Genomic DNA, 57671 nt, shown 5'->3' on the forward strand with positions numbered 1-57671 from the left:
CGACGTCATCGGCGAGGACGGCGCGGGACTGTCGGCCGGTCAGCGGCAACGGCTCGCCCTGGCCCGCGCCTTCCTCGCCGACCGGCCCCTGCTGCTGCTCGACGAGCCCACCGCCAACCTGGACGGGGACACCGAGGCCGAGGTCGTCGCGGCCCTGCGCGAACTGTCCGCCACCCGCACGGTCCTGCTCATCGCGCACCGCCCCGCTCTGCTGCCGCTGGCCGACCAGGTCCACTCCCTCGCCGCGGCGGGACCTGCGCAGTCCGCGCTTCGCACGGTCTCCGAGCCGCCCCAGGCGGCGTCCTCGTCCGAGCCGTCGCCGGCCGTGGCACCGGCTGAGCCGGCCGCGGCACCCTTCGACGATCCGGCCCCCGGCAGGCGCCTTCGGGGCATCGGCGCTTTCGTCGAGGCCCGCGAGACCCGCGGATTCCGGGTCCGGTTCGCGGGTGCCTGCGCGCTCGGGGTCCTCGCCCTCGGCTGCGCGGTCGGCCTGATGGGTACCTCGGGCTGGCTGATCAGCCGCGCCGCCCAGCAGCCGCCCGTGCTCTACCTGATGGTCGCCGTCACCGCGACCCGTACCTTCGGCATCGGTCGCGCCGCCTTCCGGTACGGGGAGCGGCTGGTCGGCCACGACGCGGTCTTCCGCGCGCTCGGCGGCGTACGGGTCGCCGTCTTCCGCAGGCTGGAGCGGCTGGCGCCCGCCGGGCTCGGCCGCACCGGTCGTGGTGACCTGCTCTCGCGGCTGGTCGCCGACGTGGACGGCGTCCAGGACCACTACCTGCGTTGGCTGCTGCCCGCCGTGACCGCGGCGGCGACCGGGATCGGTGCGGCCGCCTTCACCGGGTGGCTGCTGCCCGCGGCCGGTGCCGTGCTCGGCGCGGGACTGCTCCTCGCGGGCGTGGCCGTGCCCGCGCTGTCCGTGGCGGTGGCCCGCCGAACCGAGGACCGACTCGCGCCCGCCAGGGGCGAGCTGTCCGCCCGGGTGCTCGGGCTGTTCACCGGCACCGCCGAGCTGACCGTGGCGGGCGCCCTGCCCGGGCGGCGCGCACGGGCCGCCGACGCCGACCTGACGCTGCGCCGGATCACGGCCCGCTCGGCCGCCGCCACCGCGCTCGGCGCCGGACTCACCGCACTGGTCACCGGCCTTACGGTCACCGGATGCGCCTGGGTGGGTGTGCGGGCGGTCGCCGCGCACCAACTGCACGGCGTCGTGCTCGCCGTACTCGTGCTGCTCCCGCTGGCCGCCTTCGAGGCCGTCGCAGGGCTGCCGTCGGCCGCCCAGCAGCGGCAGCGCAGCCGCAGGGCGGCACAGCGCGTACGGGACGTGCTGGACGCGCCTGTGCCCGTACAGGAGCCCGAGCGGCCGCGGCAGGTCCCCGAGGCGCCGTATCCGCTGGTGCTGAGCGGGCTGACCGCTCGTCACCCCGGCCAGGGGCGGCCCGCGCTGGACGGCGTCGACCTGACCCTGACGCCAGGCCGCCGGATCGCGGTCGTCGGGCCGTCGGGCGCGGGCAAGACCACCCTGGCGCACGTGCTGCTGCGGTTCCTCGACGCGGAGCGGGGTTCGTACACGCTGGCCGGCGAGGACGCCGCGGCACTCGACGGCGACGAGGTGCGGCGGCTGGTCGGTCTGTGCGCGCAGGACGCGCATGTGTTCGCCAGCACCGTGCGGGAGAACCTGCGGCTGGCCAGGCCAGGCGCACCCGACGGCGAGCTGCGGGAGGCGCTGGCCGCGGCACGGCTCGCACTCGACCTGGACGCGGAGGTCGGTGAGCACGGCGCCCGGCTCTCCGGGGGCATGCGGCAGCGGCTCGCGCTGGCCCGCGCGCTGCTGGCCGACTTCCCCGTCCTCGTCCTCGACGAACCCGCGGAGCACCTGGACCTGCCCACCGCGGACGCCCTCACCGCCGATCTGCTGGCGGCCACCCGCGGCCGTACGACCGTGCTGATCACCCACCGTCTGGCCGGGCTCGCGGACGGCGCCGTGGACGAGGTCGTGGTGCTGTCCGGCGGGCGCGTCGTGCAGCGCGGCGGGTACGACGAACTGGCCGCCGTCGAAGGGCCGTTCCGCCGCACCCTGGAACGGGAGCGGAGCACGGAGACGGCCCGTGCCGCCCGGGAGCCGGTGGGGGTCTGACCCCGGGGCTGCGCGGGCCGGGCTGTCCGGGCTGTCCGGGCGATTCGGGCCGTCCGGTCAGCGCAGGTCGCGGCGCGGGAGGTCGACGGGGTCGCGTTCGAGAGCAGCGCGTTCGGCGCGTTCGGCGCGGGCGGCGAGGACGCGTTCGATGACGCGGGCCACACCGTCGTCGTCGTTGGACTCGGTGCGGTACGTGGTGGTCGCCAGCACCTGCGGATGGGCGTTGGCGACGGCGTAGGATGTGCCGGCCCAGCTCAGCATCGCCAGGTCGTTCGGCATGTCACCGAAGGCGACCACCTCGGCGGCGGTCACCCCGCGTTCGGCGCAGCACTTGGCCAAGGTGGTGGCCTTGCTGACACCCGTGCCGCTGATCTCCAGCAGGGCGGACTCGCTGGAGCGGGTGACCTCGCCATGCCCGCCTGCCACCGTGAGCGCGATGGCAAGGAACTCGTCCGGGTCGAGGGAAGGGTGCTTGGCCAGCAGTTTCAGCAGCGGCTGGGCGCGGTCGGCGGCCAGGAGTTCCTCGATGCCCGCGCGGGGCACGGAACTGTCGGCTTCGATCGCCGGATAGTCGGGCTCACGCCGGAAGCCGAAGGTGCGCTCGACCGCGAAGGTCGTACCGGGGACCGCCGCACGCAGCGCGTGCGCGATCGCCAGCGCGTCGTCCTCGGGCAGCGGGAACGCCTCGATCAGCGTGCCGGCCCGCAGGTCGTAGACCGCGGCACCGTTCGCGACGATGGCCATACCGTGCCCGGCGAGGTGCTGGGCGACCACGCCCATCCAGCGCAGGGGGCGGCCGGTGACGAAGAAGACCTCGACGCCTGCGTCCTCGGCGGCGGCCAGGGCGGCGGTCGTCCGCTGCGAGATCGTCTTGTCGTCCCGCAGCAGCGTGCCGTCCAGATCGGTGGCGATCAGCCGCGGTCCGGGGTCGGTGAAGGTCTTTTCGTAAGTCTGTTGGTGGTGCTGCTGGTGGTGCTCGTGCCTGTCGTGCTCGTCGTGCCGGCTCTGTCGGCCGGGTCCGTCGTGCCTGTCGTCCTGCGTGTCCTGCTGGTTCTGCTGCTTGTTCTGCTGGTGGTTCTCGGGCCCGGTCCTGGGGTCCGTGTGGGCCTCGGGCCGGTGGCGGGCGTCGGAAGACTCGGCTGGCTCGGTGGCTGGGGTCACTGCCCCATCCTTCCGCACCGCAACCTTGTCCCGCTCGGTGGTGCGCAGATCCGCTCAGCGGAGCCGCTGGTTCAAGCCGTGGCCGGTGTCCGTCGAGGGATCAACCGCGTTGCCACGAAGGGGTTTTGCGGGTGAATCGGGTCGAACGCGTTCATCGGGTGAAAAAGCGCTGGATCAGGCGGCGCGGGTGAAGAGCTCGCGGGTGGCCTGCGCGGCGCCGGACCGGCTCGGGGCGTTCTCGCGGTGCGGCTGGGCGCCGAGGTCGGTCGAGGCGGTCGAACCGGTCGAACCGGTCGACGCGGCGGCAGCGGGTGCGCCGGCCGCGGCGGCGAGGGCGCCGAGGTCACCGAACTCGTCCAGCCCGTCGGCGGTGCGCAGGCTGCGGGCACTGGGCGAGGTGCCGTGTGCTTCGGCGCCGATCCGCTGCTTCATGGTGGGCGGCAGCGTCCGGCCCCGGCTCCTGCGCACCAGGCGCGACTCGGCCGCACGCGGTGCGGGGATGCGGGCGCCCGCTCCTCGGCGCTTCGGCGGCGCCGGCGGGCCGACCGGGGCCGGCACCGTACTTGTCGGGGTACCCGCCGCCACCTCCGCTCGTGTCCCCACCGCGGCCCGCGCGGTGTTCTCGACGGTGGCGGCGGTGATGTCGGCGGCGACAGCCTGCCGACGGGCCGCGGTGCGGTCCGGAGTGGCGAATCCCAACGCGGCGATGCACTTGAGCAGCACGCTGAGCAGCGCGCCCCAGAACGTCTTGATGTCGGCAGCCATCGACCTCTCGCTTCCTGTTCTCGTCATGCGGTGAACTGACTAATCCGATGATGCGGAAACGAGCACACAATGCGTGGAGCCGCACCTTGGGTTCGGCGATATTCACATCAACGCCACCCGGATGGTGCAACCACGGCATTCCGGACCAGGGTCCGGGAGGCGGGCGCCCTGCCCGCACAGCCCTTGTCCCAGGCCGCCGACGACGGCTCCGACCAGGTTTTTCGGCGAGCCCGACACGACGTTCACCCGCCCGGCACACCGGCACCGAAGATCCGGGCCCGGACCCTCGCCGGTTGCCCACAGGCGGCGCCGTATCCGCCCGCTCCCAGGGAGATCCAGGGCGGGCCTCGTACTTACCGGATCGGATCGATCCCCACCCGTAGGCTCTGCCGCATGAGCATGCGCCTGAGCACTGTGATTCTGCCGATCTACCGTTGGACCGAGGGTCGGAAGGTGTGGGAGGGGGCGGAGGAGCTGGGGTTCCACGCGGCCTACACCTATGACCACCTGTCGTGGCGGACGTTCCGGGACGGGCCCTGGTACGGGGCGATCCCGACGTTGACCGCTGCCGCCGAGGTGACGTCGACGATCCGGCTCGGCACGATGGTGACCTCGGTCAAGCCGTGTCCACGCATCACGGGCTGACCTGGGGAATCGCACTCTCCAAGCCCACAAGGCTGCTGGCGCTGCGTCTCAAATGGCTCGTCGCCCCGAGTGGGACTGCTCTCCTGGGCACCAGGCAGTCCGTCCACCGACACCTGACGATCGGCCACGCTCGCTGAGAAGCCCCGCGGACCATCGCAAAGTGATGAAAGTGCCCCCACTTCTGTCCGAGTCGGCCTACGCTGCGGGACTACCGCGCTTCGGACTGCAACCGACCGAAGCGGAGGTGGAGGTGACATGGGCGGAGACCCGGGCTCGTACGTTCCTGTAGCGGTCGACGAGCGTAAGAGGCACGTGACGGCAGCGAGGGCTCGTGGCACAGCTCAGCCACCTGATCCATACGGGGATCGGGCTCTGCTGACCTCCGCCATGACGAAAGGCTACGAGGCCGTACCCGTCGCGGAACGGGATCGGTTGCGGCGTTATCTGGACGCCGTCGTGGAAGTCCGCTCAATGCCTGTGCACACCAACGTCGCCTTCAACGCACTGTATTTCGGATACGAACTCGGCGGCGACGGCTATGGCGGCAGTCCGCTTCGCCTCGACGATTTCCCCGTGATCACCTTCGGTGAGTCTGCCCCTGCGCTTCCTGTCGGAGCGATGGTGCGGGTGCACACCGGCTCGGACCCGCTGTATGCCGAGATCGTCTACAGAGAGGGGGCCCACCCTGGGACGCGTGCCCTTGGAGACGTGCCCGCCTGGGTCTCGGGTGCACCGGTCGGAGCCGACGGCCCCGGGAAGCCGGGAAACGGTGGGGCGGCACAACGTCGGGAGCTCTTAGTCCCGGACTTCCACGCCTTCGGTCCAGCTCTGAGCTTGTCGCAGGCTCAGCTCCATCGTCTGCGCACGCGCCAGCGCTGGATCAATGAGGACGCACACGTTGTCGTGAATGTCGGCTACGTGTCATCTGATGTGGCTGGGCACGATGAGTTGGCGGCGTATGCGGACCATCTCCTGACAACGGCACGGGAACAGTTGCTCAGTCCGTTCGTCCCCGTGTCACTTGCCGCATTGGTAGATAGCACGCACGACGGTGACTTGCGGGCGGGGCTGCTCGGGCTCCTCGACACGGTGCGGGGGGTGCTCAGGTCCAGCGACGTCCTCCGCACGTGGCAGGGCTACGCCATGACCCGAACCTCCCTCGCGGCCTGTTGGCGGGACACTGGGCCGCTGGGCGGTGGTGACTTGCGGTCGCTTGCTGCGGCGATCGAGAACGCAGCCACGCCAGGTAAACGGCGCTACGGCCTCACGTCGCCGATTACCGTGTACACAGCGGTCGGACCACGGCTTCGCGGGTTCTCGGGCGCCGAGGGACTACTCACAGGTACTGGGTACGCGACAGCGGTGTGTCGGGCGAACCTCGCACTCGCTGACACCGTACGAGGGGACAGCGACCAGGGCCTGTTCGAGAATGGCTCGCGGATTACACTCGACGACGCCTTCGAAGGTGGAGGTGTGTGGCGCTCACACCACCCCGGCGATGCTGAAGCCACCGGAGATCCGCTGGCTCCCAGCGGACGTGGCTGGGATTCGACGCTACCCACGCCGCTGGAGCAGGCGCGGGAGTGGGCACCGGTCGACGCCCCTCTGGCCGACGGCGCCTCTCTCGGTCCCGTCGCTCTTTTGCGGAACGACATGGAGCAGGTCGTCTGGCGGGCCCCCCTTCGGTTGGACCAGCTCATCAACGGTTGGTTCCCATTGCCTCCCCTTGTCATGGAGGAGCTTCGCTGGTCGCAGGACAGGACTTCCGCAGTCCGCCTCGAAGTCAAGCACGCCGGCCAGAAACTGGGCGAGAAGTTCGCGGTGCAGGACGTCACCACCGAACTGGTTGACAGATCAGGCCGGATAACGGGAATCGCCTGGCCTGAGGAATTCTTTCCCGGGCTGATGCTTGAGTCGCGTCTACGCCGCGGCGAGCAGGTGATCCGCATCACGACGATGCCGCTCGGCGAAAAGGTGCTCATCGGTGATCGCGAGACAGGGCACTGTTATGACCCGCAGGTGCTCACCAGAGAGGACGCTCCGGGGAGTGACCGCTACGGTGACAGCGCGATCGGGCTCGGCCCTCGTCAGCTGGTCATGCGTACGGTGCGCCGTTGCGGTCTGCTCACCTTGGACGGCCACGCGTTGATGGACCGGGCCGCATTGCCTAGCGCCATATACGGACGGCGGCCAGCCCAATCGCAGGCGGCTGCCCTCAGTGCAGCCATCTCGGAGCTGCTCGCAGGGCGACTGCTGGAATCAGTCCTCGGCAGTCGAGACGGCTGGGGGCAGGCGCATTTCCCACCGCGGGACGGTCAACGGACCGTTCCGCTCCTCGGCTATCGCCCTTCCCAACCACGAGTGATCCGCCCGTGGGCACACACAGAGCCGGCCGTTGAGGAGCCATACGGTGTCGTCCAATTCGTCCCCGGCCATCTGCGCCGACTGAGACCTGGCCACTCACCGAGTGAGGCTCAGCGTACGGCCTTCCGAGAGCATTGCCGCAGGCTCGGCAAGGCGGATGGCTGGGAGCTGCCCTACGGCTACACGTTCGTCACTGATCACACCCGCTGTCGCTGACGCAACACATTCGAGCGTCGGGCCAGTCCGGTCTCCCCGATTCGTTCAACAAGAAACGGAGTACGTGTACATGCAGGATCGCTACCGAGTCGTCACGGGGCCACCGCTGTCTCCGGCGAACGTCTCGGCCCAAGACCTCGAAGGCTTGGCTGCGGCACTCAACGCCTTGGACACCCCGGCCATCGCGGCCCTGAACGACCTCACGGTCGATATGGTGGAGCTGGCCTTCAACTCGTTGCGGCCGCGAGACCGGCAGGAGCTCCTCCGCAACCTGGGCATTCGCATGGCGGCTCCTCGACGGGTGAGCAAAGCCCTGTGCCGAGACGTCCTAACGAGAATGCGCCGCGAATCCCGGCAACACGCCTGCACGTGCGGGGTCGGCAGCCTCACAGCCACCGTGTTAGATCAACTGGTCAAGTCCGTCTTCGCACAGGCCGGAGAGGTGGTTCCCGACCCGGTGGCCCGTTGGGGCCCGACGCTCGTTCGGGCAACAGTGTTTGCGTGGTGCAACGCTACTGTCGCCGACGCGCACATTCTTACGTGGACGGCCGAGCAGGACTGGTTCGGGCTGTCGAACGACGAGATACAGGCAAGCCAACTCGCTGCAGTCGGTACCGAAGCCCGCTTGATCGTTGATGCCTACCCGGACTTCGCCCCCGGAACGCAGGAGGACGACGAACTTTCCCTTGGACGTGGCGGCGCACCCGCGAGCACCGCCGCCATAGATCCGAAAGGCACAGGCTCCGGCACTGCCACGTCCTTGCCGCCCGGAAGCCCCACCTTCGACGAAGCGGCCTCTGTGGCGTCCCCCAGCCCCCGAAGCGACGAAGAAACAGATGCAGAGGCTGCGTGCCGCCAATTGGAGTCGGCCCTCGCGCAAGCCCGGCAGGCCGCAGACAAGGTAACCCGCGCCGTCGTGGACGGTCGCCCGCCGCAGGAGGAGGACCTGGTTCCGCTCGCGGCGATCGGCGCCGTCTTCGACAGCGTTGATGCGGCATTCCACGCGGCAGGAATCGAAGGGGTGCCACGCCGCTTGGAAGATCTATCCCGAGCCGCACGCGCCCATCGCGAGGCGCGCGAGCGTGACCTCCAGACGCAGGAAGGGTTGCGCGAGTTGATGGCCATCGCCTCCCGCCCGGATGGCTCGGCTGCTGCCGCTCTTGCCGCCGACGCCGTACGCGATGCGACCCGCCGCCTGCTGGAGACACAGCCCTGGGCCGAGCCGCAACGGGAGGAAAGCGCCGCGCTCGCTGCCCTGGCCCGTCTCGTCCGACTTGGCAGGCGGGCAGACGCCGCGGCGGAGATCCTTGCCCTGCAAGAGAAGGTGCTGCGGGTGCTGCCACCTGCGTGTGCCACGGCGGTGGTCCTAGCTCATGAACTGGTTATGTTTCAGGAGGACGCCGACCGTGCGCCGTCCGATCCTGAGGGGAGCGGTCCTATCGACGCTCCCGCGGACGAGAAGGCCGCAGAGCCCGCGGCCGAGCAGCTTGTCGAATCAGCGGCGGAGACCGTCGACGCCTCGCTCGAGAAGGCCCCGCTCCTTTCCGCTTCCCGCAGGAATGCAGCTCCGCCTGCCCACGCGACGGTGCACGAGCCGGTCTCCACTGGGGATACGCAAATCACACCCAGCGTCGACACCGGCAAGGTGTCCGATACGGGCTCAGAAGGTTCTGTCCCACCGCTTGTCGAACCGGCAGACCTTCTCACCATGGGGAAGTCCGTCCGGCAGATAGACGTTCCCGGAGTGGACCATACGTTTGAGGCCGCGGTGGAACAGGCCCTGGCAAAGCTCGTCGCTGACCGACGCTTCGGGCTCGCGCACCATCTCACGCTCGTCGCCGGCGGCCCAGAGCCCCAGGTAGCGGCGCTCCGCCTCGCAGGTGCCGCCGCGTTGCTCACCTCTGGTGACAGCCAGAGCGCTCGGCTGACATCGGACCTGCTCCAGGACTACGGACGCTACGCCGGCCAGGACACCGACGGCGCTGAGCTCATCTTGCTGCCTGCACTGCTGCGTACTGCACTGATCACTGGCGACCACTTGGCAGGCGCGCAACTCAAGGCACTTGTGCCTCGGCTTCCAGACCGGCTCGGGGAGGCGGCGACCGCCGTCGCCGACCGTGCCCTCAGTGGTGCCTTGATGATCGCGTCCCCCCTTGCGGCCGACACATCTCAGAACGTGGTCCGGCTGCGCGAGCTGCGCGAACACAGCCGCCTTCTGCTCACACCACAGAGGCTGCGGTTCGCACGGGCCACGGAGATCGCCAAGCGCTGGCTTGCCCCTGTCGATGGGATGCTCGGGCGGCTGCTCGCGACAGTGGCCGACGACAACCGCGACTCTCTCCAGGATGCACGGGAGCAGGCCGAACGGCTATCGAAGCTGGCCGAGATCAACAGCGAGATCGATCGTATGGACCGCAAGCACCGCGCATCCAGCGGCAAGCCGTTGCAGGGCTCGGGACGTCAGGATCTGGTGCATCTCGTGGAGCGCGCGGTCGGCCTCGTCAAAGAATGGTGCCTGGTGGTAGACGGCAGCCGCCGCAGCGGCCGTTCCGACAGTGATCGAGCCGCCAAGGAGATCTCCGCTCTGCGCCAATCTCTGCTGGACGGCAAGGAGGATGTGCTCGCCGACCTGAAGCGGCTCGCACGGAGCTCGGACGCCATATCAGCTGCGACGGCTTGGGCGGCGCACTCTTCGATGGAGGAGCTGTTCGCCCTGCTGGCCGGTGACTCTGCGGCCTCACGGTCCGACGGTCCGGTCGACCTGGAACTCGCGCTGAACGCAGAACTACTGAAGGTGTGTGACTCCATCGATGAGCGGCCTTCGCTCGACGGGCTCCTCGCCGCTGTCGACCGGAGCTGGCATGATGCCTTCGACGAACGACTCTCACATGACGCCTTCACCGCGGCACGCGCCATCATCGACCTGTCCGTGCGCGGACTGCTTCCCGCAGCGCAGGCCGTAGAGTTCGCACCGCTATCAGACACCCAGGTCGACGACCGGGAAGCCGATCGGCGCGTAGAGCTGCGCGAGAGCCACCGCACTCTCATCGCCGAACTACACCGTGCCCAGGCTGATGGTGCCGTGACCGAGGACCAGGACCTACGCCTCCAGGAGCTACTGGCCGACGCACGCGATCGCCTTGAGGGGCCCGGCGCACACGACCTGAGGGAAGTGCGTCGCGCGCTGGACACGGTACGGAGCGACCTACCAGCTTTTCGGCGGCAGGCGGCCGATCGAATCCGTGCCCGACTTGACGCCTTGGACCTCGCCACCGAAGAACGGGACCAGGTACTGCGGCGTCTGGAGACAAACGACCTGGCCACCGCTGCCGACCTCGTGTACTTCCTGGAGATCGGCGAACCGGTCCCGGAGATCGAGGGAGGAGAGTCCCACCTGCCCGACTTCTTCCCGGCCGTGCCCGACGGTCTGCCGGGAGGTATCGACGACGGCCTGGTGGCTCTGGTGCGGTCCGGTGGGAAGCACCCTTCGCTCCCTGTCCTGGACTACGGTGACCTCTCCACTGATGAGGCGGCACTCGCCGCCGATGCGCTTGAGGAGTGGCGTGTGCTGGCCGGCGCCGAACGGAACGACCGGCTTCACGTGGCTCCGACGAGACAGGTACCGCCACTTCTCAAACTCCTCGGCTACGACGCGAAGAGCGCCAGAGTGCTCGATGACGGGTCACAGCACCGCAGAGAGTACCGACTCTTCGAAGCAACCGGAGTAGAGGTCAATGGCAGAGCCAAAGCGCCCGCGTTCGGCTCCGAGATCACGGAACAGGGCGGCAATCTCAGGGTGATGATGGTCTGGGGTCGACCGCACACCAAGGTTGTCATGAGCTGGGCGGAGCGTGACACCAGCGACGCGAGCCTCCTTGTGCTCTACTTCGGCACGTTGAGTTGCGAGGCACGCCGGGAACTCGCGGTTGGTTCGGCCCGGTTGCAGTCGTTGTTGGTCGTGGACGACGCCGCTCTCGCGTATCTCGCCGCCCGTGGAAACCGACAGGTCAGCACCACCACGCAGACACTGCTCCCCTTCTCGGGCGTTAACCCTTATATCAGGGAGAAGCGCGGTCGTATCGGTGGCGAGATGTTCTACGGCCGGGAGGCTGAGCGCAAGAGCATCCTTGACCCGCGCGGCACGCAGGTGATTTACGGAGGCCGAGGGCTCGGCAAATCTGCTTTGCTCGCCGATGCCGGCGAGCGGTTCACTGAGCAGCGCCCCGGCTATAACTTGGCGGTGTACGTGAACCTCGATCAGGAGAACATCGGGAAGGGCAGTTCGTTCGGGCCAGAGACGCTGTGGAGCGTTCTGGAACGGGAACTGACCGCAGCGCAGGTACTCGACGACAGAACGCAGGGGCGCAGAAAACGACAGGAGATCTCGGAACGGGTGCGTGCCGGCATCAGGACATGGCTGGAAGGCGACTCGCGCCGCAAGCTGCTTATCCTGCTGGATGAATGCGACCAGTTCTTCGAGGCTGACGCTCCTCGCTTCGATCAGACCAAGAGACTCAAGGGCCTGGGGTCTGATACCAAAGACCGCGCCAAGGTCGTCTTCGCTGGCTTACATTCCGTGCAGCGCTTCTCCAAGCTCGCGAGTAACGGACCCTTCGGTCACCTCGCACAGACTCCGAAGGTGATCGGCCCGCTCGCTCCCCAGTCCGCGGCTGAGTTGCTGGTCGAGCCAATGCGGGCACTTGGGCTGGAATTCAAGGATCTGGATCTCGTCAACCGTGTTCTTGGTTTCTGCTCCTATCAGCCCTTCCTGCTCCAGATGTTTGGACATCGGCTGGTTGAGCTGATGCAGCGCAAGCGGGCACGGCGAGGAATCGAGGGCCCGCCATACGAGGTGGAGGTGGCCGACATCGAGGTGGTGGAATCGGACGCCGCGCTCAGGGACGGCATCTCGGCAGCCTTCAAGGACACGCTGAGTCTCGACCACCGCTACGACGTGATCGCCAATGTATTGGCCTACCACGCTCGCCATCACGGCCTGGAAGTGCGTTTGAGCGACACCGAGCTGCGCGACGAGTGTGAGACGTACTGGCGTGAGGGGTTCGAGCAGCTCGACACCGAGGGCTTTCGCGCATACCTCTCCGAGATGGTGGGACTCGGCGTCCTGGCGCCCAACCACGATGGTCTCGGCTGGCATCTTCGCGGTCCGAATGCCCTGCGCATGATCGGTACCTCCCACGAAGTGGAGGCCCGCCTGCTGAGAGCCGAACAAGACTGCGAACTGCAGGAAAGCATTGTGCAGGAGGGCCGACCGGAATTGCCGGACGGTCGACCGGCCCCGCTGACCAACACCCAGCTCGATGACCTTCTGGGAGAGCGGTCCAACCGGACCAGGATCGTTCTCGGAACCTCTGCCACCGGAGTCACCGACGTCGCCGGAGCCCTGCGTACGATCGCCGGGTCCGTCGACGGGTGGAGCCTTCCAGCGGTCGGCAGGCCCAGCGTCTACCGGCAGGAACTCACTGGGGGACGCCCTCAGGAGCGGCGTGTCGTCATCAGTGACTTCGTCAACTACCGCGACCCGGTACGTCCGGAGACCTGCCGAGAGGCGGTTGACCTCGCAGAGACCCTGCTGCCGACGACTCCTGGGGTCACCCGCGCGGCCGTCATCATCGTCAATACCGTGCAGCTACCCCTGTGGCGCAGCCTGCTGACGGGGACCGAATCCACCTCGGCCGCGCCAGTGGTGTTGCGCCGCCACGATCGCCGCAGCCTGCGCAGTTGGGCTCAGCGTGTAGACATGTTCCACACCGAGGACCGTCTCGATCTACTTCACGAGCTGACCGGCGGTTGGCCCAGCTTGGTCGGCCAAGCACACCGGTTGCACAGCGAACTGCGGGACGCAGACCAGGCCTTGCGCCGCATGACAGAGCTCCGCATGAGTCCGGCTGAGACCCGTGCCTTTGCCGAGTCGACCGGTGTGTACGAGGACCTGCTGCTCATCGCGGCGTATCGGGCCCTCGACGAGGAATTTGAGGATCGCTCGTTCGATCTGGAGAGCGCGGTGACCGCTGTGGCTCTCAAGATCGAGGATGAGGACGAGGCGCGCTGGATTGTCGATTGCCTCGACGCCCTTCAAGTGTTCGACCATGAAGACGGTCACTTGCGTCTGGAACCGCTATTGCGCCGGTGCGTGGCGCTCAAGGGATGACCGTGGGGAGGCTGGGCTGGGCCGCCCGCACGTCTTGGCAGCCAGCCCAGCCTTCCGCAAGCGGTCAAGAGACCGAGGGCCGTGGTTCTCACGCGGTGTCCGACGGTAGGGCGGGCTGCTGGAGGGCTGAACTCAAGCGGTGATTTGCCCTGGGGCCTCGATGGCGATGCGTTCGAAGGTGGCGTGGTCGTAGGCGAAGTCGGAGTCGGGGATGGGCCAGTGGATCACGATCTCGGTGATGCCGGCCTCCGCGTGGCGGCCGGCGAAGTCGACGAAGGCGTCCAGGGATTCGAAGGGGGTGGCGCGGTCGGGGGTGAAGCCGGTGAGGAGGATCTTGGGGACGCTGTCGGGGTCGCGGGCGGCGTCGCGCAGGGCGGTCGAAAGGCGGTCGACCTGGCCGCGGATGGCGTCCAGGGACTCCTTGGGGCTGCCGGTCTCGTACAGGGCGGGGTCGCCGGTGGTCACCCACGCTTGCCCGTACTTCGCGGCCAGGCTCATGCCGCGCGGGCCGGTGGCGGCGACGGCGAAGGGCAGGCGGGGGGTCTGCACGCAGCCGGGGACGTTGCGTGCCTCGACGGCGGAGTAGTAGCGGCCGTTGAAGGTGATGTCTCCCTGCACCAGGAGGCGGTCGAGGAGTTCGACGAACTCGGCGAAGCGGTCGGCTCGCTCCCTCGGAGTCCAGGGCTGCTGCCCGAGGACAGTCGCGTCGAACCCGGTCCCGCCGGCTCCGATCCCGAGCGTCACCCGGCCGCCGCTCACGTCGTCGAGCGTCATCAACTCCTTCGCCAGCGGCACGGGATGACGGAAGTTGGGTGACGTAACGAGGGTGCCCAGCCGGATGCTGTCGGTCACGCCGGCGGCTGCGGTCAGCGTCGGGATCGCACCGAACCACGTCCGGTCCCGGAACGGCACCCGCCATGAGAGATGGTCGTAGGTGTAGGCGGTGTGGAAGCCGAGTTCCTCGGCTCCCTGCCATACCTTTCGACCTTCGGCCCAACGGTAGATCGGCAGGATCACGGTGCTCAGGCGCAGACTCATGTCCGGGAGCTTATGGCCGCCAGCACCCGTCCAGCGGTCCTTCGCGCTGCGTGGCGGGCTTGAGCCGGTAGACCTCCTACGCGTTGGTGGTCGGCCCTGTTTCGTCGAGGGCGTGGAGGTGGGCTTCGAAGTCGTGGGTGAGGCTGGTCAGGACGGCTTTGCCCTTGGCTGCTGTGGCGTGGGAGGGGTAGCCGATGACGCCGGTGTCGGTGTAGGCGCGCATGCCGTGGGTGAGGAGGAAGGGGCGGTCGGGGGCGGCGTGGTCGGCGGTTTCGTAGCCGGGGCGGACGAGGTCGGGTTCGGCGTGCAGGAGGATCGAGGTCTCTATCTCGCCGGCGTGCATGTAGTCGTGGGAGTTGGTGGCCAGGCCCGCGTGTTCGCGGGCGCGGGTCCATTCGGCCGGGGTGGGGAAGAGGGTCATGCGGGGTTCGGTGAGGTTGGCTTCCTGGACGACGTTGCAGGCGCGCCGAGGAGCGAACCAGGAACTCGCGGACTCGGTGGATCGCCGATCGCGAAGGGGCTTCGGCCAGCTCGATCACCAACACGGGTCCGCTCATGGCTCGGAGCGTATCCAGAGGGGATCGGCGACCCCAACGGAGCACCCGGTGTGCGCCCTTCGCAGAATCCGAGACGGAGTGCGAGGTGGTCACGGCTCGGGCTCCATGGTCCGTGCACGCGCGCCGCCGGTCAGATCCCGAAGAGGGGTGCGTCTTGTGGCGGGGTCGGAGGGTCGAGGACATCACGGAGGCGGGTGATGTCCTGGCGCCACCTCCGTCCCTCCGCAACGTCGTCCCATAGCTCGGCGAGTTCGGACAACTCGGCGACCACCTGATCCAAGGCTTCGACGGCGAGCGTCCAGAGGTCCGCAGGGAACTCGGGCAGCGGCTCCGACGGACCGTAGTTCGAGCTCGTGGGTACGCCGTCAGGATGTTGCGCGGCAACCAGGGCTGCCGCGGCAACGGCTCTCTCGGCGTCAGGGGTCTCCAGAAAGTCCGTGGCATCGGCGGCGCCTTTGAGGGCTCTGCGAATCACGGGCTCGCGTTTTTCCACGGCTGCCTCGTCCAGGTCGCCGGCGAAGTCGGCAGCGGTGTCGTTGTCGAAGGGGCCGATGTCCCAGGTGCCCATGTGATCTCCTCGCTTGGTGTTCTGGGGATCTTCGCACCGGCCACCGACAGCTGAAGCTGGCTGATGACAACGTCAACGCACGGCGGCATCGAGGTGCTGGGTGGTCGCTACGCTCACGCCATGTCTGACGATCTCGGCTTCACGTGCCCACACTGCGGCGACCACCACGCTCAGCTCCCCATGAGCTACTCGACCAAGGCTCCCGATGTCTGGGGCCCTGGCTTCGAGACCGATCCGGACAGCATGCTGTCGTCCGACCAGTGCGTGATCAAGGGCCAGCACTTCTTCATCAGGGGCCTGATCGAGATACCCGTGATCGGCAGCGAGGACGTCTTCTCGTGGGGCGTCTGGGTCTCCCTGAGCAAGGACAACTTCACCCGCGCCCTCGAAGTGTGGAACACCCCAGAGCGCGAAGCCGAGAAGCCGTACTTCGGCTGGCTCAGCACCGAACTCGCCCTCTACCCGGAGAGCACCACCAACCTGAAGACGAACGCTCACACCCGACCGGTTGGCAACCGCCCCTTCATCGAGTTGGAGCCCACCGACCACCCCCTCGCTGTCGAACAGCGCAACGGGATCACGCCTGACCGCGTACGCGAGATCGCCACTGCGGTGCTGCATCCGGCATGACCCCGCGTTGTTGACCGACTCATCCTCCGGTCCTCGGGACGACTATCAGGTCTGATGGTCTATCCGCTTGATGGCGAGCGTTAGTTCCTCGACCAGCGACTGGTGTTGACCCCGTTCGACGTGACGTGCCGGGCTCGTCAAGACCAATGTCTTCGCCTGCCCGAGAGCCTCGGAGCCCGCTCCGAGCAGTTCGCGGGTAACGATGATCGAGTCCATCACGCCGACGCCCCGAGCGCTCAGTATCTGCTGGATGACGGGCATGTCCATACCCGTCGCCAGCATGGAGCGAAGCTCGGCGACGAGTACCGAAAGGCGTGCAACTCGTTCAGGGGCGAGTCCTTTGAGAGCCATCTGTCAGGTCTCCTCGGCTGTCGGGTCGGGCTGCTCCACAGTGCCGCTCATGTTGAGGCCGGCGCTGACGGCCTGCTGGTCGTCGATCCCGATGTGGTGGATGAACGCCCAGGCGTCGAGTTGGCGACAGGCGAACACGGGATCGTATGCAGCAGAAGGCAGTTGAGGGATGCGCTTGCAGCCGGACTCGTCCAAGCGGTACGGCGCCTGGAAAGCGGTGTTCCACTGCAGGAGAGCAGGGGAAAATTGTTCCTCGGCCATGTCAGCTCTGATCCCGAGGTACGCGGCGACCTGCTCCCAGGAACTTCCACGCTCTACCTCGTAGATGATCGCCGAGACCAAGGCTCGCTCGGCCAGTTCGACGAGCTGTTGGGCCTGGCTGACTCGCCCTCCGAGGCCGGTGTCGGCATCTTGACGGGTACCCACGAGGCCGGCGGCACTGGTAGCTACGTCCTGGGCTTGATCGGAGAGCACGAGCCGGGCGAGTCCCTGGCGGGAGTACTTGGCACGGTCGTCGTCGTAGGGGGTCGACTGGCTCATGCAGTACAGCGTTCCATGACCTGCTGGCGCATCCCAGCGCGCGAACGCCCTCACCTACTCGCGTATTGGAGGCGGACGGCAGAATCAGGGGCCAGCAGGACCGTTGCGCTGCCGACGGAAGGTCGGTGTCCGAGGCGCGGCCTAGGGTACGGTCTCGTGGACGCTGCTGATCTTGACTACCGGGCCCGGACGCTTTCCGGCTGCATTCCCCCGCACCTGGTCTCCCGCCTTCTCGAACTCGGTCATGCCGAAGAGGTCAAGTTCCAAGCCGGCCGCGGGGAGTGGTTCTGCGCGCGAGAGCAGGCGCGGCTGCTCGGCGGGCGGGCTCGGCAAGCAGAGGCTCGGGAAGTCCTCGCCCCGTACATCGCCACCGGGTGGTGGACTGCGGTCGAGGCCGCAGCAGAGCTGTTGGAGCAGTGGGGGCGGGTCGAAGAGGCGATCGCGCTGGCCCGTCCGTATGCAGAGGGTGGCGACCGGCTGGCGCTGAAGTTCTTTGCCCTCCTGCTCGCCCGGCACGGTCGTGGTGATGAGGCGTTTACCCTGCTCAGCCCGCACGTTGCCGACTGGTTCCTGGCCGCCGCCCTGGTCGATGTCGCCGAGGGCACGGGTAGGGACGAGGAAGTCGCCGTACTGCTGACGGATCGCATCGAGGCGGCGCCCGGCTGCGGAACCCCGGCGTGCCGCCGCCACGGCGTCGAACCCGGCAATGCTGTGGGCCTGCTCGCGACGATCCGCGAACGACAGGGCCGGGTCGACGAAGCAATCGGCCTGCTGGGCACCAGGGACACCACCTCGGTCAACGGTGGCGACCAGCTGGCCGACTTGTTGGCCCGCCACGACCGGGTCCAGGAACTGCGGACGTATGCCGCGGCCGAGTACCACGGGCATGCCGCGCGGCGCCTCGCCGAGGTACTGGAGGAGGGGGGTGACATAGAGGGTGCGATCGCGGTGTATCAGCAGCCGGGGGACTCACCGGCCCGCCGCTACCACGGGTCCGTACAGCTCGCGCAACTCCTCGTGCGCCACGGGCGAGGCGACGAAGCCCTTGCGGGCATACGCGCGCTCGCTGACTCGCCCGGCGGCGAGGAGGACTGGATCGTCGACATGCTGTGCACTCTGTGCGCAGATCAGGGCCGCGCCCAGGAGGGCCTCGCCTACCTCGACGCCCTCGCAGCGCGCCGAGGCGAGGAGAGCTGGGATTTCTTCAGAATGCGGCTCCCGCTCATGGTCGCCTGTGGCCTACGCGAGAACGCGATCGAGCGGGCTCGGGCGCACCCCGAGGGAGGCACCTGGTACGCCGCCGAGTCCATCGCCGGGTTGCTGGCCGACGCCGGACGCACCGAGGAGGCCGTCGCCGTCCTCGAACGACACGCCCCTGACAGCAGCGTTCTGGCCTGGCATCTCCTCGACCTCGGTCGTGTCAAGGATGCTGTGGCGGTTCTCCAGCAGCGTGCGACGAAGTCGGCCGCGCCGCCGTCGACGGGCACGCTCGCCGATGCGCCACCTATCGGAACCCCATGATGTTCCAGCTACCTCGGGGGCTCGACGCCAGACGAGACGCGTAGGCGCTACAGCGGGTTCTGCTCGATGCTGATGCGGTCCCAGTCGAAGACGCCGCTGGGTTTGGTCGACGCGCCGATGACGACTCCGGCGAAGAGGAAGCGCATCACGGCGTTGCGCCGCTCGTCCGTCATCTCTTCGGCTTCCCACGCCTTGCTCGCCTCTGGCCCGGTGAGCCCTTCTAGCAGCTTCATCGGCCGGACGACCAGGCGTCGCTGTGCCTTGGCGATGCGGTCGGTGATCTCCTTGCGCATGCCGCGGTACTCCGCTGTCGTGATCTCCTTCGCGGTCCACATCTGGTTCAGCTCGTCGAGTTGCTGCTGATCGGCTTCCACGGATCGGGAGGCCGCGTCCGGCAAGGAGGTCGAGGCGAGCTGGCCGGAGATGGTTAGCCTGCGCAGGAGGTCGATGGCCGCATCGGTGACGAAGCCCTCCAACTTCACTGCCGCGATGCGTCGTACGCACTTCTTGTCGCCGTTCCGGCACAAGTACGACGGCACAGCACCCACCTTCGTGCCGGACATGAGGGTGCCGCAGCGCCCGCACATCACCAGCCCTCGGAGCAGGTAGAAGCGGCGCAGCTCCAGGTTGGTCTGGTGGACGGCGGACCGGTACTCGCGCCGGGCACGCGTCTCCTGCCAGATGCCGGGCTCGATGATCGCGGGCCACTTGCCCGGCCCGACCTCTTCGCCCTGGTGCATGCGGATGCCGGCGACGTGCCGCGAGTCGAGGAGGGCCCGGACGGTGCCCTGGGACCACTCTTTGCCGTAGACGGTCTTGATGCCGCGCTTGTGGAGGAGAAGCGCAATGGCGCTCGGGCTCTGGCCCTTCAGGTAGCGGTCGAAGACCTCACGGACGATCTCGGCCTCGTCCTCGCGGATGGTCATGCCGTCCACCTCGTAACCGAGGCGGCGCTTGCCGGAGTGCGGGAGGCCGGTCTCGGCCCGCTCCTTCAGAGCCGACTTCAGGCGGCGCGAGGTGTCGTCCGAGGAGCGGCAGGCGTGGGCGACCTCGATGCGCAGGATGAAGCGGTCGTCGGGGTCGGAGAGGTTCCGCCGGTTGGCTTCGCCGTGGAGCAGGATCTGGTGGTCGTCCGAGACTTGAAGCAGTTCTTCGAGGTCTCGCGGCTGCCGCATCAGGCGGTCGGGGTGGTAGGCGATGATGTGCCGGAACTCGCGGCGGTGGGCACTTTCGAGGAGTTGGTCCCAGCCTGGCCGCTTGCGGTTGCGCCGCCATGCCGAGCGGCTGTTGTCCACGAAGACGTGGCTCGGGTCGATGACTAGCCCGCGGCGCTCGGCGATCTCCCGGCAGATGCGCTCCTGGCGGTCGACGCCGGTCTGGTCATCGTCGTCCGCCTGGGATATCCGGCAGTACAGAGCCGCCGGTTCACCTGGGGTTATTGTCATTTCCTGTGCCTCGTGTCGCCGCATGAACCGATTGTATGAACGAGGCTTTGGCTCGCCGAACTTCCGGCATCCGGTGACGCTTGCGAAGGAGCTGATGACGCTCGACGACGTCAGCGACGGGCGGGTGACGTTGGGGATCGGGTCCGGCGGGACCGGGTTCGACGCGCTGGTGCTGGGGCAGGAGGAGTGGTCGCCGCGCGAACGGGCGGACCGGTTCGCGGAGTTCGTGGAACTGCTCGACCGGCTGCTCACCCAGGGCGACATCACCTTCGGGGGCAGCTACTACTCCGCCGTCGAGGCGCGGAACATCCCCGGCTGCGTGCAGACGCCGCGGCTGCCGTTCGCGGTGGCGGCCACCGGACCGCGGGGCATGCGGCTGGCTGCGAAGTACGGCCAGGCGTGGGTGACCACGGGTGACCCGGCGCTTTACGAGACGGGGACGCCGGAGGAGTCGCTGGCGGCGATCCGCGGCCAGATCGAGCGGCTCGGCTCGGCGCTGCGGGACGCCGCCCGCGAGCCGGCCGGCGTGCCCAAGGTGCTGCTGACCGGCTTCACTCCGGACCGGGCCGCTCCGTTCAGCTCGCTGGACGCGTTCGTGGACTTCGCCGGGCGGCACGCCGAGGCCGGGATCGACGAGATCGTCGTGCACTGGCCGATCCCGGACTCCGACTTCGGCTACGACCATGCGATCTTCGAGCAGATCGCGATCGAGGCACCGGGTCAGCTCGGCTGAGCCGCCCGCCGCGCGTGCCGACCGGGCCGCCACCACCGCGGCACGTGGCGGCCCGACGTCGTGCCGTGGAGCCCGGGACGGCGCCGCACCGCTCGCGTCATGGAGCGGCGGGTCGGTCGGCCAGCGCGTCCATCCGGCGGGCGGCCACCTCGCGGTCGGCGGCGGCGGCGACGAACGCCTGCACCCGGTCGGCCCCCACCAGCTCCTGTACGGCGGCGACGGTGGGCGCGGGCAGCGGTACGAGTACGGACAGGGGCGACGGGGGCGTGGACGGGGGCGCCGCCGAAGGCACGGTGCCGGCGGAGGGCGCGGGCGCGGTGGCCTCGGGCGCGGTGACCTCGGGCGCGGTGGCCTCGCGCGTCGCGCCTTCCGCGCTGCTCCCGCGCCCCGCTTCCGCCCCGGACCCGGGCGGCTCCTGCTCGGCCGGCGGCGTGAACGCGGCCGCGTCTCCCAGATGGCGCCGGATGTGCTCGGTGGCCCGCAACCGCATCGCTCGGGCCAGCTCGGCGTCGACGGTCTGCTGGGCGAGCGGGCGCAGCCGCCGGATGAGGTCGGTGGCCTCGGCGGCCTCCTCGTCGGTCGGCGGGTGCTGGAGGAAGCGCTGGAAGACGTACTCCGTGGTGAACTCCAGGAACCGCTCCGAGATGTGTTCGACATGGCCGCGCACCTCGCGCAGATGCCCGGTGATCGCGGCCAGCGGCACCCCTGCACGGTGCAGTTCGGCAGCGACGGCCAGCTCGCTGGGGCTCGGCGCCAGGAATTCGTCGTCGTGTCCGGGCACCGCCTCCAGGACACCCAGCCGCAGCGCCTCCTCGACCGCCGTCAGGTCCATCACGCCGCCGAACGCCTCGGTCAGCTCGGCCAGCGCTATCCGGGCCGGTGCCTCGTCGGACCACGGCCGGTCCACCTCGCCGACCAGTCCGAGTACGCCGCCGAGCCCGGTGCCCGCGTCCCAGGCGGCGAGCAACTCCTTGATGCTCGCCAGCGTGTAGCCGCGCTCCAGCAGGTCGGCGATCTGCCGCAGCCGGGCCAGATGGGTGTCGTCGTAGACATTGGCCCGGCCCTGCCGCTCCGGTTTGGGCAGCAGGCCGCGGTCGGTGTACGCCCGGATCGTGCGGACCGTGGTGCCACTGAGGTGGGACAGGTCCTCGATCCGGTAGGCGCGCTGCTCTTCCGCGGTGGTCACGGACTTGCTCCTCGCTGGTCTGCTGTACGGGGGTCAGGAGGCGACGGCCGGCCCTTCCGCCGCCCCGCCGCCGGCGGACGTCCTGGGCTGGACGGCCTGCGCGGCGGGGGACACCGCCAGGTACTCCACCGCTTTGCTCAACGATCCCTCCTGCGACGGATGGTACGACCGCCGCAGGTAGCGGGGCATGGCCCCGTGCAGCGAGGCCCAGGAGGGGACCAGGCCGCGGCGGGCGGCGGCGCGGTGGTCCTTGAAGCGGTAGCGGCCCCGGTCCAGCTGCGGGTCGTGGCGCAGCAGATAGCGGGCACCGGCCACCCACAGGTAGAACAGCGTGGGCCAGGCCAGCGCCATGCCCTCGGCGCGGCGCAGGTAGCGCACCGCGCCCTTGCCGCCCGCGTGCTGGTACATGTCGAAGGCGACCGACCGGTGTTCGACCTCCTCGGCGCCGTGCCAGCGCAGCAGGTCGAGCATCACCTCGTCGCTGTCCGCGCCGTCCAGCGCGTCCGCGTCCAGAATCCAGTCGCCGAGCACCGCGGTGAAGTGCTCGATCGCGGCTATCAGCGACAGCCGGAAACGCAGCCACTCGCGGCGCGGCACCGGCAGGCCCCACGGCGGGCGCTCGCCCAGCATCACGTCGAACATCCACTCCACATGGCGGGTGTACGCCTCGGTGTCGAGTCGCTGCTCGGCCAGGTGCTCCAGCACATACGCGTGCTGGACGCTGTGGGTGGCCTCCTGGCCCATGAAGCCCTTCACGTCCTTGAGCAACCGCTCGTCCGTGACCAGGGGCAGCGCTTCCTTGAACACCTTCACGAACCACCGCTCGCCCGCGGGCAGCAGCAGATGCAGCACGTTGATGACGTGGGTCGCCGTCGGCTCGCCCGGAATCCAGTGCAGCGGGGTCTGCTTCCAGTCGAACGTGACCCGACGGGGCTTGATCGCGTGGCTCACGGGTGTGGCCTCCTTACGGGGTTCTGCGGGTGGGGATCGGGACGGACGAGGACGGCGGCGTGGCAGGTGCCCGGCCGGGCTGACGGGCAGCCGGCTACATCGGCGGATCGACCCGGGCGAGCGCGCGCAGCGCGCCCGGGGACATCCGCGACAGCAGCCGCGCACCGCGCGCCTCGGGTGTGACCGGGACGACCGCGGTGTCCCGGCGCACCGCGCGCACCACGGCTCGGGCGACCTTCTCCGGCGGGTAGTTGCGCAAGGCGTACAGCTTGGCGCTCTTGGCGCGGCGCCGCTCCTGCTCCTCGTCGCTGACGCCCGCGTGCCGTGCGCTGCCGGTGATCGCGGTGTTGACCAGGCCGGGGCAGATCGCGCTCACCCCGATGCCGTGCGGGGCGAGTTCGGCCCGCAGGCACTCGCTGAGCATCAGCACGGCGGCCTTCGAGGTGCTGTACGCGGGCAGGGCGCGGGAGGGCTGGAAGGCGGCGGCCGACGCGGTGTTGACGATGTGGCCCCCCTGGCCGCGCTCGGCCATCTGGCGCCCGAAGAGTCGGCAGCCGTGGATGACGCCCCACAAGTTGACGTCAAGTACCTGCTTCCAGTCCTCCGGGGTGGTGTCGAGGAAGGCGCCGGCCAGCCCGATTCCCGCGTTGTTGACCACCACGTCGGGCACCCCGCGCAGGTCGGCGGTGCGGGCGGCGAACTTCTCCATCGCGTCGGCGTCCGAGACGTCGACCACCTCGGGCCAGGCGTCGGGCGCGCCGGCCCGGCGGGCGGCCGCCGCGGTCGAGGCGGCGCCCTCCGCGTCCCGGTCCACCGCGACCACCCGCGCACCGGCCTCGGCGAAGGCGAGCGCGGTCGCCTTCCCGATGCCGCTGCCGGCGCCGGTGACCACCACCAGTTGCCCGGCGAACCGCTCGCGTGCGGCCGGCAGGCCCCGGCCGAGCACGGTCCGCGCGGCGGGGCCCGGTCCAGCGTCGTCGAGAGCGGCCTCACCCTCGGTGGCGGCCACGAAATCAGTGATCCAGCGGGCCAGTTGGTCCGGCCGGGACCGCGGCACCCAGTGCTTGGCCGGCAGGGTGCGGCGGGTCAGCTGAGGCACCCAGCGGTCGAGGTCGTCGTAGAGCCGCTCGGACAGGAAGGCGTCGCGGGTGGGGGTGATCAGCAGGACCGGGACGTGGGCGACGGGGTCGGGGCGCGGGTGGCCGAGCCGGCGCCGGATGTTGTCGCGGTAGAGCCAGGCGCCGTGCGCGGCGTCCTGCGGGAGGGAGGCGGTCGGATAGCCGTCGGAGGGGACCTTCTCGGCCCGGGCGAGCATCTTGGGCCACTGCTTGCCGAGCGGTCCCCGCCAGGCCAGCTCGGGCAGCACGGGGGTGTGCAGGGCGCCGACGTACCACGACTTGGCTCCCTGGCCGAGGAGTTGGGCGACGCGGCGCGGGGTGGGGCGGTGCAGGCGGCGGTTGATCCAGTGGCCGAAGTGGTCGAGGCTCGGGCCGGAGATCGAGGTGAAGGAGGCGATCCGGCCCTCGGCGGCGGGCACGGTGGCGAACTCCCAGCCCTGCACGGAGCCCCAGTCGTGGCCGACCAGGTGCACCGGGCGGTCCGGGCTGACCGCACGGACGACCGCGAGGAAGTCCTCGGTCAGCTTCTCCAGGGTGAAGCCGCCCCTGAGCGGGCTCGGAGCGGAGGAGCGGCCATGCCCCCGCACGTCGTAGCTCACCACGTGGAAGCGGTCGGAGAGCCGCTCGGCGACCGGCGACCAGACCTCCTTGCTGTCCGGATAGCCGTGCACCAGCACCACGGTCGGCGGGCCGCCGGGCGCGGCGGCCGCACCGCGCTCGGTCACGCACAGCCGCACGCCGCCGGCGCCGGTCACGAACCGCTCCCGCACCGGGCCACCCGCCTGCTCGGCGCCGTCCGACTCCGTGTCAAGGCCCGCGTCCGCGTCAGCGCCCGCTGCCCGGCCCGCGTCCTCCGCGCCGCTCCCGCCGTCCGTCCCGCCCGTTCCGTCCGTCCCACCCATGCCGTCCACGCCGTCACCGCCCCCAGCACCGATCAACACTGTCAGTGATCAATGTGACATCGACTGATGGCAGCGTCAAGACCTCCGACCCCGACCCGTAGGCACTTTCATCCGATCGGGTGCCGACCCCTACGGGTGGTCAGCCGTGAGTCGTACACGAAGCACCGCCCCGCGGGCGACGCGGGGGCCTTGCGTTTACCACTACGGTCGAGCCGTGACTGTGATCGCTACCGAGAGCCTGAGCAAGCGGTACCCGAGGGTGACCGCGCTCGACCGGCTGACCGTGGACATCACGCCCGGTGTGACCGGGCTGGTGGGCGCCAACGGAGCCGGCAAGTCGACCCTGATCAAGATCCTGCTGGGACTCGCCCCGGCCTCCGAGGGCCGTGCCACCGTGCTCGGCCGCGACGTGGCCACGGACGGTGCCGAGATCAGGGCCCTGGTGGGCTACATGCCCGAGCACGACTGCCTCCCGCCGGACGTCTCGGCGACCGAGTTCGTGGTGCACATGGCCCGCATGTCGGGCCTGCCGCCCACCGCGGCCCGCGAACGCACCGCCGACACGCTGCGGCACGTCGGCCTGTACGAGGAGCGCTACCGCCCGATGGGCGGCTACTCCACGGGCATGAAGCAGCGCGTCAAACTCGCCCAGGCGCTGGTGCACGACCCCGAGCTGGTGCTGCTCGACGAGCCGACCAACGGCCTCGACCCGGTCGGCCGCGACGACATGCTCGGCCTGATCCGCCGCGTGCACAGCGACTTCGGCATCTCGGTGCTCGTCACCTCGCACCTGCTCGGGGAGTTGGAGCGCACCAGCGACCACATCGTCGTCATCGACGGCGGCAAGCTGCTGCGGGCGTCGTCCACCAGCGACTTCACCCAGACCACCGGCTCTCTCGCCGTCGAGGTCACCGATCGCGAGGACGACCTGCTCGCCGCGCTGACCGGCGCGGGGCTGACCGCCCAGGGCGCCGGCCACCTGCTGATGGTCGACATCGCGGGCGACGAGACGTACGACACCGTCCGCGACGCGGTGGCCGTCCTCGGCGTCGGCCTGGTCCGCATGGAACAGCGCCGCCACCGGATCGCCGAACTCTTCGCGGACACGGACGCCGCCACCGACACCGACGCGCACGCACCCGTCCCCGCGGGCACAGGAAGGAACGCCCGGTGACCCAGCCCGACCTGACGCCCACGGACGTCATCCACGACATCGGCTACCGGTCGTACGACGGGCCCCGCCTCGGCCGCGCCTACGCCCGCAAGTCGCTCTACGTGCAGAGCCTGCGCGGCGCGTACGGCCTCGGCCGCAGCGCCAAGTCCAAGGTGCTGCCGATGCTGCTGCTCGGCGTGATGTGCCTGCCGGCACTGATCCTCGTCGCGGTCACGATCGTCACGAACCGCAACGACCTGCCGCTCCAGTACACCCGCTACGCGATCGTGCTCCAGGCGGTCATCACGCTCTTCGTCGCCTCCCAGGCACCCCAGGCCGTCTCGCGCGACCTGCGCTTCAAGACCACCCCGCTGTACTTCTCGCGGCCGATCGAGGCCGTCGACTACGTGGCCGCGAAGTTCGCCGCGCTGGCCTCGGCGCTGTTCCTGCTGACCGCGCTCCCCCTGCTGATCCTCTACATCGGCGCGCTGCTGGCGAAGCTCAGCTTCGGCCACCAGACCGCCGGGTTTGCGAAGGGCCTGGTGTCCATAGCCGTCCTGTCCCTGCTGTTCGCCGGCATCGGGCTGGTGATCGCGGCCGTCACCCCGCGCCGGGGCTTCGGAGTCGCCGCGGTGATCACCCTGTTCGTGATCACCTACGGCGCCGTCTCCGCGGTGCAGGGCGTCGCGTTCAACCAGGAGAAGTGGCACGTCATCGGCTGGCTCGGGCTGTTCTCGCCGATCACCCTGATCGACGGCTTCCAGACCTGGTTCCTGGACGCCACCTCCGCCTTCCCGCATGCGGCGGGACCGCCCGACGCGGTGGCCGGGATCGCGTATCTGCTGGTCATCATGGCGATCCTGGCGGGCAGCTTCGGGCTGCTGATGCGCCGCTACCAGAAGGCGGGCCTTTCATGACCACCATCGGCATCAACACGGTCTCCCGCTGGTTCGGCAACGTGGTGGCGGTCAACGACATCACCATGACCATCGGCCCGGGCGTCACCGGACTGCTGGGCCCCAACGGCGCGGGCAAGTCCACGCTCATCAACATGATGGCCGGCTTCCTCGCCCCCTCCGGCGGCAGCGTCACCCTCGACGGCGCCGTCATCTGGCGCAACGAGCAGGCGTACCGCGAGATCGGCATCGTGCCCGAACGCGAGTCGATGTACGACTTCCTGACCGCACGCGAGTTCGTCGTCGCCAACGCCGAACTGCACGGCCTGGCCGACCCCGGCGCCGCCGCCCAGCGCGCCCTGGCCACGGTGGAGATGGAGTACGCCCAGGACCGGCGGATCGAGACCTACAGCAAGGGCATGAGGCAGCGCGCCAAGATGGCGTCGGCGCTGGTGCACGACCCGTCGGTGCTGCTGCTCGACGAGCCGTTCAACGGCATGGACCCGCGCCAGCGGCTGCACCTGATGGACCTGCTGCGCGCCATGGGCGCGGACGGCAGGACCGTGCTGTTCTCCTCGCACATCCTGGAGGAGGTCGAGCAACTCGCCCACCACATCGAGGTCGTGGTGGCCGGACGGCACGCCGCCTCCGGCGACTTCCGCAAGATCCGCCGGCTCATGACCGACCGCCCGCACCGCTACCTCGTACGCTCCAGCGACGACCGCGCGCTCGCCTCCGCGCTCATCGCGCACGGCTCCACCGCGGGCATCGAACTGGACCGCACCGAGCGGGCCCTGCGCATCCAGGCGATCGACTTCGCCGGCTTCACCGAGTACCTGCCGCGGATCGCCCGCGACCACGGCATCCGGCTGTACGCGGTCTCGCCGTCCGACGAGTCGTTGGAAAGCGTGTTTTCCTACCTGGTCACGGCGTAAGGAGCGACCGACATGTCCACCACCTCCGCGCTCCCCGACGCGCCCGCCGCCAAGCCGGCGGCCCCCCGCACCGGCGGTCCGGTGTTCTACCACCCCACCGTGGCCAGGCTCACCTACCGCGCGCTGCTCGGCCGCCGCCGCGCCCTGCTGCTGTTCGGGCTGCCCGCGCTGCTGCTGGTCATCTGCGCCGCCGTGCGCGCCCTGGCCGGCGCCGACGACGGCACCGCCAACGACATACTCCAGGGCTTCGCGCTCAGCTCCATGCTGCCGCTGCTCGGCGTCATCGCCGGCACCGGCGCGATCGGCCCCGAGATCGACGACGGTGCCATCGTCTACCTGCTCGCCAAGCCGATCAGGCGCTCCACGATCATCTGCACCAAGCTGCTCGTCGCCATCGGCGTCACCCTCGTCTTCTCCGCGATCCCCACCCTGCTCGCGGGTTACCTGCTCAACGCCAACGGCCAGAACATCGCGGTGGCCTACGGCATCGCCACCGCGGTCGCGTCCGTCGCCTACTCGGCGATCTTCCTGCTGCTCGGGGTGTTCACCCGGCACGCGGTCGTCGTCGGCCTGGTCTACGCGCTGGTGTGGGAGACGGTGATCGGCAACCTCGTGTCCGGCGCCCAGACGCTCAGCGTGCAGCAGTGGGCGCTCGCTGTCGGGGCGAAGGCCGCGCACGGCGACCTGGTCAGCTCGGCGGTGTCGCTGCCGACCGGGATCATCCTGCTGATCGTGGTCACGGTCGCGGCCACCTGGTACGCGGCGCGCCGGCTGAGCACCCTGAAGCCGGTGGGCGACGAGTAAGGCGCCGAACGCACCCGCCCTGCCAGTGCGTCCATCCGGCGGCTCACAGCGAACCGTCCGAGACTGGAGGGGATGGCCCAGGACTCCTCGCACAGCACCCCGCCGCCTCAGCGCCGCGCCGCCGGATCGGTCGCCCCGTGCCACCGGGTCACACCCGGCGACGCGGGGCGCGCTGCTGTCGCCTGGGTCCGCTCCACCCCGGGCACGCACATCTGGCTTCTGATCATCCTGCTCACCAGCGGGATCGCCGCGCTGCTGCCGGCGGACGTGCGCTCGCACGTACTCCACCAGGTCAGCACCAACCTGGTGGAGCTGCGGGCGCACCCGATCCGGGTGCTGATCGCCAGCGCGCTGTGGATACAGAGCCCGTCCGGTCTCGCCGTGTACGTGGTGCTCTTCGAGGTGGTGCACGCCACCGCGGAACGCTGGCTCGGCACCGCGCGCTGGCTGGCGACCGCAGCCTTCGCGCACGTGGGCGCCACCCTGCTCAGCCAGAAGGCGGTCTTCCTCGACATCCGGGACAACCGCCTGCCGCACTCCCTGGCGTACACCGTGGACATCGGGGTCAGCTACGGCCTCGCCGGGGTCGCCGGGGTCCTCACCTACCGGCTGCCGCGCTGTGTCCGCCGGCCCTACGCGGTGGCGCTGCTCGGCTTCTTCGGCTACCGCCTGGTGACCGGTGACACCTTCACCGACCTCGGCCACTTCACGGCGGTGCTGATCGGGCTGTGCTGCTACGCCCTGACGCCGCTGCCGCCCACCCCTGCCGCGCACGCTCCGGTATCCGACGGCGGTACGACCGACGGCGGTACGGCCGACGGAAGGGCGGCCGGGTGGGAGGACGGCCGCCGGGACCGCCGGTAGGCGCTCCCGGCAATCCCCTGCGTACGGACCCGGGCCGCGTGCCTCAGGAGGCGGCGGCGCCCATGAGCCGCTCCAGGACCACCGCGATGCCGTCCTCGTCGTTGGAGAGCGTGATCTCGTCGGCCACGGCCTTGAGGTCGGGGTGGGCGTTGGCCATCGCCACGCTGTGCCCGGCCCAGCGGAACATCGGCACGTCGTTGGGCATGTCGCCGAAGGCGATGGTCTGCGCCGCGGTGACGCCCAGCCGCCGGGCGGCCAGCGACAGCCCGGTCGCCTTGGTGAGACCGAGCGGCAGCAGTTCCACGATGCCCTGGCCGGCCATGACGACGCCCACCATGTCGCCGGCGACCGCGCGGGCCGCCTCGGCGAGCGCGTCGTCGTCGAGTTCGTGGTGCTGGATGTAGAGCTTGTTGATGGGCTCGGCCCACAGCACGTCGGTGCCGGTCATGTGGATGACCGGGAGTTCGGGGTTGTAGATGTACCCGTTGCCGACCAGCACCTCGCCGTCGAGGCCGTCCCGGCTGGCCGCCAGGGCGACCGGGCCGACCTCCGCCTCGATCTTGGCCAGTGCCACCGCGGCGAGCTTGCGGTCCAGCGTCACGGAGGTGAGCAGCCGGCCCGTGCCCGCGTCGTACACCTGCGCGCCCTGGCCGCAGACGGCGAGCCCCTGGTAGCCGAGGTCGTCCAGGACATGCCGCGTCCAGGGCACCGAGCGGCCGGTGACGATGATGTGTGCCGCGCCCGCGGCGGTCACCGCGGCGAGCGCGGCGCGGGACCGCCGCGAGACGGTGCCGTCCTCGCGCAGCAGGGTGCCGTCCAGGTCGGTGGCGACCAGCTGGTACGGCAGCGGCCCCGTGGCGGAGCCGCCGGCCGTACCCGGCTCGGAGGCGGTCACTTGGCGGCGGGGTTCGCGCCGGTGGCCGGGGGTTCCAGGATGTCGCGCCCGCCCAGGTACGGCCGCAGGACCTCGGGCACCCGGACCGAGCCGTCGGCCTGCTGGTGGTTCTCCAGCAGGGCGACGATGGTGCGGGTCACCGCGCACAGGGTGCCGTTGAGGGTGGCCAGCGGCCGGGTGCCGTCGCTGTCGCGCATCCGGATGCCGAGCCGCCGGGCCTGGAACTGCGTGGTGTTGGAGGTGGAGGTCAGCTCGCGGTACTTGCCCTGGGTCGGAATCCACGCCTCGCAGTCGAACTTGCGCGACGCCGAGGAGCCCAGGTCGCCCGAGGCCAGCTCGATCACCTGGAACGGAAGCTCCAGCGACGTCAGCCACTGCTTCTCCCACGCCAGCAACCGCTGGTGCTCGGCCTCGGCCTCCTCCGGCGTGGTGTAGACGAACATCTCGACCTTGTCGAACTGGTGCACCCGGAAGATGCCGCGGGTGTCCTTGCCGTACGAGCCGGCCTCCCGCCGGTAGCAGGCGGAGAAGCCCGCGTAGCGCAGCGGCAGCCTGGACGCCTCGATGATCTCGTCCATGTGGTAGGCGGCGAGCGGGACCTCGGAGGTGCCGACCAGGTAGAGGTCGTCCTTCTCCAGGTAGTACACGTCGTCCTCGACCTGGCCCAGGTAACCGGTGCCCGCCATGGCGGCGGGCCTTACCAGGTTCGGGGTGAGCACCGGGGTGAAGCCTGCGGCGGTGGCCTGCGCGATGGCGGCGTTGACCAGGGCCAGCTCCAGCAGCGCGCCGATGCCGGTGAGGTAGTAGAAGCGCGAGCCGGACACCTTGGCACCGCGGTCGGTGTCGATGGCGCCGAGCAGCTCGCCCAGCTCCAGGTGGTCCTTGGGGGTGAAGCCCTCGGCGGAGAAGTCCCGGGGGGTGCCGACGGTCTCGATGACGACGAAGTCCTCCTCGCCGCCGATCGGGGCATCCGGGTGCACCACGTTGCCCAGGCGCAGCAGAAGCTGCTGGGCCTGCTCGGCGGCCTCCTGCTGCTCGGCGTCCGCGGACTTGACCGAGTCGGCCAGTTCCTTGGTGCGCTTGAGCAGCTCGGCCCGCTCGTCGCCCTGCGCCTTGGAGACCAGCCGGCCGAGTTGCCTCTGCTCGGCGCGCAGCTCGTCGAAGCGGGTACTGGAGGACCTGCGCCGCTCGTCGGCGGAGAGCAGCGCGTCGACGAGCGCGACGTCCTCTCCACGGGCGCGCTGCGAGGCGCGCACTCGGTCGGGGTCCTCACGAAGCAGACGAAGGTCAATCACGGTCCACAGGCTACCGGGCGGCGGTCGGATGCGGCGACAACTTAAAGGCGTAATGCGAGCAATGTCCGGTTCGCTGGAAAAGCGAAAGAAAGGAGAGAAGGTGGCGATAACGTCGTTCGTCAACGCAATTCCGACCATCCCTCCCCGGGGTCAGCCGGCCTGTGGAGAACCGGAGTTGATCCACGGCGAAGGGTGGCGCCAGGGGCCTTCCCGGCCCCTCTCCGGCCGAGTTATCCACAGGGAGTGGGGAAATCCCGGCCGGTTGTCCACAGGGTGTGGGGAAGATCTGTGGAGAAGTGGCGAGATCATTTCCCGGGCTCTGTGTTCGGCTATGGATTCCCCGCGCAAACCCGTTCCACACTCCCTTTCGAGTGAGATGCGTTCCCCCGGGAGGATGGCGAGGGGGATTTGGGGTGACGCGGGGTGAGGTGTCGCACTCCGGGGCGACCTGGTGTCTGTGTACCAATTTGTCGACTTGGTCGGCTTCCTCTGTCGACTTGTCCCCAGTTACCCACAGGCCGTGCGCCGAGCCTGTGGATAACTCGGTGGACAACTCGCAAGATGGCTGGTGGGCAAAGCCAAGGCGAACGCCAGGTGACCGGGTCGGCGGTCACCTTCCGTCATGTCGGGGCCTGGGTTTTGGCGGCGGGCCTGCCTCAGGCGCGCCCGTCGAGCGCCCGGTTCAGCCAGTCCGCGGCCTTGCTGAACTCCTCGTCGCTCGCGCCGCGGCGTACCTCCGGCGCGATCTCGTCGGCCCGCGGGTACGACCCGAGCAGCCGCACCTTCAGGCAGCGCCGGTGCAGCCCGAGCAGCGTTTCGCTCACCCGCCGGTCGGTCAGGTGGCCCTCGGCGTCCACCGAGAAGCAGTACTGCCCCAGGCCCTCACCGGTCGGCCGGGACTCGATCCGCATCAGGTTCACCCCGCGGATCGCGAACTCCTGGAGCAGGTCGAGCAGCGCGCCGGGGTGGTCGTCGCGCAGCCAGAACACCGCCGACGTCTTGTCCGCGCCGGTGGGCGCCGCCAGCCGGGCCGGCTTGCCGACCAGCACGAAGCGGGTGGTCGCGTTCGAGGCGTCGTGGATCTCGGTGGCCAGCGGTTCGAGGCCGTACGTCGGGGCGGCGAACTCGCCGGCGAAGGCGCCGTCGTAGCGGGACTCCTGGACCAGCCGGGCGCCGTCCGCGTTCGAGGCCGCCGACTCCCACACCGCGTCCGGAAGGTGCTTCGACAGCCACTGCCTGACCTGCACCTGGGCGGCCGGGTGGCCGGTCACCGTCTTCACGTCCGACAGCTTCGTGCCCGGCCGGACCAGCAGGGCGAACGCGATCGGCAGCAGCACCTCGCGGTAGATCATCAGCGGGGCGCCGAACGCCAGCTCGTCGAGGGTGGTGGTGATGCCGCCCTCCACCGAGTTCTCGATCGGCACCAGCGCGCCGCCCGCCTCACCGGTGCGTACCGCGTCCAGCGCGGCGGCCACCGACACCATCGGGACCAGCTCGCGGGTGGCGGACTCGGGCAGCGTGCGCAGCGCCGCCTCGGTGAAGGTGCCCTCAGGTCCCAGATACGTGTAACGGCTCGCCGGCGACATGAGTTCAGCCTAACGGCCCACACGGGCGGCCCCGTCCGTCTCGTAAGCTTGTTCGCAAGGCCCCGCACGAACGTACGAGACGCGCGACCGCCCAGCGCCGGGCCCTCGCGCGTCAGCCCTCCCGCCTTGCGGGGCCGGTCCGCCGGCGCGTCAGCTCTCCAGCAGGCGCTGGCCGACGTACTCCCCCTTCCCCGCCCCGCCCGGCACCGCGAAGAGCCCGCTCGTCTCGTGGCGCAGGAAGCGGGACAGCCCGTCGGCGCCGTCGAGCTTGCGCTGGACCGGCACGAAGCCCGTCAGCGGGTCGGCCTGCCAGGCGACGAAGAGCAGCCCGGCGTCCGGGGTGCCGTCGGTGCCGATGCCGTCGTGGTAGGAGAAGGCGCGGCGCAGCATGGCCGCGCCGCTGTTCGACGCGGGGGCGGCCAGCCGGATATGGGCGTCGCCCGCGATCGCCAGCGACCGGTCCGGGTTGATCTTGTCGAGCTGCACCGGTGTGGTCTCGACGCCGCCGGACAGCGGTGCGCCGTCGGACTTGCGGCGCCCCACCACCCGCTCCTGCTCGGCCACCGACAGGTGGTCCCAGGTGTCCAGCAGCATCCTGATCCGCCGGACGACCGCGTACGAGCCGCCCGCCATCCAGTCGGGAGAGCCGGTCGCCGGCACGAAGATCCGCTTGTCGAAGTCCGGGTCGGACGGCTTGGGGTTGTTGGTGCCGTCGATCTGCCCCATGAGGTTGCGCGGGGTGCGGGGCCGGTCGGTCGCGCCGGGGGTGCGGTTGAACCCGTTCATCTGCCAGCGCACGGTCGCGGTGCCGCTCGCCGCCTTCTGCAGCACCCGCAGCGCGTGGAAGGCGACCAGTGCGTCGTCGGCGCCGATCTGCACCCACAGGTCGCCGTTGCTGCGCTTGGGGTCGAGGTGGTCCGAGGGGAAGTCGGGCAGCGGCGCCAGCGCGGCCGGCAGCTTCGACGTCAGCCCGGTCCGCCCGAAGAAGCTGCGCCCGAACCCGAAGGTGACGGTCAGCGAGGACGGCCCCGCGTCGTCGGCGACCTGGTCGTCGTACGCCGCGGGGGTGGCGGGGCGACCGGCCGCGGTCATCTCCCGCACCGCGTCCGACCAGCGCCGCAGCAGCGCGGCCGCCGCACGGCGGTCCGCGCCGGTCACCAGGTCGAAGGCGGCCAGATGGCCGCGGGCCTGAGCGGGCTGCACGATCCCGGCCTGTCGGGTGCCCTCGAACGGGATGTGCGCCGAGCCGACCGTCGTCAGCGCGGTCGGCTCGTCCCGGGTGCCGGCCGCCACGGCGGCGCCCGCACCGCCGCCGACCACGAGCCCGGCCGCCCCGGCCGCGCCCGCGGTGCCCAGCAGCCGCCGACGGCTGACCCCGGGCCGTGCCGCGTCCTGCTCGGAGCCCTGCCCGGGGTTCTGCTCGGCCGGCCTGCGGACGGCGTGTCCGGCGGTGCGCCCCGCCGACTTGTTCGTGGCACTCACGACGTGACCTTCACATTCTTCGTCTCCGTCACCTCGTCGATGTCCGAGGTGCGGACGGTGACCGACATCTGCCAGGTGCCGGGCAGCGGCAACTGCGCCGCGCTCGCCGTCCACTTGCCGGTGCCCACGTGCGTGAGCGTGATCGGGATCGGGCCGAGGTTCTGTGCGGGCAGCGTGAACGCCAACCGCACCTCGGGCACGTCGACCGGGGTGCCGGCCGCGCCGTTGATCACCAACTGCACCTGGTTGGGGGTCGCGGCCTGCCCGGGGGTCACCGTGACCTCCGCGGTGCCCTTCCCCTTCGGGCCGCCGGTGTCGTACGGCACCGTGACCGCGATCCGGCCCTGCCCCGAGGGCGCGGTGCCCGTGCCCGAGGACGCGGACGGTGCGGGTGCCAGGGCCTTCTGCTCCTCCGCGGCCCGCCCCGGCTGGGAGCCGGACAGGATCGTGGTCACCCCCAGCAGCACCACGGCCACCGCCGCCTCGGCCAGTACCGAGCGGCGCAGCGCGCCGCGGAAGGGGTCGGCGTCCAGGACCTTCCTGGCCCGCGCCGCGCTACGGGCGGCCTGCTGCCGGCGCAGTTGCGCGGCCCGGGCGTTGTCGGCCCCACCCGCGCCGCCGCTTCCGGACGCCGCACCCGCCTTGGCGTCCGCGGTCGCGGCGGTCCCGTCCGTACGGTCCGTGGCCGCCGCCACCGGCTCGCGTACGCCCTGCGCCACCACGGTGCCGGCCGAGGCCGTGGCCGCCGCGGAGGCGGAAGCCGTGGTCGAAGCGGACGCCGAAGCGGAGCCCGAAGCCGAAGCCGAAGCCGTGGCCGGTGCCTGCCCGAGCCGCGCGGTCCAGCGCCGGGAGAACCAGGCGATGGCCACCAGCGCGCACACCAGCCCGATCTTGATCAGCAGCGTCCGCCCGTAGGAGGTGTCGGTGAAGGCCCGCCAACTGCCCATCTGCCGCCACGCCTGGTAGACGCCGGTGCCGACCAGCAGCGTGATCGCGGTGAGCCCGACCAGCGAGAAGCGGCGCACCGCGTACGCCTCGATCGGGCGGCTCGCGACCGAGGGCGCCCACAGCGCGGTCAGCAAGGTGGTCAGACCGCCCAGCCAGACCGCCATGGACAGCAGGTGGACCACGTCGACCGGCATCGCGACCTGGTGCTGGATACCCACCGAGGCGTGCTCGGCCATCGCCCAGGTCGCCGCGATGCCGACCCCGATCACGGTGCCGCCGATGCCCAGCCCCCAGGCGAGGTCCGCGCGTTCCTCCGGGTCCTCCCGTCTGGCGTACGACCCGAACAGCACCGCCAGGAACACCGCGGCGGCCGCGAGCAGCAGCAGCCGGGACAGCAGCGCCGCCCCGGGTCTTGTCTGGAGCTGGTCGCGCATCACCCCCAGGTCGAGCGCCTGCCCGAGCCCCTTGCCGTTGACGTACGGCCCGCGCAGCAGCAGCAACGCGATGGTGGAGGCGGCCATCGCCACCCAGCCGGTCGCCGCGATCCGCTGGAGCGGACGCAGCAGCGCGCCGCGCGGCCAGCACACCGAGAGGAACACCGAGGCGCCGACCAGCAGCGCGAAGCCGGCGTACGCGACGTAGCGGCCGACGCCGTACAGCGTGCCGGCCGCGCCGCCGCCGCGCGCCGCGACGCCGGACAGGTCGACGTCCGTCCTGGAGGGGGCGCCGATGGAGAAGGTGAAGGCGCCGGCGACGGGGTGGCTGTCCTGGGAGATCGCCCGCCAGGCCACGGTGTAGGTGCCGTCGCCCAGGCCCGGTTTGAGGGCGACGGTCGAGGTGGCGCCGGAGTCCTTGCCCTGGGCGTGGCCCGGGGTGCCGACGGCGACGTCGGTGCCGTGCGGGTCGAGCACCCGCAGCGAGTCGTCGGACAGCAGCACGCCCTCGGAGTAGGTGAGCACCACCCGCTGCGGCGCCGTCTTGACCACCGACCCGTCGGCCGGGTCGGTACGGATCAGGGCGGCGTGCGCCGAGGCGGGCACCGCCGTGCCGAGCAGCAGCCCGACCAGCGCGCCGAGCCCCACGAGCAGCGCCGCCGCGCGCCGCGGCCAGGACCAGGCCGCCCGCGCCGCGAGCGGACGCGTCCCGACCCGACGCCACCGCGACCCGGGTGGCCGGGCGCCCGGTTGCCGTACGTACGACCGTGTGTCCATCGGCTGTTCAGCCTCCTGGGTGGTACGTCGTCGGACGCACCGGCACGGTGACGGTCACCGTCGCCGGGGTGGCGTGCGCGAAGTGCAGGGTGAGCGTCACCTTGTCGCCCACCGCCGGCTTGTGGGTGAGGTCCTCCAGCATCACGTGGTTGCCGCCGGTGCTCAGCGTGAGCTTGCCGCCGGCCGGCACGGGCAGGGACATCACCTGCTGCATGGTGTCGCCGGCGGTGCGGTGCAGGGTGGCGTGCGCGGCCAGAGCACTGGTCACGGAGGTGAGTTGGGCCGCGGTGCCGCCGGTGTTGGTGACGGTGAAGTACGCGGCGGCCATGTCGGTCAGCAGCGGCTGCGGTATGTACCCACCGGTCACCGCGAGTTCGGCGGGGCTCGCGGACCTGGCGCCGGCCGCGGCGGCGGAGGTGTCCGCGGAACCCGCGGAGCCCGGCGAACCCGCCGAGGACGAGCAGCCGGTGAGCGCGATGGTGCCGCCGGTCGCCACCGCGGCGAGGGCCACCAGCGCGGCCGCGCCGGCCCGGGTGCGCCGCCCGGCGGACCTGGTCGCGGTCACGACTTCTCACTCCTGATGATCTTCGGCAGCTCGCGCGTGTACTGGTCCGCGGTGGTACCGGACATGTACACCACGTGCGCCTTGTTGTCCTTGGGCCAGAAGCCCAGCACCTCGGCGCCGTGGGTGACGGTGATGCTGCCGTCCTTCTCCTTCACCGGCGGGTCGATGCCGACGCCGAGCGAGCGGGCGGCGGCCTGGATCGTGCTGAACTTGCCGGTCAGGCCGATGAAGCTCTTGTCGATCGCGCCGAGCCAGGCGTTCAGCCGGGCCGGGGTGTCGCGGTCGGGGTCGGAGGTGACGAAGACCACCTGGAGCTTGGCCTGATCGGCAGGGGACAGCTTCGACTTGGCCAGCGCGATGTCGCTCATGGTGGTCGGGCACACGTCGGGGCAGTGCGTGTAGCCGAAGTAGAGCAGCACGGGATGCCCGGCGGTCTGCTTGACCAGGTCGAACGACTTGCCGTGGTTGTCGGTCAGTACCAGGGAGGGCTTGGCGAACGGCGAGTCCAGGGCGACGCCCGGTCCCTGCGAGGCGTGGGTCGACACGACCGCGGCGGCGTTCGAACCGCTGCCGGACGACGAACCCCCGCACGCGGTGAGCAGGAGGGCGGCCGACGCGGTCACGGCGACTGCGCCGAGTTTGACGGTGGTGCGCATGAGAGAAGTTCCTGTTCGCGAGTGCTCGAAGGGGCCGGGCGGCCGCGGTCCTATGGTGCGCGCACCGCGACCGCCCGGCGGAGGCCGGTCAGGCCGAGGGCGCGGAGGGGCCGTCGGAGGCGCCGCCCGCGGCACCCGCGGACGAGGAACCCGCGGACGAGGCACCAGGTACCCCGGCGCCGGTCGCGGGCGTACGCCGCCGGCCGCCGTACACGCCGAAGCCGACGCCGATCACGCCGACCACGATCCCGGCCACGCCCAGGGCGCGAGCGGTGTCGTCGCTGCTGCTCGCCGACGCGGTGGTGGTCGCCGCGCCCTTGCCGCCGGCCGGCGGGGCGGCCGCGGGGCTGCCGGTCGTGGCGGGAGCGGCGCCGGAGTCGCTGCCCGCCGCGGTGAGCTTCAGGGTCGGTGCCGGGTTCTGCGGCTCGGGCTGCCCGGCCTGCGGGATCTCGATCCACCGCACCACGTTGCCGTCGCTGTAGGTCTGGAGCGCCTTGAACGACAGCGAGTCGGCGTTGTCCGGCAACGGCCCGAAGGAGACCGGGAACTGCTGGAACTGCCCCGGCTCGATCTTGCCGCCGGTCCAGGTGATCTTGGTGACGGCCGAGGTGACGGTGCCGTCGTCGGTCTTCAGCGGGGTGGTCAGCTTGGCCGTGGTGACCTTCGCCGTCCAGCCCGGCACGGGCTGGATCGACACCGAGGCGATCGGGTGGTCGGTCGGGAGGTTCACCTCCAGCTTGACGGTGGAGGCGTTGTCCTCCTCGCACGGCACCTTGAACGCGACGGTGCTGTAGCTGCCCTTGGCGGCCGAGCCCGGCTGCACGGTGACATGGGCGAAGGCGGGTACGGCGGCCAGCAGGACGGCGGAGCCGGCGAGCGCGGCGACGGTTGCGGCACGGCCGCGCATACGGGAACTGCTCATGGCAGGGGTATCTCCACGATGAAGTGGTGCGCTGACGGTGGACCGCGCACGGCAATGTGCGCGGGGGGACGCGGGCAGCCCGCCCCGGACCCGCACGCGTACCCGTACCGGGGACCCCGGCTGTACGCGTGCGCGTACGGGCGTGTGATGCGGGGGACCGTCAGGGGTACGAGGGGTGCTCGTGGGAGGGCGGCCGGGCGACCCGCGCGTCCGTCGGCGCTCCCGGTGGGGAGCCGACGCCGCGTCAGGCCGCCAGTGCGACCACCGGAGGACCGCGCCTGGCCAGGCAGTGCCGCAGCCAGACGGTACGGTGCCGGGCCGGCGCCGACCACGTGGCGCCCCGTATCGGGCGGCGGGCGCAGGGCACGGCGGCGGCGAGCGCCGCCAGCAGGACGCAGGCCCGGCGCAGCGCGGACGGCGCCAGCGAGGTCAGCCCCGCGGCGCCGCGCACCGACAGCCGGACCAGCCGCCACAGCGCGGCCTCACCGCGGCGCAGCAGCAACCCGGCGACCACGGCGGCCAGCAGGTGGCCGAGCAGCATGGGACCGGAGAACATCGACAGCAGCATGCAGGGCAGCGACGCGTGGGCGCCGTGCGCGCCGGAGGAGCCGGCGAGCGTCGACATCCCCGGCATCAGCACGTCCCGCGGCTGCGTGGTGCCGCCGACCGCGGCGGGGTCGATCCCGGCCCGCAGCACGATCTGCCGCGCGGCCCCCGGGGAGAGCGCGGAGCTGCCACCGCCGCCGCACACCAGCCGGGCGGCGACGGCGATCAGCTCGTTCGTGGAGCCGCTCCGGGAGGAGCCGGTGACGGAGGCGCACATCTGCCCGGTGCTGAACACCGTGTGCAGGGCGAGTTGTCCGACGGCGAGCAGCGCGGTGATGCCCGGCAGTCCGCGCTCCCGGCCCGCCAGCGGCGCGACGACCGCGAAGGCCGCGAGCCAGCCGAGCGCCAGGGAGCCGACCGGAACCGCACGACCCGATGCCATGGCGTGCCCGATCGCGGCGAGCAGCACGCAGACCGCGGTGAACACCGCGGTCCGCAGCAGTCGCATCCCGGCGCCCGCGCGCACGGTGGGCGCGGGTCGGCAGGAGACGGAGGAAGGCGCAGCCATGACGGCGGTCATCATCTCACTGCCCGGTTCGCCCGCCTACGGCGCCCTTGCCGCCGCCCGCCCGCCGGGACCGCGCCGGGACGCTGTCGGCACGCCGCCGATGACCCGCCGACGCCCTGTCGACGACCCGCCGCGGACCCTGCTCGGGACGCCACCGGCGGGGCGATCCGGTACGCGGTACGGCCGTTGCCCGGGTCGTCCGCGGCGGCGCCCGTCGGCGCCGGCGGTCTTGACAGCCGCGCCCCCTACACCGCCGCGTGCGGCTCCCGCATCCGCCGAATGAGCGGCATCACGTCAACATCACGCTTACGCCCGGGCTTTCGCGGCAATACGTAACCGTATGTCGAGCCGCAGCCAGGAGGCTGGAGCATGAGCATCTGGTGGTCACTCCATTTGCGGCGCGAGGCTGCGAGCGTTCCGCTGGCCAGGAGACTGCTGCTGGGGACCATGGAGACGGCCGGGGTCGACCCCGACATCTCCTTCGATCTCTCGGTGGCCCTCTCCGAGGCGTGTGCGAACGCCGTGGAACACGCCGGTTCTGCCACGGGCTACAGCGTCACCGCCCAGATCGACGGCGACTGCTGCCGTATCGAGGTCGCCGACTCCGGGCCGGGCCTGCCCCACGACCACTTCCGCCTGCCGGCCCGGGCGCTGACCTTGCGGGGCCAGCAGGCCGAGCACGGCCGCGGACTGTTCCTGATCGAAGCCCTCGTCGACCATGTGCAGTTCCACGACCGCCCTGGGCACGGCACGGTCGTGGCGTTCGACAAGATGCTCAAGTGGCGGGAGGACGCCCTGCTCAAGGCGTCCTGACCCGTCGCCGAAGCGCCCGTCCCACAGCGCCCATCCCACAGCGCCCGTCCCGCAGCGCCCGTCCCACAGCGCTCGGCCCGCAGCGTCGGGCCCCCTGCGTCCGGCCCGCCCCGCTCCTGCGCGGGGCGGGCCGACCCATGACCGGTCAGCCCTTCAGCCCGGCCATCCACTCCTCGACCTCGTCCGAGCGGCGCGGCAGTCCCTCCGACAGGTTCCGGTTGCCGCTCTCGGTGACGAGGATGTCGTCCTCGATCCGCACCCCGATGCCGCGGTACTCCTCCGGCACCGTCAGGTCGTCCGCCTGGAAGTACAGCCCGGGCTCCACGGTGAGCACCATGCCCGGCTCCAGCGTGCAGTCCACGTATGTCTCGGTGCGTGCCTGGGCGCAGTCGTGCACGTCCAGGCCGAGCATGTGCCCGGTGCCGTGCAGCGTCCAGCGCCGCTGCAGGGCGAGTTCGAGCACCCGCTCCACCGGCCCCTCCAGCAGGCCCCACTCGACCAGCCGCTCGGCGAGCACGCGCTGCGCCGCCTCGTGGAAGTCGCGGTAGGCCGCGCCGGGCTTGACCGCGTCGATGCCGGCCTGCTGCGCGTCGTGGACCGCGTCGTAGATCTTCTTCTGCAGCGGCGAGAACCGGCCGTCGATCGGGAGGGTGCGGGTGACATCGGCGGTGTAGAGGGAGTGGGTCTCCACGCCGGCGTCGAGCAGCAGCAGTTCGCCGGCTCGGACCGGGCCGTCGTTGCGCACCCAGTGCAGGGTGGTGGCGTGCGGGCCGGCGGCGCAGATCGAGCCGTAGCCGATGTCGTTGCCCTCGACGCGGGCGCGCAGGAAGAAGGTGCCCTCGATGTACCGCTCGGAGGTGGCCTGCGCGAGGTCGAGGACCTTCACCACGTCCTCGAAGCCGCGGGCGGTGGAGTCGCACGCCTTCTGGAGCTCGCCGATCTCGAACTCGTCCTTGATCAGGCGGAGTTCCGACAGGAAGACCTTCAGCTCCGTGTCCCGCTCGGCGGTGACCTTGTCGGTGAGGGCCGCTTCGACCCCGGCGTCGTAGCCGCGCACCACGCGGACCGGGCCGGTGGCCTCGCGCAGCACATCGGCGACCGTGCGGACGTCCTTGCACGGCAGCCCGAGCAGCTGCTCGCCCTCGGTCAGGCTGTTGCGCCGGCCGACCCACAGCTCGCCCTGGCCGTCCAGCCAGAACTCGCCGTTCTCCCGGTCGGAGCGCGGCAGCAGGTACGCGGTCGCGGCGTGGCCGCCCTCGGCGATCGGTTCGAGGACGAGGACGGCGTCCTGGGTCTGGTCGCCGGTGAGGTGCACGTACTCCGTCGAGGCACGGAAGGGGTACTCCGTGTCGTTGGCGCGGGTGCGCAGGTTCCCGGCGGGCACCACGATCCGCTCGCCCGGGAAGCGGGCGGACAGCGCGGCACGGCGGGCCGCGGCGTACGGCGCTTGCGGTATCGGCTCCAGGCCGCTCCGCTCGGTGTCGGCCCAGCCGGACTTCATGACCGCGGTCAGCTCGTCGGACACCGCGGGATACAGCCCGTTCTTGCGCTGCTTGATCGGGCGGTCCTGCCCGTCGGACCCGGCCTCGCCCGCCTCGGCGGACTCCTGCGCATCGAGCGCTTCCTCCTGCCGGCCCCCCGCCGTGTCCTGCCTGTCCTCGGCCTTCGCCACGTCCTGCCTCCTCAAGAATGAACCGTTCGTCCATCGTATGGGCGCGGGACGGCGACCGGTCGGGGCGCCTGTGGATAACCGGGGGCGAGAGGGGGAGAAGGGGCGGAAGTGGAAGAAGAGTCACATGGTGGCGGTATGAATCGTATGAACGGGACGGAACGGTCGGAGTGGGAAGGGCGGGGCGGGCGCGGGGGACGGAACAGGTCTGCCGGCGGGCCGCCGTCAGTCGTCGAAGCGCACGGCGAGCAGTACCAGGTCCTCGATGTGGTCGGCCCGGTCCCGCCCGTCGGGGAAGAGCGTGCGCAGCACGTGGTCGGCCAGCTCCTCCGGGTCCGCCCGTACGCTCCTGGGCGCGGTCTGCGCGGCTGAGTGCAGCCGGGACAGCGCCCGGTCCGCCGGCTCCCCGGTGCGGTGCAGCAGCCCGTCGGTGTACAGCAGCAGGCTCTCGCCGGGCCGGACGGCCAGTTCGGCGCAGGGCGCCTCCCAGCAGCTCAGCATGTTCAGCGGCGCGGAGAGCGAGGTCTCCACGTACTCGCAGCGCCGGTCGCCGACCACCAGCGGCGGGTAGTGCCCGGCGCCGGCCATGGTCAGCTTGCGGCCGCCGCCCGGCAGCGCGGTGGCGTACGCGAAGAGCGCGGTGGCCGAACGGGCCGGCTCGGTCAGCCGCATCAGCAGTTCGAGGTCGGACAGCACCGCGACCGGGTCCTCGCCCTCCATCACGGCGTACGCCCGCAGGGACGCGCGCAGCCGGCCCATCGCGGCGACCGCGCCAGGCCCTGAGCCCGTCACCCCGCCGACGGCGAGCCCGAGCGAGCCTTCGGGCAGCGGCAGGGCGTCGTACCAGTCGCCGCCGCCGCGCGGGCCGGTGGTGTGGCGTACGGCCATCCGCAGACCGGGCACCCGCGGCAGCCGGGCCGGCAGCAGTTCCTCGGACAGCGCGCGGGCCGCGGCGCGGGCCCGGTCCAGGGTCAGGCAGCGGGCCACGTGCTCGACGGCGAAGCGCAGGTAGAGGCTGACGAGGCGGCGCTGGCGGTCGGTGGGCTCGGCGGGTTCGTCGTAGAACCAGACGGCGGTGCCGAGGCGGCCGGCGGGGTGGTCGGTGGGGAATCCGGTGCGGGGGCCGGTGCGGGGCCCGGTGCGGGGCCCGGTGGGGTGGCCGGCGGCGTGTTCGGCCCCGTCGCCCGCGCCGGTGCCGCTCTCGGCGGCGGCCTCCGCGACCAGCGGCACCGCGTAGCTCGCGGCCAGGCCGAGCTGGGCGGCGACCTCGCGGTGCCGGGTGGTCGGACCGGGGCCGTGCAGCAGGTCGGGGAGGACCGCCTCGGCGGACTCGGCGTCGAGCGGAACCGTCTCCAGGGTGCCGAGGTCGCTGCGCCCGAGACCCAGGCCGACGCTCGTCGCCGGGCCGAGCCGGTCCGCCGGGTCCAGGGCGATCAGCCCGCGCCGGGCGCCGACCAGCGTGGCGCCCGCCCGCAGCACCTCGTGCAGGGCGTCGTCGAGCGCGGCGGTACGGGCCAGCCGCTCGGTCAGTTCGTGCAGCAGGGACAGGTCGCACACCCAGGCGGCGAGCCGGTCCTGGACGGCGAGGGAGTGGTCGGGGGTGCCGCGGGGCGGCATCACGCGCGGGGCGGAGGCCGGCGAGGGCGGCACCGGGACAGGGGCGACGGGTGGTGCGGAACCGGCCGCGGTGGCGATCGTGGCGGCTGTGGCCGTACCGGGCGCGGGGGGAGCGGGGACAGGGGCGTCAGTGTCCGCCTGGACGGGAGTGGACGGCTCGCTTCCGGCCACTTTTCTGACGGGTGCGGGGCTCATGGCCGGATACTTCCGGCCGGTTGCCGGCGAGCGGGGCAATCGGTGCTTTTCGTCCGCAATGCGCGGCGCATCTGCATGAATAGCATCGCAAACCCCCATGTCGTGCTGCGCTGCTGTCAAGACCCCACTTCTACACGCACGATCGTGGGCATGTCCAGGATTGTCCCGGTACACGGAGTGGTGTCGGCAGCGTGCCCCGGACGGCCCTGTTTCCGCGATGTTGGCCGAAAAGCGCCACCCCCGGTGTATGCGCACGATCGACTGGGGCCAGCCAACAGCGCGTCATTTCGCGGGTGGTGGGTAGGAACCCGAAGTCCGGCTCAAGCGTCGTAGTACGTATACAGTTGACGGCCGACCCAACCCCGAGTGGCGAGGGGTGCGGCGTCCGACGCGGACCATGACATATGGCCCGCGACCAGGGCGCAGTGAGTTCAGTGCGAGTCCAAGAGCGCCGGTTGCGCGCCACCCTCCGCCACGTTCCACGCTCGGCTGGCAGTGCGATGTGCTGCCTCAAATGCGGTGTGCTCGACAGTTACGTTGTGCAGTGGGCAGATCCCTGGGCGTTAACGGAAAGGAACGAGCGCTGATGCGCGAGATCCTCGGAAGGCGACGCAAGATCTCTCTTCGGCGGAAGGAGCGGACCGCGTATCTGGACGCGGCGCTGACTTACGCCGAGCGGTGGCAGTGGCGCGTGGTCCCCGGCGTGGGAGTCGACGGGCCGGGTGCGCGGCGCCCGGCCGGTGCCCCGGCCTGTGGCTGCGGGCGCCCCAACTGTCCGGTGCCCGGAGTCCACCCGGTCGAGCCCGGACTCCTCGCCGCGACCCGTGACCCGCGCATGGTCCGCTGGTGGTGGACCCGCCGGCCGGACGCGCCCGTGGTGCTGGCCACCGGCGACCGCGTCTCGGCGGCGAGCCTTCCCGCGGTCGCGGGAGCGCGCGCCCTGGAGGCGATGGAGTCGCTGGGCTGCCGGCTCGGCCCGGTCGTGGCCACTCCGACCCGCTATGTCTTTCTCGTCGCCCCTTACTCCCTCGCCGAGTTGGGCGAACTCCTCGACAGCCAGGACTGGGTGCCGACCTCGCTGCGCTACCACGGCGACGGCGGGTACGTGGCGCTGCCGCCGGCCGGCGGCCAGCCGGGCCCGCTGAAGTGGGTACGCCAGCCGGTCGTGCCGATCGTCCCGGTCGCGGCCGTCAGGGCCGCCCGGATGGTCGACGCCGTCAAGGCGGTCAGGAACGCCGAGCGGACGCCGTGGCTGCCGCGGATCGACACCCTCGTCGACGCCCTGGTTCGTGCCGGGCGCACCGCCCCCGACGGGGACCGACTGCGCTACTGAAGGTCCTCTGACGGGGTACAAGCCGGGTGTCGCCGGAACCACCGGTGGATTGCGAGCGTTATGTTCGCCCGGACCCCTGATGTCGAGTGCAGGTGAGCCCTTTGAAGTCACAGCAGCCGTCGGACGCTTCGGACCAGCGGGGGCGCTCCCGGTCTCAGGACCGGGAGCACGACCAGGACGGGGCTCGGGCGGACGGGCTGCGCAAGGTCGCCGCGGCGAGCGCGGCCGCGCTCGCCGCCGTACTGGCTCTCGCGGTGGCCACCGCCGGCTCCGACCACGGTGTCCCCCACCGGGGCAACGCCGGCCACAGCACCGCGCACGCCCACCCGTCGTCGGACGACGACTGAGGCGCTCGCCGCGGCCAGTAGGGCGATGACGACCGGTATGACGTGTACGACCGGTTTGGTGACGGTGTGTGCGATGACCGAGCCCGGGCCGCGCGCGACGGGATCAGTACCCGGGAAGCGGCGCCACAACGGATTGCGTCGATGCGGATCGGTCGGGGCATGGAAACGCCCGGTCGCTGGCGACGGGGGATGCACCAGCGACCGGGCTGCTCAAACGGTAACAAGACTTCGGCTGTTAGCAAATTCCCCGTTCGGGGGAGCTGCCCCATGACCCGGTGTTTCCAAGGCAGTTGTGATCGGAATCACTGAACGACCGCTTGGTCGGGACCCTTGCGGCGGACGCGCGTTCGACCTCGTTCGCCCGGTGTTCGGCGGCCGGCGTCGGTCAGCGTCGGTCAGGGGCGGCCGGCAGCGGCCGGCGGCGGCCCGCGGGGTGGCCGCCGACCGCCGACGGCCGTCAGCTCAGCGTGATCTGACGGTTGGTGAAGCCGCTGCGCGCCCTGCGCTCCTCCGCGGTCAGCGGACCGGTACGGGCCAGCGTCTCGGTCAGCCGCTCCTCGAAGGCCGCGGCGGGCTTCTCCACCTCTTCCGCGGACATGCCGACCGGCAGGTCCCACACCGGGACCATCAGACCGTGCGCCCGGAAGGACCCGACCAGCCGGGTGCCCTCGCCGAGCCCGGAGGCTCCGGCGGCGTGCAGCCGCGCGAGCGCGTCGAGCAGGCCCTCCTCCGGGTGCGGCATGACCCAGCGCAGGTGGTTCTTCTCCGGCGTCTCGCACCAGTACGCGGCGTCCACGCCCGTCAGCCGGACCGTGGGGATCGCCGCCTGGTTCGCCCGCTCCAGCGACGCGGCCACCTCGCCGCCGGCCGCGTTCGCGTCCTCCAGCCAGAACTCGAAGCCGCTGTGCACCTCGGGCTCGAACGGCACGGACAGGTCGAGCAGGTCCTGCAACCGCGGTCCGTCCGGTGCGGGACGGCGGCCCTCCACCGGGTTGCCGGGCGCCGCGTCGAGCGCGCGGGTCAGGGTGTCCGCCAGGTCGCGGCTGATGTCGCCGCTCGACGCGTCGTTCTGCAGGCCGAGCAGCACGGCGCCGGTGTCGCGGCGCAGCGCCGGCCAGGCCATCGGCAGCACGGTGCCGAGAGTCACCGACGGCACGCCCGCGGGCAGTTCGCCCTTGAGGGTGAGCGGCACGGTCGCGGCCGGCACCAGCTCGCGCAGTGCCACCCAGTCGCACTCCCCCGGCAGGCCCTCGAACGGACGGCGTACCAGCTCGGTGACGGCGTGCGCCGCCTCCCGGCCGTGGCACGCCTTGTACCGCCGCCCCGAACCGCACGGGCACGGTTCGCGCGCGCCGACGACAGGAACGGCATCGCCTGCCGCCGCCTGCTGGTTCCTGGACTTGGTGGCGGTCGCGCGCTTCTTGGCCATGCTCGGTGTCTCCCGGCCTCTCCCGGTACGGCGTTCTTCCGGCCTGCGAGCCTAGCGGTCGCCGGGCCCCGCCCCGGCCGCAACGGACCTCGCGCCGCGCACGGGCATGCTCCGTTCGGCACGCGTACGCGCGAGGCCGTACGAACCCGGACGACCTCGCGTGCCTCGTACGAGCGGGTCGGCGGGAGGGAGCCGGTAGCCGTACGGCCGGCGGGAGGAGGGAACCGGCCACCGAACCGTGCGTGGACCTGCCACCGGACCGTGCGTGGGGCGGCCACCGGACCGGCCACGGAACAGACCCCCGGACCGGTCACGGAACAGACCACCGGACCGGTCACGGAACAGACCACCGGACCGGTCACGGAACAGACCACCGGACCGGCCACCGAACCTTCGGCTATCCCAGGTCGTCCAGGGACTCGGCGAGGTCGAGCGGAAGGCCGAGGGGGACGCCCAGGGGGAGGCCGATGCCGGTGCCCATCGAGTCGTCGCGGCGGGCGTGCCTGCCGCGGACCGGCAGCAGCGCCCAGACCGTCACCTCGCCCGGCGCGTCGCGCACGCCCCAGCGCAGGGCGAGGCTGCCGACGATGCCCAGGCCGCGGCCGCCGTGTGCGGTCAGCGAGGGGCTCGACGGGCGCGGCCGGGTCGGGCCGCCGCCGTCGGTGACCTCCAGGACGAGGACGCCGCCGGCGTCCACCGACCAGGCCGCTCGTATGCCGCTGCGCTGCTCGGGGGTGTCCGCGCGGTCCGCACGGTCGGTGTGGGCGGCGCGGACCGGATGGTGTGCGGGCGTCTGCGCGCCCACCCGGCCCTCCGGTGTCCGCGGGTCGCCGCCGAATCCGCTGATTCCGTTGACACCGATCCCGCCGGCATCCGCGATCCCGGCGATCCCGTCGGAGCCGTCGAGTCCGATGTCGTCCAGCGGACGGGCGTGCCGGCAGGAGTTGCTGATGAGCTCCGAGAGGATCAGGACCGCATCGTCCACGACCGGGTCCGGCACTCCTCGCGCGTACAGGTCGGCACGCAGTCTGCGTCTGGCGTCCGCGACGCCCGTCGGACCATGGGGCAGGGCCATGGTCGTGGACGTCGGCACCTCTTGCGCCACCATCAACGACACCCCCGAGACCTCCTTGTTCACCCCACGCCACAGGGTGGATGCCCCTTGGCACTCGAGCGGAAACAGGCCAAGCGCGATCTTTTACGGCACACTGACGGCTGATATGGAACACGTCCATGCCCAACGCACGATCCGGCGCGTGGCGTAACGATTCAGCCCGTGAGGCGTGCGCCTCGCGTGCGGCGGCGGCGGAAGCCCCGCCTGCGACACGGCGAAGGCGGTGGTGGCGGTGACGGTGGAGGAGACGGCCGCAGGCCCGCGCGGAGCCGTGGCCGGGGGTGGGGCGTCAGCCGGGGCCGCGGGGGCTGCGGGGGCCGCCGGGGCCGCGGGGGCCGGCTCGGCCGCCGCCGGGCGGTCAGCGGCCGAGCTGGGCCAGCACCCTGCGCGGGCGGTTGGTGATGATCGCGTCGACGCCCAGCCGCGCGCACAGCTCGACGTCCTCGGGGCGGTCCACGGTCCAGACGTGTACCTGGTGGCCGGCGCGGTGCAGGCGCGCCACGTAGCCGGGGTTGGCGCGGACGATCCGCATGCTCGGCCCTGCGGTGCCCACGCCCGCCGGCAGCCGCCCGTCGCGGTGCCGCGGGGAGACGTACTGCATCAGGTAGACCGTCGGCAGCGCGGGCGAGGCGAGGCGGACCCGGCGCAGCGAGCGGGCGGAGAAGCTCATCACCCGCACCTGGGAGGGCGCGCCGGGCGCCGGGCGGTCCAGGCCGAACCGGCCCAGCAGCTCCAGCAGCCGTTCTTCCACCTGTCCGGCCCAGCGGGTCGGGTGCTTCGTCTCGATGGCCAGCTCGACCCTGCGGTCGGTGTCGGCGACCAGTTCCAGCAGCCGCTGGAGGGTCAGCACGCGGCTGCGCTCGCCCGGGTCGTCCGGGCCGGTGCCGAGCCGGTCCTGGGCGAACCGCTCCGGCGCCTCGTGGTCGGCGTTCTGGCCCTTCCAGGAGCCGAAGTCGAGCGCCGCGAGGTCGGCCAGCTCCATCGACGACACGGCGCCGCGGCCGTTGGACGTGCGGTTCACCCGCCAGTCGTGCACGCACACCAGCTCGCCGTCGGCGGTCAGCCGGACGTCGCATTCGAGCGCGTCCGCACCGTCCTCGATAGCCTTCCGGTACGCGGCGAGCGTATGTTCTGGTACGTCCTCGGAGGCGCCCCGATGGGCGACGACCTGGACCGGCCGTCCCTCCGGGTACGGCTCCGGGGCCACGCGCGCAAACGTCACCGGGCCATGGTGCCACCGTGCGGCCGGCGGCCACGCACCGTACGGCGGCCGGCCGCGCCGCCAGGCGTACGGGTCCGGGTGCGGGCTCCGTACGGCGGGCTCGTCAGTGCCGTAGGGCGGATGCCGTACGGCGGGTCGCAGGCTCCGTACCGCAGGCCGCGGGCTCCGTGCGGCGGACCCGCGCATGGCGCACAGCTACCCCTTACGGCGGTCCGACACGCCGTAGGAAATGCTATGGGCACGACGTGATCCGTCCCCTTGTCTTCTGTCGTTCGTCATGACCCTGAGGAGAAATGCTGTGAGCACCGAGAACGAGGCCGGGTCGTCCGTACCGGCTGCGGAGTCGGCGGCCGCGCCCGACGGTGCCCCGGCTGCCCACGTTCCGCCGGCCCCCTCCGCGCCGCCCGCCGCCCCGGCCCCCGCCGACCAGGTGCCGTCGCAGGCACAGGAGGCGGACGTCGAGCCGGGCCGGGCCGCGAGCCCCGACGCCTCCTCCTCCGCTGGACCCGCCCCCGAGGCGGTGCCGACGCAGGCGCCCCCGCCGGTCGGTCCGCCGTCGCCGTACGGCCCGCCGCCGAGCGCGCTGGTCGGTGGCGGCCAGGCTCCGTCGCCGTACGACGCACCGAAGACAGGTGCGCCGTCGTACGAGGCGCCTCAGGCACCGCAGGGCCCGCACGCACCCCAGGCCCCGCAGGCGCAGGCTCCTCAGCACCAGCCGCAGCCGCCTCAGCCGCAGTACCCGCAGCCGCCGGCCGCTCCGGCGCCCGCTTACGGCGCTGCCGCGCCGGCGTACGGCGCTGCACAGGGCGGCCAGCCCGGGCAGCCGGGTCAGCCCGGTCCGCAGGGGCCTGAGCACCAGGGTGGCCAGGAGCCCGGTGCCCAGCAGCCCAATCCGGTGCACGACCCGTACGCGGTGCCGTCCACCCCCTCGTACGCCACTCCGCAGCCCGGCGCGGGCGGCCCCGGCTCCCCCGGCGGCCCGGTGTGGGGCACCCCGATGCCTCCCGGCTCGCCGTCCGGCGACGGGCGTGGCAAGCGCCGCATCGGCAGCATGGTCGCCGCGGTCCTGGTCGCCGCTCTGGTGGCCGGCGGGGTCGGCGGCGGCATCGGCTACTACGCCGCCAAGCACAACGACGACTCCGGCTCCACCACCATCTCCGCCGCCAGCAGCAGCAAGGCGCTCAACCGCGCCCCCACCTCGGTGGCCGGCATCGCCAGCAAGACGCTGCCCAGCGTCGTCACCATCAAGGCGCAGAACAGCCAGGAGAGCGACACCGGCACCGGCTTCGTCTTCGACAAGCAGGGCCACATCCTCACCAACAACCACGTGGTCGCCCCGGGCGCCGACAGCGGCAAGCTCACCGTCACCTTCTCCAACGGCAAGACCTACGACGCCTCGATCGTCGGCCGCGCCCAGGGGTACGACGTCGCCGTCATCAAGCTGAAGAACCCGGGCGCCGTCAAGCTCACCCCGCTCCCGCTCGGCAACTCCGACAACGCCGCCGTCGGCGACGCCACCATCGCGGTCGGCGCGCCCTACGGCCTGTCCGGCACCGTCACCACCGGCATCGTCTCCGCCGTCCACCGCCCGGTCGCCTCCAGCGACGGCGAGGGCAGCAGCGCCTCCTACATGAGCGCCATCCAGACCGACGCCTCCATCAACCCGGGCAACTCCGGCGGCCCCCTGCTCAACGCCAACGGCGCCGTCATCGGCATCAACTCCGCCATCCAGCCGGGCGGCACCTCGTCCCCCGGCAGCCAGGGCGGCAGTGTCGGCCTCGGCTTCGCCATCCCGATCAACCAGGCCAAGCGGGTCGCCACTCAGCTGATCAAGACCGGCCAGCCGGTCTACCCCGTCATCGGGGTCACCCTCAACACCCAGTACGACGGCGACGGCGCTCAGATCTCCACGGATTCCAACTCCGCGATCACCCCCAACGGCCCCGGCCAGAAGGCGGGCCTCAAGCCCGGCGACGTGATCACCAAGTTCGACGACACCCTCGTCGACAGCGGTGAGACCCTGATCGGCGAGATCTGGCAGCACGAGCCCGGCGACCAGGTCACCCTGACGTACACCCGGGACGGCTCCACCCACACCACCACTCTCACGCTCGGCCACCGCACCGGAGACAGCAACAGCTGACTCACCCCACCCCCGCCCGACGACCCGATACGCTGTCCCCCACGGCGCCCCCGCCCCCGGGGACACCCGTGGAGGCTTGCCCGAGCGGCCGAAGGGAACGGTCTTGAAAACCGTCGTGGCAGCGATGTCACCGTGGGTTCAAATCCCACAGCCTCCGCAGAGGTAGTTGTTTGCGCACGTCAGAGCGGGTGCCCCAGATCCTGGGGCGCCCCCTCTGCGTGTGCGGTGTCCCGCCCTGGGCCGCTCGTGTCCCGCTGATGACCAGTGCGTGTGGTCAGCCTGTGGTCAGGTTCCGGGGCCCCGGTCGGCTGCCACGCTCCGTCATCCGCCCTGGTCGGTGAGGGCCCGGTTGATCAGTTCGTTGGCGTGATGCTGCACGCCTCGCAGGATCTTGGCGTAGAAGCGGAAGAGCACGGCGACGCTGTGCCCCGCGCGCCGGGCGACTTCGACGGGGTCCACTCCCGCCTTGATCCAGCTCGCGCGGGGAGCACCGTTCACCGCCCGTATGACGGTCGCCGTCTGCGGGAACAGCCCCGCTCGCGCGGGGAGCACTTCCACCAGGGGGCCCGCGGCCGCCATCCGGCGGGAACAGCCCCGCTCGCGCGGGGAGCACTTCCACCAGGGGGCCCGCGGCCGCCATCCGGCGGGAACAGCCCCGCTCGCGCGGGGAGCACACTTCGCGACCTGCGGTTCTAGGAGCCGAGGTTGCGGTTTTTACTCACTTGCCGAGATTCCGGCATATCGGGCGCCCCTCGTGAGAAGTGAGCCGTAGAGCCCACGCGAACAGGGGCGGGCGGCGCTTCACCTGTTGCCGAACTTCCGGCGCTTTGCGGCTTTGCTCCAGCCCGTTGCCGGGGGAGGCGTGGAGCGGGAAGGGGTGTCAGACGGGGTGGGGCGGTGGATGAGGGTGAGGCCGTCGTGGTTGGTGGGGTGCCATGCGTGGTCGTGGGTGGCGAAGGTGTAGCCCTGTTCGGAGTCGGTCTGGTGGGCGAGGAGGGCGCGGCCCTGGTGGGCGTAGGCGCGGACTTCGGCCCAGAGGGCTTCGCGGATGCGGGCGGAGGGGTTGCCGAGGAAGACACCGGGGGAGATCTCCAGGAGCCATCGGGTGAGGTAACCGCGCAGGCCGGCAGGGCAGTTGGTGAGGACGATCACGGTCATGGCGGAGCCTGCCTCACCAGATGATCTCGGAGGCGTGGTTGCGGCCGGACTCGACCTCGGCGCCGTGGTCGGACTGGAGCGTCACGCGGTCGCTGTCGGAGGAGGAGGCCGCGGCGGTGTCGTCGTAGCGCAGCAGGTCCTTGATGTCGCGGACGCAACGGTCCAGCAGGTGGGTCTTGTTGATGCGGTCGCGCAGGGCGCGGCGGGTGCGCGCGGCGACGTCCTCGGGTCCTTCCACGGCGGAGTCGAAGGCCGCAGGGATGGCTACTTCCGTCTTGTAGAGGTCGGCGATGTCCATCACGAAGGACCGTTCGTGGCCGGAGTGGACGAAGCCGAGGGCAGGTGAGCAGCCGAGGGCGGTGACGACGGCGTGCGCGATGCCGTACATGCACTGGGCGGCAGCGGTGATGCCCTGGTTGGGGGCGTCCCCGGCGGCGAAGTCGTCGCGGTGGTATTCGCGGCGGCGCCACGGCACGCCTGTGCGGGCGGACTCGGCGCGGTAGCAGGCTTTGAGGCGGTCGCCCTCCATGCCGAGGAGTTGCTGCCTGGTGCGGCCGGAGGGGTCCTCGTCGGGGAAGCGCAGGCGGTACATCGCGCGGGCGACGTCCAGCCGGGTACGGCGGTTGGCCCACGCGGTGGCCTGCGCCTCGACGAGCGCGGAGGAGCGGGTCAACGCGCGCCCGCCGGCGTAGAAGCGGACGCCGTGTTCGCCGACCCACGCGACGCCGGCGCCGCACTCGCCGAGGACGCTCATCGCCTGGTGGGTGACGCGGGTGTCAGGGCCGAGCAGGAGGGTGCCGATGGTGGCGGACGGGATGTGGGTGACCCCGTCGGCATCGGTGGCGGTGATGGCGTTGTCGGCGCGGTGGACGACGCAGCGTTCGAGGTAGACGAACGACAACCGGTCACCGACGCGGGCGAGTTCACGCGGAGCGGCGGCGCCGCGACGGGCGACGGTGCTCACGGCCGGATCACCGCACCGGTGCGAGGGTCATGAGGCCGCAGCCGTACGCCTTGGCCTTGCCGAGCCCTTGGACGAGAGTGCGTCGCAGGACGGCGGGTTCGGTGACGGTGAGCCGCCCGTCGTAGGTGACCGTGGTGAGCGACACGGTCCTGCGCTCGGCTGCCTTGGCGAAGCGCAGATCCCTCTTGTCCCGGACGACGAGCTGGAGTTCGTCACCCTGGTCCAGCACACGTTTGCCGGGCGGCGTCTCGGTGATGGCGAAGCCGGCGGAGTCCTGCCTGCTCAGCAGCCAGGCGGCCTGGTGCTTCGGCGTGATGTGCGCGGTGCGCTTGGTGGGTTCGTCGGCGGTACGGCGGATGCTGTGCACGGGGTTGGCGGTGAGCCGGAACGACCACGTGCTGCCCTTGGTGAGCTGATCGAGGAAGCTGCCGTAGTCGTACGTCTGCCAGCCGGGTGTGTCCGTGGCCGCGGGCCAACCCGCCTGATCCACCAGGTGTGTCATGTCCGGGCGGCCGGGGCTGACGACGAACAGCACCACCTCGGAGGCGGAGTTGCGGTCGACGCGCCACAGGACGCGCGGGCCGGAGCCGTCGCGCGCGGGGGGATCGGGGAACGACATGTTCACGGCCGCGTGCATGCGGTGCGGGGAACCCAGGAGTTCGCGGCCCTCCCGGCGGGCGGTGTTGACGCGGAAGCGGGTCAGGTACATCAGACGGGTCCCAGGACGGAGGTCGGGTCGTGGTCGAACATCGGCCGGGTCGGCGGCGCTTCGGGCCGGGGGACGTTCGCGGAGGTGATGCCGCGCAGGCCGTAGCGGCGGTGCCGCGGGTCGAAGCTGAGCGGTGCGTCGCGGAGGGTCTGCTCCGGTGCCTCGCCGGGCAAGCTGTCGAGGAGGAGGGTGAGTTCGGTTCCCTCGCGGTGCCGGTCCCGGTACCAGGGCGACGCCTGCCACGGAGCCTGCTCCAGCGCGGTGGCCAGGTCGGCGTCGTCGCGCACGCCGAGGTCGACCGGTGCGGCCGGAGGGCAGGAACGGCGCCCCAGGTACGGCAGGTAGACCGGCTCCCGCACGGCCGAGTACAGCCGCCGTACGACATCGGCCTCCCCTTCGACTCCGGCGACGAAGACCGCGTCGGCGAGGTAGAAGCGCTCGGAGAGCGGCATGGACTTGTCCGTGTCGAAGTGGTGGGCAGTCTGGAAGTCCCTTACCCGGGTGCCGGGTTGGTCGATCCTGACCCCGAAGCGCAGCGCGGCCAGGTCGGAGAGGTCTGCCTCGCGCGCCCTTCCTTCCGCGGCGGCGAGCATGCCCAGCACACCGCTCTTGGTCGGGGCGTTCTCCGTGGTGCGGCGTACGAAGCGGGCGGCCGACCCCCATGCCTGGAGCGGGCCGGACAGCCGCAGCAGGAGCACGCTCATGCCCCGGACCCCACCGGCTCGACGGGACGCTCGGCGGACCCCAACTGCTCAACGACGGCGGCACCGACCGTCGAGATCAACTCCTCGATGCCGACCTCCCGGCCGAGGCCGGCCAGCGGTTCCGCGTCCTCGCCCACCCGCACCACCCAGGTGCGGTCCGCGTCCGCGACGCCGTACGCCTTCTCCAGGTCGGGGACGTAGCGGGCGAGCCGGGCACATGCCTCGCGGACGAAACCGCCCTCGTCGCCCTGCCGGATGGCCCGTTCGAAGGCGGCGACGAAGCTGATCGGGCGCTTGGTGCGCAGCTTGACGATGACCGCGGTCGGGAGGGTGTGGTGACCGAAGGTGTTCACCTTGCCGGTGGGCAGGGAGGTGATGAAGCCTTCGAGGAACGCTTCGACGGCGCGCCGGGTCGGGGCGGCGGCCTGTTCGGAGTCGTCGAGCCCGGCGCCGAGGTTGGCCTGCAGCCGGTTCACGTCGACGGCCGCGTAGCGGTACAGCGTCGCGGAGTTGAAGTCGACGACGCCGATCATGCCGGCACCGGACTCGGCGTCGGTGTTCCGGTCGTCGACGGCGGTGTAGTAGTCCGACTCGTTGTCAACGGCGTGCACGCTGATGGCGTGTGCGACCTGCGTGGCGGCCTCGACGTTGAGATCGGTGGCGTCGGCGACCATGCGGCCGAACAGCGCGATGTCCACGGAGTGCCGGGTGTCGACGAGTTGGCGGGCGGCCGCCTTGTTCTCCTTGGCCTTGAAGAACTCCTTGAGCGCCTTCACGTCTCCGTTGCCGTCGCTGCCCTTGATCGTCAGGGCGGCGAGGCCGTCGAGTTGGGCGGCGCTGAGGAACATCAGGTACGACGATTCCGGCGCGGGGTCGGGCTCGCCGTCCTTGACCTTGCGCTTGGGCGGCTCGATCTTGGAGCCCGTGGCGGTGCGCAGTGCCTCGGAGGCGAGTTCGAGCGCGGCCGTGCGGTCCAGCGACGGGTCGAGCGCAGCCAGCCGATCGGCGAGCGCTTCGGCGACCTTCTTCGTGCGGACGCCGAGCTCGGACGGGTCGAGGAGTTCCTCGAACTTCCGCCGGGTCGCCCGCTTCCACGCCTGGCTGGAGACTCGGGAGCGGCGCACGCCGCCGTAGACGGCGGTTTTGGGCGAGCCGGTGTCGTCCCGGTTGATGTTGCTCGGCGGCACGGTCTGGAGCACATGGACGTCGAGAATGGTGCGCGTCACGGGCGATCGGTTCCTTCGCGAAGCGGGGGCGGTAGGGGTCGGTGCGGTGGACCCTCTGGTCAGCTGTCGGTCGCGGTATGGGCACGTACGGCGCCCGCCAGGTGGAAGTCCCGGCCCCACTCGCGCCGGATGCCGGCCTGCGCGGAGGGAAGTTGCCACCAGTAGAGCTGCTCGGCCAGCAGTGCGTAGTCGAGCGGGACGCCGTCCTTGCGGAGCAGAAGCACGATCTCGCGCAGCCGCTGGCCGAGGATGTCGAGTGACGTGGCGGTACCGACCCGGACGAAGCGTCGGCGCACCGGTCCGTCCAGTTCGGGCGCGGACTTCACGGCCGCGGCTCCGGCGCCTTCGGCGGCCGGCGCCGCCTTGGACATCAGCGCGCGGACCGAACGGCCCAAGCCGTAGCCAGAGATGTGCGTGTCCATGTCGCGGTGGGACTGCTGGTGCAGGGCCCACATCGTCACGGCCAGGTGCAGCGCCTCCTCGGCGCGGTCCTGGTCGATCGGGCGCCGGCCACCGCGGGAGGTGTCGCCCGGCGATTCGTCCGCGATCTCGGCGAGCACCATGGCGAGGTCCTCCGTCCCGGTCTGGCCCCACAAGTCGGGGAGGGAGTTCGCGGGCTGTCCGGCCCCCCGACGCAGCCGGGCGAGGGTCGATACGGCGGACGGGCGGTCCTCGCGGTAGCCACGCTGGAGGCGGCGGATGAAG

45 protein-coding genes, 1 tRNA gene and 3 pseudogenes (2 of these 49 only partly in view) are annotated in these 57671 nt (G+C 71.3%); 17 read left to right on the forward strand and 32 right to left on the reverse strand.

Features of this window, described 5'->3' with window-relative positions; genetic code table 11:
• Nucleotides 1-2137: the 3' portion of a thiol reductant ABC exporter subunit CydD gene (gene cydD, locus ACIPAE_RS09560; RefSeq protein ID WP_402444062.1), read on the forward strand. Its footprint begins 1376 nt before the window's first position; 2137 of the gene's 3513 nt are visible here — the last part of the coding sequence; the start codon falls outside the window, past its left edge; the stop codon is at nt 2135-2137.
• A gap of 57 nt (nt 2138-2194) precedes the next feature.
• Here the strand turns inward: cydD and ACIPAE_RS09565 are convergent, their stop codons facing one another.
• Nucleotides 2195-3052: a Cof-type HAD-IIB family hydrolase gene (locus ACIPAE_RS09565; protein ID WP_329374136.1), complete on the reverse strand. Its 858-nt coding sequence runs from the start codon at nt 3050-3052 to the stop codon at nt 2195-2197.
• A 420-nt stretch (nt 3053-3472) separates the two neighbouring features.
• The gene (locus tag ACIPAE_RS09570) at nt 3473-4063 is read right to left on the reverse strand and encodes a DUF6344 domain-containing protein (RefSeq protein ID WP_402444063.1); all 591 of its coding nucleotides are present in this window, start codon (nt 4061-4063) and stop codon (nt 3473-3475) included.
• A 399-nt stretch (nt 4064-4462) separates the two neighbouring features.
• On the opposite strand from ACIPAE_RS09570, the pseudogene ACIPAE_RS09575 reads away from it, so the two are divergent.
• From ACIPAE_RS09575 to ACIPAE_RS09585, 3 genes and pseudogenes are all read left to right on the forward strand, one after another.
• Nucleotides 4463-4678 (forward strand): annotated as a pseudogene (locus ACIPAE_RS09575) (LLM class flavin-dependent oxidoreductase); the annotation flags it as partial.
• Between the two features lie 417 nt (nt 4679-5095).
• Nucleotides 5096-7288, forward strand: a complete 2193-nt coding sequence (locus tag ACIPAE_RS09580; RefSeq protein WP_366411257.1) for a hypothetical protein — start codon at nt 5096-5098, stop codon at nt 7286-7288.
• 70 nt (nt 7289-7358) lie between these two features.
• Nucleotides 7359-13457 (forward strand): hypothetical protein, encoded by a 6099-nt coding sequence (locus ACIPAE_RS09585; protein WP_402444065.1) that lies wholly within the window; start codon nt 7359-7361, stop codon nt 13455-13457.
• A 132-nt stretch (nt 13458-13589) separates the two neighbouring features.
• Here the strand turns inward: ACIPAE_RS09585 and ACIPAE_RS09590 are convergent, their stop codons facing one another.
• From ACIPAE_RS09590 to ACIPAE_RS09600, 3 genes and pseudogenes are all read right to left on the reverse strand, one after another.
• Nucleotides 13590-14495, reverse strand: a complete 906-nt coding sequence (locus tag ACIPAE_RS09590) for an LLM class flavin-dependent oxidoreductase (RefSeq protein ID WP_402444067.1) — start codon at nt 14493-14495, stop codon at nt 13590-13592.
• 76 nt (nt 14496-14571) lie between these two features.
• Nucleotides 14572-14934, reverse strand: a pseudogene (locus ACIPAE_RS09595) (creatininase family protein); the annotation flags it as partial.
• 248 nt (nt 14935-15182) lie between these two features.
• Nucleotides 15183-15620, reverse strand: coding sequence for a DUF4259 domain-containing protein (locus tag ACIPAE_RS09600; protein ID WP_402444069.1), 438 nt, complete (start codon nt 15618-15620; stop codon nt 15183-15185).
• A gap of 180 nt (nt 15621-15800) precedes the next feature.
• Between ACIPAE_RS09600 and ACIPAE_RS09605 the strand changes: the two genes are divergently transcribed.
• Nucleotides 15801-16250, forward strand: a complete 450-nt coding sequence (locus ACIPAE_RS09605) for a DUF2199 domain-containing protein (RefSeq protein ID WP_366411262.1) — start codon at nt 15801-15803, stop codon at nt 16248-16250.
• Between the two features lie 45 nt (nt 16251-16295).
• Here the strand turns inward: ACIPAE_RS09605 and ACIPAE_RS09610 are convergent, their stop codons facing one another.
• Together ACIPAE_RS09610 and ACIPAE_RS09615 are read right to left on the reverse strand one after the other, a co-directional pair.
• Nucleotides 16296-16601, reverse strand: a complete 306-nt coding sequence (locus ACIPAE_RS09610) for a hypothetical protein (RefSeq protein ID WP_402444071.1) — start codon at nt 16599-16601, stop codon at nt 16296-16298.
• Nucleotides 16602-16604: 3 nt separating this feature from the next.
• Nucleotides 16605-17141 carry a hypothetical protein gene (locus ACIPAE_RS09615; protein ID WP_402444073.1) on the reverse strand — a complete coding sequence of 179 codons (537 nt, stop codon included), beginning with the start codon at nt 17139-17141 and terminating at the stop codon, nt 16605-16607.
• 156 nt (nt 17142-17297) lie between these two features.
• Between ACIPAE_RS09615 and ACIPAE_RS09620 the strand changes: the two genes are divergently transcribed.
• The gene (locus ACIPAE_RS09620) at nt 17298-18662 is read left to right on the forward strand and encodes a tetratricopeptide repeat protein (RefSeq protein ID WP_402444075.1); all 1365 of its coding nucleotides are present in this window, start codon (nt 17298-17300) and stop codon (nt 18660-18662) included.
• Nucleotides 18663-18709: 47 nt separating this feature from the next.
• Here the strand turns inward: ACIPAE_RS09620 and ACIPAE_RS09625 are convergent, their stop codons facing one another.
• Nucleotides 18710-20107 (reverse strand): recombinase family protein, encoded by a 1398-nt coding sequence (locus ACIPAE_RS09625; RefSeq protein WP_402444077.1) that lies wholly within the window; start codon nt 20105-20107, stop codon nt 18710-18712.
• Nucleotides 20108-20159: 52 nt separating this feature from the next.
• Between ACIPAE_RS09625 and ACIPAE_RS09630 the strand changes: the two are divergent.
• Nucleotides 20160-20840: pseudogene (locus ACIPAE_RS09630) on the forward strand (LLM class flavin-dependent oxidoreductase); the annotation flags it as partial.
• 97 nt (nt 20841-20937) lie between these two features.
• On the opposite strand, the gene ACIPAE_RS09635 reads toward ACIPAE_RS09630, so the two are convergent.
• From ACIPAE_RS09635 to ACIPAE_RS09645, 3 genes are all read right to left on the reverse strand, one after another.
• Entirely contained in the window at nt 20938-22026 is a 1089-nt protein-coding gene (locus tag ACIPAE_RS09635) for a MerR family transcriptional regulator (RefSeq protein ID WP_402444078.1), read from the reverse strand.
• A 33-nt stretch (nt 22027-22059) separates the two neighbouring features.
• A complete protein-coding gene (locus ACIPAE_RS09640; protein WP_329367072.1) occupies nt 22060-22977 on the reverse strand; it encodes a metal-dependent hydrolase in 918 nt (305 codons plus the stop codon).
• A gap of 94 nt (nt 22978-23071) precedes the next feature.
• Nucleotides 23072-24997: an SDR family oxidoreductase gene (locus tag ACIPAE_RS09645; protein WP_402444485.1), complete on the reverse strand. Its 1926-nt coding sequence runs from the start codon at nt 24995-24997 to the stop codon at nt 23072-23074.
• Nucleotides 24998-25211: 214 nt separating this feature from the next.
• Between ACIPAE_RS09645 and ACIPAE_RS09650 the strand changes: the two genes are divergently transcribed.
• The 5 genes from ACIPAE_RS09650 (at nt 25212) to ACIPAE_RS09670 (ending at nt 29649) form a co-directional block, all read left to right on the forward strand.
• The gene (locus ACIPAE_RS09650; RefSeq protein WP_329367074.1) at nt 25212-26171 is read left to right on the forward strand and encodes an ABC transporter ATP-binding protein; all 960 of its coding nucleotides are present in this window, start codon (nt 25212-25214) and stop codon (nt 26169-26171) included.
• A complete protein-coding gene (locus tag ACIPAE_RS09655) occupies nt 26168-27067 on the forward strand; it encodes an ABC transporter permease (protein ID WP_329367076.1) in 900 nt (299 codons plus the stop codon). The genes ACIPAE_RS09650 and ACIPAE_RS09655 overlap by 4 nt, the downstream gene beginning before the upstream one ends.
• Nucleotides 27064-27981 carry an ABC transporter ATP-binding protein gene (locus tag ACIPAE_RS09660; protein ID WP_329367079.1) on the forward strand — a complete coding sequence of 306 codons (918 nt, stop codon included), beginning with the start codon at nt 27064-27066 and terminating at the stop codon, nt 27979-27981. Before ACIPAE_RS09655 ends, ACIPAE_RS09660 begins: the two co-directional genes overlap by 4 nt.
• A gap of 12 nt (nt 27982-27993) precedes the next feature.
• Nucleotides 27994-28785 carry an ABC transporter permease gene (locus tag ACIPAE_RS09665; protein WP_329367081.1) on the forward strand — a complete coding sequence of 264 codons (792 nt, stop codon included), beginning with the start codon at nt 27994-27996 and terminating at the stop codon, nt 28783-28785.
• Nucleotides 28786-28857: 72 nt separating this feature from the next.
• The gene (locus ACIPAE_RS09670; RefSeq protein WP_402444081.1) at nt 28858-29649 is read left to right on the forward strand and encodes a rhomboid-like protein; all 792 of its coding nucleotides are present in this window, start codon (nt 28858-28860) and stop codon (nt 29647-29649) included.
• Nucleotides 29650-29692: 43 nt separating this feature from the next.
• On the opposite strand, the gene ACIPAE_RS09675 is transcribed toward ACIPAE_RS09670, so the two are convergent.
• The 9 genes from ACIPAE_RS09675 to ACIPAE_RS09715 all read right to left on the reverse strand — a co-directional run bounded on the left by ACIPAE_RS09675 (nt 29693) and on the right by ACIPAE_RS09715 (nt 40323).
• Complete coding sequence (locus ACIPAE_RS09675; RefSeq protein WP_329367085.1) at nt 29693-30544, reverse strand: HAD family hydrolase; 852 nt, start codon at nt 30542-30544, stop codon at nt 29693-29695.
• Complete coding sequence (gene serS / locus ACIPAE_RS09680; protein ID WP_402444083.1) at nt 30541-31839, reverse strand: serine--tRNA ligase; 1299 nt, start codon at nt 31837-31839, stop codon at nt 30541-30543. The genes ACIPAE_RS09675 and serS overlap by 4 nt, the downstream gene beginning before the upstream one ends.
• A 656-nt stretch (nt 31840-32495) precedes the next feature.
• Nucleotides 32496-33425 (reverse strand): prephenate dehydratase, encoded by a 930-nt coding sequence (gene pheA, locus ACIPAE_RS09685; RefSeq protein WP_329367089.1) that lies wholly within the window; start codon nt 33423-33425, stop codon nt 32496-32498.
• Nucleotides 33426-33575: 150 nt separating this feature from the next.
• Complete coding sequence (gene efeB / locus ACIPAE_RS09690) at nt 33576-34907, reverse strand: iron uptake transporter deferrochelatase/peroxidase subunit (RefSeq protein ID WP_402444086.1); 1332 nt, start codon at nt 34905-34907, stop codon at nt 33576-33578.
• Entirely contained in the window at nt 34904-37066 is a 2163-nt protein-coding gene (locus ACIPAE_RS09695; RefSeq protein ID WP_402444088.1) for a copper resistance protein CopC, read from the reverse strand. Before ACIPAE_RS09695 ends, efeB begins: the two co-directional genes overlap by 4 nt.
• A 7-nt stretch (nt 37067-37073) precedes the next feature.
• On the reverse strand, nt 37074-37631 hold the full coding sequence (locus ACIPAE_RS09700) for a copper chaperone PCu(A)C (RefSeq protein WP_402444090.1): 558 nt from the start codon (nt 37629-37631) through the stop codon (nt 37074-37076).
• A complete protein-coding gene (locus ACIPAE_RS09705) occupies nt 37628-38287 on the reverse strand; it encodes an SCO family protein (protein ID WP_329367096.1) in 660 nt (219 codons plus the stop codon). Before ACIPAE_RS09705 ends, ACIPAE_RS09700 begins: the two co-directional genes overlap by 4 nt.
• Before the next feature lie 88 nt (nt 38288-38375).
• On the reverse strand, nt 38376-39209 hold the full coding sequence (locus ACIPAE_RS09710; protein ID WP_402444092.1) for a YcnI family protein: 834 nt from the start codon (nt 39207-39209) through the stop codon (nt 38376-38378).
• 244 nt (nt 39210-39453) lie between these two features.
• On the reverse strand, nt 39454-40323 hold the full coding sequence (locus ACIPAE_RS09715; protein ID WP_402444094.1) for a hypothetical protein: 870 nt from the start codon (nt 40321-40323) through the stop codon (nt 39454-39456).
• A 369-nt stretch (nt 40324-40692) separates the two neighbouring features.
• Between ACIPAE_RS09715 and ACIPAE_RS09720 the strand changes: the two genes are divergently transcribed.
• The gene (locus tag ACIPAE_RS09720; RefSeq protein ID WP_329367100.1) at nt 40693-41136 is read left to right on the forward strand and encodes an ATP-binding protein; all 444 of its coding nucleotides are present in this window, start codon (nt 40693-40695) and stop codon (nt 41134-41136) included.
• A 145-nt stretch (nt 41137-41281) separates the two neighbouring features.
• Here the strand turns inward: ACIPAE_RS09720 and ACIPAE_RS09725 are convergent, their stop codons facing one another.
• Nucleotides 41282-42694, reverse strand: a complete 1413-nt coding sequence (locus ACIPAE_RS09725; RefSeq protein WP_402444487.1) for an aminopeptidase P family protein — start codon at nt 42692-42694, stop codon at nt 41282-41284.
• Nucleotides 42695-43030: 336 nt separating this feature from the next.
• The gene (locus ACIPAE_RS09730) at nt 43031-44617 is read right to left on the reverse strand and encodes a PP2C family protein-serine/threonine phosphatase (protein ID WP_402444096.1); all 1587 of its coding nucleotides are present in this window, start codon (nt 44615-44617) and stop codon (nt 43031-43033) included.
• A 586-nt stretch (nt 44618-45203) separates the two neighbouring features.
• Here ACIPAE_RS09730 and ACIPAE_RS09735 point away from each other — a divergent pair.
• Complete coding sequence (locus tag ACIPAE_RS09735; protein WP_328466447.1) at nt 45204-45950, forward strand: bifunctional DNA primase/polymerase; 747 nt, start codon at nt 45204-45206, stop codon at nt 45948-45950.
• Between the two features lie 101 nt (nt 45951-46051).
• Nucleotides 46052-46297: a hypothetical protein gene (locus ACIPAE_RS09740; protein ID WP_329367105.1), complete on the forward strand. Its 246-nt coding sequence runs from the start codon at nt 46052-46054 to the stop codon at nt 46295-46297.
• A gap of 457 nt (nt 46298-46754) precedes the next feature.
• Here the strand turns inward: ACIPAE_RS09740 and ACIPAE_RS09745 are convergent, their stop codons facing one another.
• The 3 genes from ACIPAE_RS09745 to ACIPAE_RS09755 all read right to left on the reverse strand — a co-directional run bounded on the left by ACIPAE_RS09745 (nt 46755) and on the right by ACIPAE_RS09755 (nt 50062).
• Entirely contained in the window at nt 46755-47726 is a 972-nt protein-coding gene (locus ACIPAE_RS09745; protein WP_366414650.1) for a DUF5926 family protein, read from the reverse strand.
• A gap of 397 nt (nt 47727-48123) precedes the next feature.
• Entirely contained in the window at nt 48124-48843 is a 720-nt protein-coding gene (locus tag ACIPAE_RS09750) for an ATP-binding protein (RefSeq protein ID WP_402444489.1), read from the reverse strand.
• A 355-nt stretch (nt 48844-49198) separates the two neighbouring features.
• Entirely contained in the window at nt 49199-50062 is an 864-nt protein-coding gene (locus ACIPAE_RS09755) for a glycerophosphodiester phosphodiesterase (RefSeq protein ID WP_329367111.1), read from the reverse strand.
• 298 nt (nt 50063-50360) lie between these two features.
• Here ACIPAE_RS09755 and ACIPAE_RS09760 point away from each other — a divergent pair, with 298 nt between their 5' ends.
• Both ACIPAE_RS09760 and ACIPAE_RS09765 read left to right on the forward strand, forming a co-directional pair.
• Nucleotides 50361-52205: a S1C family serine protease gene (locus tag ACIPAE_RS09760; protein WP_402444099.1), complete on the forward strand. Its 1845-nt coding sequence runs from the start codon at nt 50361-50363 to the stop codon at nt 52203-52205.
• Nucleotides 52206-52275: 70 nt separating this feature from the next.
• A tRNA-Ser gene (locus ACIPAE_RS09765) sits at nt 52276-52362 on the forward strand.
• A 164-nt stretch (nt 52363-52526) separates the two neighbouring features.
• Here the strand turns inward: ACIPAE_RS09765 and ACIPAE_RS09770 are convergent.
• From ACIPAE_RS09770 to casB, 7 genes are all read right to left on the reverse strand, one after another.
• Nucleotides 52527-52703, reverse strand: coding sequence for a hypothetical protein (locus ACIPAE_RS09770; protein ID WP_402444101.1), 177 nt, complete (start codon nt 52701-52703; stop codon nt 52527-52529).
• A 303-nt stretch (nt 52704-53006) separates the two neighbouring features.
• Entirely contained in the window at nt 53007-53363 is a 357-nt protein-coding gene (gene cas2e / locus ACIPAE_RS09775) for a type I-E CRISPR-associated endoribonuclease Cas2e (RefSeq protein ID WP_402444102.1), read from the reverse strand.
• A gap of 13 nt (nt 53364-53376) precedes the next feature.
• The gene (cas1e, locus tag ACIPAE_RS09780) at nt 53377-54327 is read right to left on the reverse strand and encodes a type I-E CRISPR-associated endonuclease Cas1e (protein ID WP_402444104.1); all 951 of its coding nucleotides are present in this window, start codon (nt 54325-54327) and stop codon (nt 53377-53379) included.
• Between the two features lie 7 nt (nt 54328-54334).
• Nucleotides 54335-55036, reverse strand: a complete 702-nt coding sequence (gene cas6e, locus ACIPAE_RS09785) for a type I-E CRISPR-associated protein Cas6/Cse3/CasE (RefSeq protein WP_366413069.1) — start codon at nt 55034-55036, stop codon at nt 54335-54337.
• Complete coding sequence (cas5e, locus tag ACIPAE_RS09790) at nt 55036-55740, reverse strand: type I-E CRISPR-associated protein Cas5/CasD (protein WP_329367160.1); 705 nt, start codon at nt 55738-55740, stop codon at nt 55036-55038. Before cas5e ends, cas6e begins: the two co-directional genes overlap by 1 nt.
• A complete protein-coding gene (gene cas7e / locus ACIPAE_RS09795) occupies nt 55737-56966 on the reverse strand; it encodes a type I-E CRISPR-associated protein Cas7/Cse4/CasC (protein ID WP_402444107.1) in 1230 nt (409 codons plus the stop codon). The genes cas5e and cas7e overlap by 4 nt, the downstream gene beginning before the upstream one ends.
• 59 nt (nt 56967-57025) lie before the next feature.
• A protein-coding gene (gene casB, locus ACIPAE_RS09800) for a type I-E CRISPR-associated protein Cse2/CasB (RefSeq protein WP_402444108.1) crosses the window boundary here: on the reverse strand, nt 57026-57671 show its 3' portion. Its footprint extends 68 nt past the window's final position; the window shows 646 of its 714 coding nt (coding positions 69-714); the start codon falls outside the window, past its right edge; the stop codon is at nt 57026-57028.

Origin of the sequence: Streptomyces sp. NPDC087270, assembly GCF_044744625.1 — a bacterium.
GTDB lineage: Bacteria > Actinomycetota > Actinomycetes > Streptomycetales > Streptomycetaceae > Actinacidiphila.

Bases quoted from the DNA above. Each gene is read 5' to 3' on its own strand.
- ACIPAE_RS09710 (WP_402444092.1), bottom strand. From the start codon at position 39,209: ATGAGCAGTTCCCGTATGCGCGGCCGTGCCGCAACCGTCGCCGCGCTC.
- ACIPAE_RS09695 (WP_402444088.1), bottom strand. From the start codon at position 37,066: ATGGACACACGGTCGTACGTACGGCAACCGGGCGCCCGGCCACCCGGG.
- pheA (WP_329367089.1), bottom strand. From the start codon at position 33,425: ATGTCGCCGGCGAGCCGTTACACGTATCTGGGACCTGAGGGCACCTTC.
- ACIPAE_RS09625 (WP_402444077.1), bottom strand. From the start codon at position 20,107: ATGACAATAACCCCAGGTGAACCGGCGGCTCTGTACTGCCGGATATCC.
- cas6e (WP_366413069.1), bottom strand. From the start codon at position 55,036: ATGTACCTGACCCGCTTCCGCGTCAACACCGCCCGCCGGGAGGGCCGC.
- ACIPAE_RS09660 (WP_329367079.1), top strand. From the start codon at position 27,064: ATGACCACCATCGGCATCAACACGGTCTCCCGCTGGTTCGGCAACGTG.
- ACIPAE_RS09585 (WP_402444065.1), top strand. From the start codon at position 7,359: ATGCAGGATCGCTACCGAGTCGTCACGGGGCCACCGCTGTCTCCGGCG.
- ACIPAE_RS09590 (WP_402444067.1), bottom strand. From the start codon at position 14,495: ATGAGTCTGCGCCTGAGCACCGTGATCCTGCCGATCTACCGTTGGGCC.
- ACIPAE_RS09610 (WP_402444071.1), bottom strand. From the start codon at position 16,601: ATGGCTCTCAAAGGACTCGCCCCTGAACGAGTTGCACGCCTTTCGGTA.
- cas2e (WP_402444102.1), bottom strand. From the start codon at position 53,363: ATGACCGTGATCGTCCTCACCAACTGCCCTGCCGGCCTGCGCGGTTAC.
- cas5e (WP_329367160.1), bottom strand. From the start codon at position 55,740: ATGAGCGTGCTCCTGCTGCGGCTGTCCGGCCCGCTCCAGGCATGGGGG.
- ACIPAE_RS09645 (WP_402444485.1), bottom strand. From the start codon at position 24,997: ATGGGTGGGACGGACGGAACGGGCGGGACGGACGGCGGGAGCGGCGCG.
- ACIPAE_RS09665 (WP_329367081.1), top strand. From the start codon at position 27,994: ATGTCCACCACCTCCGCGCTCCCCGACGCGCCCGCCGCCAAGCCGGCG.
- ACIPAE_RS09605 (WP_366411262.1), top strand. From the start codon at position 15,801: ATGAGCTACTCGACCAAGGCTCCCGATGTCTGGGGCCCTGGCTTCGAG.
- ACIPAE_RS09730 (WP_402444096.1), bottom strand. From the start codon at position 44,617: ATGAGCCCCGCACCCGTCAGAAAAGTGGCCGGAAGCGAGCCGTCCACT.
- ACIPAE_RS09615 (WP_402444073.1), bottom strand. From the start codon at position 17,141: ATGAGCCAGTCGACCCCCTACGACGACGACCGTGCCAAGTACTCCCGC.
- ACIPAE_RS09570 (WP_402444063.1), bottom strand. From the start codon at position 4,063: ATGGCTGCCGACATCAAGACGTTCTGGGGCGCGCTGCTCAGCGTGCTG.
- ACIPAE_RS09720 (WP_329367100.1), top strand. From the start codon at position 40,693: ATGAGCATCTGGTGGTCACTCCATTTGCGGCGCGAGGCTGCGAGCGTT.
- ACIPAE_RS09745 (WP_366414650.1), bottom strand. From the start codon at position 47,726: ATGGCCAAGAAGCGCGCGACCGCCACCAAGTCCAGGAACCAGCAGGCG.
- ACIPAE_RS09715 (WP_402444094.1), bottom strand. From the start codon at position 40,323: ATGGCTGCGCCTTCCTCCGTCTCCTGCCGACCCGCGCCCACCGTGCGC.
- ACIPAE_RS09600 (WP_402444069.1), bottom strand. From the start codon at position 15,620: ATGGGCACCTGGGACATCGGCCCCTTCGACAACGACACCGCTGCCGAC.
- ACIPAE_RS09705 (WP_329367096.1), bottom strand. From the start codon at position 38,287: ATGCGCACCACCGTCAAACTCGGCGCAGTCGCCGTGACCGCGTCGGCC.
- ACIPAE_RS09580 (WP_366411257.1), top strand. From the start codon at position 5,096: ATGACGAAAGGCTACGAGGCCGTACCCGTCGCGGAACGGGATCGGTTG.
- ACIPAE_RS09670 (WP_402444081.1), top strand. From the start codon at position 28,858: ATGGCCCAGGACTCCTCGCACAGCACCCCGCCGCCTCAGCGCCGCGCC.
- ACIPAE_RS09735 (WP_328466447.1), top strand. From the start codon at position 45,204: ATGCGCGAGATCCTCGGAAGGCGACGCAAGATCTCTCTTCGGCGGAAG.